At 31.2% G+C, this 57,671-nt stretch carries 65 protein-coding genes and 9 tRNA genes (1 of these 74 running past the window's edge); 15 read left to right on the forward strand and 59 right to left on the reverse strand.

The window, feature by feature from the left end; genetic code table 11:
* From KPL44_RS19220 to KPL44_RS19275, 12 genes are all read right to left on the reverse strand, one after another.
* Positions 1-483, reverse strand: a 483-nt coding sequence (locus KPL44_RS19220) for a carboxyl transferase domain-containing protein (protein ID WP_301182982.1), incomplete at its 3' end; no start/stop codon positions are given.
* 113 nt (positions 484-596) lie between these two features.
* A complete protein-coding gene (locus KPL44_RS19225; RefSeq protein ID WP_216253367.1) occupies positions 597-1,943 on the reverse strand; it encodes an acetyl-CoA carboxylase biotin carboxylase subunit in 1,347 nt (448 codons plus the stop codon).
* Between the two features lie 51 nt (positions 1,944-1,994).
* Positions 1,995-2,450: a 3-hydroxyacyl-ACP dehydratase FabZ gene (gene fabZ, locus KPL44_RS19230; RefSeq protein ID WP_216108475.1), complete on the reverse strand. Its 456-nt coding sequence runs from the start codon at positions 2,448-2,450 to the stop codon at positions 1,995-1,997.
* 68 nt (positions 2,451-2,518) lie between these two features.
* The gene (gene accB / locus KPL44_RS19235; protein ID WP_216253369.1) at positions 2,519-3,028 is read right to left on the reverse strand and encodes an acetyl-CoA carboxylase biotin carboxyl carrier protein; all 510 of its coding nucleotides are present in this window, start codon (positions 3,026-3,028) and stop codon (positions 2,519-2,521) included.
* 2 nt (positions 3,029-3,030) lie between these two features.
* Complete coding sequence (gene fabF, locus KPL44_RS19240; protein WP_216253372.1) at positions 3,031-4,272, reverse strand: beta-ketoacyl-ACP synthase II; 1,242 nt, start codon at positions 4,270-4,272, stop codon at positions 3,031-3,033.
* Between the two features lie 52 nt (positions 4,273-4,324).
* The gene (gene fabG, locus KPL44_RS19245; RefSeq protein WP_253201854.1) at positions 4,325-5,065 is read right to left on the reverse strand and encodes a 3-oxoacyl-[acyl-carrier-protein] reductase; all 741 of its coding nucleotides are present in this window, start codon (positions 5,063-5,065) and stop codon (positions 4,325-4,327) included.
* A gap of 51 nt (positions 5,066-5,116) precedes the next feature.
* Entirely contained in the window at positions 5,117-6,052 is a 936-nt protein-coding gene (fabD, locus tag KPL44_RS19250; RefSeq protein WP_216253375.1) for an ACP S-malonyltransferase, read from the reverse strand.
* 88 nt (positions 6,053-6,140) lie between these two features.
* Positions 6,141-7,073 carry an enoyl-[acyl-carrier-protein] reductase FabK gene (gene fabK, locus KPL44_RS19255; protein ID WP_216253378.1) on the reverse strand — a complete coding sequence of 311 codons (933 nt, stop codon included), beginning with the start codon at positions 7,071-7,073 and terminating at the stop codon, positions 6,141-6,143.
* Positions 7,074-7,246: 173 nt separating this feature from the next.
* Positions 7,247-7,477, reverse strand: coding sequence for an acyl carrier protein (gene acpP, locus KPL44_RS19260; RefSeq protein WP_216124444.1), 231 nt, complete (start codon positions 7,475-7,477; stop codon positions 7,247-7,249).
* 20 nt (positions 7,478-7,497) lie between these two features.
* Positions 7,498-8,481 carry a beta-ketoacyl-ACP synthase III gene (locus KPL44_RS19265; RefSeq protein WP_216253380.1) on the reverse strand — a complete coding sequence of 328 codons (984 nt, stop codon included), beginning with the start codon at positions 8,479-8,481 and terminating at the stop codon, positions 7,498-7,500.
* An 18-nt stretch (positions 8,482-8,499) separates the two neighbouring features.
* Positions 8,500-8,952, reverse strand: a complete 453-nt coding sequence (locus tag KPL44_RS19270; protein ID WP_216253383.1) for a MarR family winged helix-turn-helix transcriptional regulator — start codon at positions 8,950-8,952, stop codon at positions 8,500-8,502.
* A 146-nt stretch (positions 8,953-9,098) separates the two neighbouring features.
* A complete protein-coding gene (locus KPL44_RS19275) occupies positions 9,099-10,172 on the reverse strand; it encodes an NAD(P)H-dependent flavin oxidoreductase (protein ID WP_216253385.1) in 1,074 nt (357 codons plus the stop codon).
* A 311-nt stretch (positions 10,173-10,483) separates the two neighbouring features.
* On the opposite strand from KPL44_RS19275, the gene KPL44_RS19280 reads away from it, so the two are divergent.
* Positions 10,484-10,978 carry a TspO/MBR family protein gene (locus KPL44_RS19280; RefSeq protein ID WP_216253387.1) on the forward strand — a complete coding sequence of 165 codons (495 nt, stop codon included), beginning with the start codon at positions 10,484-10,486 and terminating at the stop codon, positions 10,976-10,978.
* A 16-nt stretch (positions 10,979-10,994) separates the two neighbouring features.
* Complete coding sequence (locus KPL44_RS19285) at positions 10,995-11,642, forward strand: tRNA-uridine aminocarboxypropyltransferase (protein ID WP_216253389.1); 648 nt, start codon at positions 10,995-10,997, stop codon at positions 11,640-11,642.
* Positions 11,643-11,727: 85 nt separating this feature from the next.
* On the opposite strand, the gene KPL44_RS19290 is transcribed toward KPL44_RS19285, so the two are convergent.
* Complete coding sequence (locus tag KPL44_RS19290; RefSeq protein WP_216253391.1) at positions 11,728-12,042, reverse strand: demethoxyubiquinone hydroxylase family protein; 315 nt, start codon at positions 12,040-12,042, stop codon at positions 11,728-11,730.
* A gap of 249 nt (positions 12,043-12,291) precedes the next feature.
* On the opposite strand from KPL44_RS19290, the gene KPL44_RS19295 reads away from it, so the two are divergent.
* Positions 12,292-12,936 (forward strand): undecaprenyl diphosphate synthase family protein, encoded by a 645-nt coding sequence (locus KPL44_RS19295; protein WP_216253392.1) that lies wholly within the window; start codon positions 12,292-12,294, stop codon positions 12,934-12,936.
* A 141-nt stretch (positions 12,937-13,077) separates the two neighbouring features.
* Entirely contained in the window at positions 13,078-13,254 is a 177-nt protein-coding gene (locus KPL44_RS19300) for a uracil-DNA glycosylase (protein ID WP_216207704.1), read from the forward strand.
* Between the two features lie 104 nt (positions 13,255-13,358).
* On the opposite strand, the gene KPL44_RS19305 is transcribed toward KPL44_RS19300, so the two are convergent.
* The 4 genes from KPL44_RS19305 to KPL44_RS25885 form a co-directional block, all read right to left on the reverse strand.
* The gene (locus KPL44_RS19305; RefSeq protein ID WP_216253394.1) at positions 13,359-13,574 is read right to left on the reverse strand and encodes a hypothetical protein; all 216 of its coding nucleotides are present in this window, start codon (positions 13,572-13,574) and stop codon (positions 13,359-13,361) included.
* A gap of 195 nt (positions 13,575-13,769) precedes the next feature.
* Positions 13,770-14,429, reverse strand: a complete 660-nt coding sequence (locus KPL44_RS19310; RefSeq protein ID WP_216253396.1) for an NAD(P)/FAD-dependent oxidoreductase — start codon at positions 14,427-14,429, stop codon at positions 13,770-13,772.
* Positions 14,430-14,484: 55 nt separating this feature from the next.
* A complete protein-coding gene (locus tag KPL44_RS19315) occupies positions 14,485-15,147 on the reverse strand; it encodes a hypothetical protein (protein ID WP_216253399.1) in 663 nt (220 codons plus the stop codon).
* Positions 15,148-15,410: 263 nt separating this feature from the next.
* Complete coding sequence (locus KPL44_RS25885) at positions 15,411-15,536, reverse strand: hypothetical protein (RefSeq protein WP_301182983.1); 126 nt, start codon at positions 15,534-15,536, stop codon at positions 15,411-15,413.
* Between the two features lie 513 nt (positions 15,537-16,049).
* Here KPL44_RS25885 and KPL44_RS19320 point away from each other — a divergent pair.
* Both KPL44_RS19320 and KPL44_RS19325 read left to right on the forward strand, forming a co-directional pair.
* Complete coding sequence (locus KPL44_RS19320; RefSeq protein ID WP_216253401.1) at positions 16,050-17,036, forward strand: DnaD domain protein; 987 nt, start codon at positions 16,050-16,052, stop codon at positions 17,034-17,036.
* On the forward strand, positions 17,029-18,009 hold the full coding sequence (locus KPL44_RS19325; RefSeq protein ID WP_216253403.1) for an ATP-binding protein: 981 nt from the start codon (positions 17,029-17,031) through the stop codon (positions 18,007-18,009). The genes KPL44_RS19320 and KPL44_RS19325 overlap by 8 nt, the downstream gene beginning before the upstream one ends.
* Before the next feature lie 158 nt (positions 18,010-18,167).
* Here KPL44_RS19325 and KPL44_RS19330 read toward each other — a convergent pair.
* The 8 genes from KPL44_RS19330 to KPL44_RS19365 all read right to left on the reverse strand — a co-directional run bounded on the left by KPL44_RS19330 (position 18,168) and on the right by KPL44_RS19365 (position 18,840).
* A tRNA-Thr gene (locus tag KPL44_RS19330) sits at positions 18,168-18,242 on the reverse strand.
* 7 nt (positions 18,243-18,249) lie between these two features.
* Positions 18,250-18,326, reverse strand: a tRNA-Asp gene (locus tag KPL44_RS19335).
* Between the two features lie 5 nt (positions 18,327-18,331).
* A tRNA-Val gene (locus tag KPL44_RS19340) sits at positions 18,332-18,407 on the reverse strand.
* A gap of 13 nt (positions 18,408-18,420) precedes the next feature.
* A tRNA-Glu gene (locus tag KPL44_RS19345) sits at positions 18,421-18,495 on the reverse strand.
* A gap of 15 nt (positions 18,496-18,510) precedes the next feature.
* Positions 18,511-18,585, reverse strand: a tRNA-Thr gene (locus KPL44_RS19350).
* A 9-nt stretch (positions 18,586-18,594) separates the two neighbouring features.
* Positions 18,595-18,671: transfer RNA gene (locus KPL44_RS19355), tRNA-Asp, on the reverse strand.
* A gap of 5 nt (positions 18,672-18,676) precedes the next feature.
* Positions 18,677-18,752 (reverse strand) — tRNA-Val (locus tag KPL44_RS19360).
* Between the two features lie 13 nt (positions 18,753-18,765).
* Positions 18,766-18,840: transfer RNA gene (locus KPL44_RS19365), tRNA-Glu, on the reverse strand.
* Positions 18,841-19,176: 336 nt separating this feature from the next.
* On the opposite strand from KPL44_RS19365, the gene KPL44_RS19370 reads away from it, so the two are divergent.
* Positions 19,177-20,406, forward strand: a complete 1,230-nt coding sequence (locus KPL44_RS19370; protein WP_216253405.1) for an NAD(P)/FAD-dependent oxidoreductase — start codon at positions 19,177-19,179, stop codon at positions 20,404-20,406.
* Between the two features lie 511 nt (positions 20,407-20,917).
* Here the strand turns inward: KPL44_RS19370 and KPL44_RS19375 are convergent.
* Complete coding sequence (locus KPL44_RS19375) at positions 20,918-21,667, reverse strand: acyl-[acyl-carrier-protein] thioesterase (protein ID WP_216253407.1); 750 nt, start codon at positions 21,665-21,667, stop codon at positions 20,918-20,920.
* Positions 21,668-21,941: 274 nt separating this feature from the next.
* Between KPL44_RS19375 and KPL44_RS19380 the strand changes: the two genes are divergently transcribed.
* A complete protein-coding gene (locus tag KPL44_RS19380) occupies positions 21,942-22,535 on the forward strand; it encodes an ECF transporter S component (RefSeq protein ID WP_216253408.1) in 594 nt (197 codons plus the stop codon).
* 40 nt (positions 22,536-22,575) lie between these two features.
* On the opposite strand, the gene KPL44_RS19385 is transcribed toward KPL44_RS19380, so the two are convergent.
* The 4 genes from KPL44_RS19385 to KPL44_RS19400 form a co-directional block, all read right to left on the reverse strand.
* On the reverse strand, positions 22,576-22,761 hold the full coding sequence (locus KPL44_RS19385; protein ID WP_071614767.1) for a DUF1858 domain-containing protein: 186 nt from the start codon (positions 22,759-22,761) through the stop codon (positions 22,576-22,578).
* Between the two features lie 250 nt (positions 22,762-23,011).
* Complete coding sequence (locus KPL44_RS19390) at positions 23,012-24,298, reverse strand: adenylosuccinate synthase (RefSeq protein ID WP_216253409.1); 1,287 nt, start codon at positions 24,296-24,298, stop codon at positions 23,012-23,014.
* 158 nt (positions 24,299-24,456) lie between these two features.
* Positions 24,457-25,869 (reverse strand): NAD(P)/FAD-dependent oxidoreductase, encoded by a 1,413-nt coding sequence (locus KPL44_RS19395; RefSeq protein ID WP_216253411.1) that lies wholly within the window; start codon positions 25,867-25,869, stop codon positions 24,457-24,459.
* 286 nt (positions 25,870-26,155) lie between these two features.
* Complete coding sequence (locus KPL44_RS19400; RefSeq protein WP_216253414.1) at positions 26,156-27,118, reverse strand: 3'-5' exoribonuclease YhaM family protein; 963 nt, start codon at positions 27,116-27,118, stop codon at positions 26,156-26,158.
* 307 nt (positions 27,119-27,425) lie between these two features.
* Here KPL44_RS19400 and KPL44_RS19405 point away from each other — a divergent pair, with 307 nt between their 5' ends.
* Entirely contained in the window at positions 27,426-27,680 is a 255-nt protein-coding gene (locus KPL44_RS19405) for a hypothetical protein (protein WP_216253416.1), read from the forward strand.
* Between the two features lie 55 nt (positions 27,681-27,735).
* Here KPL44_RS19405 and KPL44_RS19410 read toward each other — a convergent pair whose 3' ends face one another.
* Positions 27,736-28,647 carry a C40 family peptidase gene (locus KPL44_RS19410; RefSeq protein WP_216253418.1) on the reverse strand — a complete coding sequence of 304 codons (912 nt, stop codon included), beginning with the start codon at positions 28,645-28,647 and terminating at the stop codon, positions 27,736-27,738.
* A gap of 618 nt (positions 28,648-29,265) precedes the next feature.
* On the opposite strand from KPL44_RS19410, the gene KPL44_RS19415 reads away from it, so the two are divergent.
* Positions 29,266-29,943 (forward strand): VTT domain-containing protein, encoded by a 678-nt coding sequence (locus KPL44_RS19415; RefSeq protein WP_216253419.1) that lies wholly within the window; start codon positions 29,266-29,268, stop codon positions 29,941-29,943.
* A gap of 91 nt (positions 29,944-30,034) precedes the next feature.
* Here the strand turns inward: KPL44_RS19415 and KPL44_RS19420 are convergent.
* From KPL44_RS19420 to KPL44_RS19490, 15 genes are all read right to left on the reverse strand, one after another.
* Positions 30,035-30,110, reverse strand: a tRNA-Thr gene (locus KPL44_RS19420).
* A 32-nt stretch (positions 30,111-30,142) separates the two neighbouring features.
* Positions 30,143-30,469, reverse strand: a complete 327-nt coding sequence (locus tag KPL44_RS19425) for a zinc-ribbon domain and TM2 domain-containing protein (RefSeq protein ID WP_216253421.1) — start codon at positions 30,467-30,469, stop codon at positions 30,143-30,145.
* Positions 30,470-30,616: 147 nt separating this feature from the next.
* A complete protein-coding gene (locus KPL44_RS19430) occupies positions 30,617-31,006 on the reverse strand; it encodes a hypothetical protein (RefSeq protein WP_216253423.1) in 390 nt (129 codons plus the stop codon).
* Between the two features lie 2 nt (positions 31,007-31,008).
* A complete protein-coding gene (locus tag KPL44_RS19435) occupies positions 31,009-32,064 on the reverse strand; it encodes a ParM/StbA family protein (RefSeq protein WP_216253425.1) in 1,056 nt (351 codons plus the stop codon).
* A 309-nt stretch (positions 32,065-32,373) separates the two neighbouring features.
* Positions 32,374-33,705, reverse strand: coding sequence for a replicative DNA helicase (locus KPL44_RS19440; protein WP_216126401.1), 1,332 nt, complete (start codon positions 33,703-33,705; stop codon positions 32,374-32,376).
* A gap of 163 nt (positions 33,706-33,868) precedes the next feature.
* On the reverse strand, positions 33,869-35,773 hold the full coding sequence (lonC, locus tag KPL44_RS19445) for a Lon family ATP-dependent protease (RefSeq protein WP_216253427.1): 1,905 nt from the start codon (positions 35,771-35,773) through the stop codon (positions 33,869-33,871).
* Between the two features lie 70 nt (positions 35,774-35,843).
* Positions 35,844-36,287 carry a 50S ribosomal protein L9 gene (gene rplI / locus KPL44_RS19450; RefSeq protein ID WP_216253429.1) on the reverse strand — a complete coding sequence of 148 codons (444 nt, stop codon included), beginning with the start codon at positions 36,285-36,287 and terminating at the stop codon, positions 35,844-35,846.
* Positions 36,287-38,278, reverse strand: a complete 1,992-nt coding sequence (locus KPL44_RS19455) for a DHH family phosphoesterase (protein ID WP_216253431.1) — start codon at positions 38,276-38,278, stop codon at positions 36,287-36,289. The genes rplI and KPL44_RS19455 overlap by 1 nt, the downstream gene beginning before the upstream one ends.
* 14 nt (positions 38,279-38,292) lie before the next feature.
* Positions 38,293-39,300 carry a DUF2232 domain-containing protein gene (locus tag KPL44_RS19460; RefSeq protein ID WP_216253433.1) on the reverse strand — a complete coding sequence of 336 codons (1,008 nt, stop codon included), beginning with the start codon at positions 39,298-39,300 and terminating at the stop codon, positions 38,293-38,295.
* A 15-nt stretch (positions 39,301-39,315) separates the two neighbouring features.
* Positions 39,316-39,630 (reverse strand): MazG-like family protein, encoded by a 315-nt coding sequence (locus KPL44_RS19465; RefSeq protein WP_216253435.1) that lies wholly within the window; start codon positions 39,628-39,630, stop codon positions 39,316-39,318.
* A 294-nt stretch (positions 39,631-39,924) separates the two neighbouring features.
* Positions 39,925-40,188, reverse strand: a complete 264-nt coding sequence (gene rpsR, locus KPL44_RS19470) for a 30S ribosomal protein S18 (RefSeq protein ID WP_071614782.1) — start codon at positions 40,186-40,188, stop codon at positions 39,925-39,927.
* Positions 40,189-40,213: 25 nt separating this feature from the next.
* Positions 40,214-40,654 (reverse strand): single-stranded DNA-binding protein, encoded by a 441-nt coding sequence (locus KPL44_RS19475; RefSeq protein ID WP_071614783.1) that lies wholly within the window; start codon positions 40,652-40,654, stop codon positions 40,214-40,216.
* A gap of 11 nt (positions 40,655-40,665) precedes the next feature.
* On the reverse strand, positions 40,666-40,953 hold the full coding sequence (gene rpsF / locus KPL44_RS19480; RefSeq protein WP_216126405.1) for a 30S ribosomal protein S6: 288 nt from the start codon (positions 40,951-40,953) through the stop codon (positions 40,666-40,668).
* 96 nt (positions 40,954-41,049) lie between these two features.
* Positions 41,050-41,268 (reverse strand): DUF951 domain-containing protein, encoded by a 219-nt coding sequence (locus KPL44_RS19485; RefSeq protein WP_375373009.1) that lies wholly within the window; start codon positions 41,266-41,268, stop codon positions 41,050-41,052.
* Between the two features lie 83 nt (positions 41,269-41,351).
* A complete protein-coding gene (locus KPL44_RS19490) occupies positions 41,352-41,603 on the reverse strand; it encodes a DUF3343 domain-containing protein (protein WP_216253436.1) in 252 nt (83 codons plus the stop codon).
* A gap of 340 nt (positions 41,604-41,943) precedes the next feature.
* Here KPL44_RS19490 and KPL44_RS19495 point away from each other — a divergent pair, with 340 nt between their 5' ends.
* From KPL44_RS19495 to yyaC, 3 genes are read left to right on the forward strand one after another with little or no spacing between them, the layout of a single operon-like run.
* Positions 41,944-43,098, forward strand: a complete 1,155-nt coding sequence (locus KPL44_RS19495) for an aminotransferase class V-fold PLP-dependent enzyme (protein ID WP_216253437.1) — start codon at positions 41,944-41,946, stop codon at positions 43,096-43,098.
* Between the two features lie 10 nt (positions 43,099-43,108).
* Positions 43,109-44,161: a sporulation integral membrane protein YtvI gene (gene ytvI, locus KPL44_RS19500; RefSeq protein ID WP_216253438.1), complete on the forward strand. Its 1,053-nt coding sequence runs from the start codon at positions 43,109-43,111 to the stop codon at positions 44,159-44,161.
* Positions 44,162-44,208: 47 nt separating this feature from the next.
* The gene (gene yyaC, locus KPL44_RS19505; RefSeq protein WP_216253505.1) at positions 44,209-44,811 is read left to right on the forward strand and encodes a spore protease YyaC; all 603 of its coding nucleotides are present in this window, start codon (positions 44,209-44,211) and stop codon (positions 44,809-44,811) included.
* A 50-nt stretch (positions 44,812-44,861) separates the two neighbouring features.
* Here yyaC and KPL44_RS19510 read toward each other — a convergent pair whose 3' ends face one another.
* From KPL44_RS19510 to rpmH, 13 genes are all read right to left on the reverse strand, one after another.
* The gene (locus tag KPL44_RS19510) at positions 44,862-45,119 is read right to left on the reverse strand and encodes a YkuS family protein (protein WP_216253439.1); all 258 of its coding nucleotides are present in this window, start codon (positions 45,117-45,119) and stop codon (positions 44,862-44,864) included.
* 80 nt (positions 45,120-45,199) lie between these two features.
* On the reverse strand, positions 45,200-45,703 hold the full coding sequence (locus KPL44_RS19515; protein WP_216253440.1) for a DUF4446 family protein: 504 nt from the start codon (positions 45,701-45,703) through the stop codon (positions 45,200-45,202).
* Between the two features lie 39 nt (positions 45,704-45,742).
* Complete coding sequence (locus KPL44_RS19520) at positions 45,743-46,591, reverse strand: ParB/RepB/Spo0J family partition protein (RefSeq protein ID WP_216253461.1); 849 nt, start codon at positions 46,589-46,591, stop codon at positions 45,743-45,745.
* Positions 46,592-46,596: 5 nt separating this feature from the next.
* The gene (locus KPL44_RS19525; protein WP_216253463.1) at positions 46,597-47,364 is read right to left on the reverse strand and encodes a ParA family protein; all 768 of its coding nucleotides are present in this window, start codon (positions 47,362-47,364) and stop codon (positions 46,597-46,599) included.
* 189 nt (positions 47,365-47,553) lie between these two features.
* Positions 47,554-48,333 (reverse strand): nucleoid occlusion protein, encoded by a 780-nt coding sequence (noc, locus tag KPL44_RS19530; protein ID WP_216253473.1) that lies wholly within the window; start codon positions 48,331-48,333, stop codon positions 47,554-47,556.
* A 176-nt stretch (positions 48,334-48,509) separates the two neighbouring features.
* Positions 48,510-49,229 carry a 16S rRNA (guanine(527)-N(7))-methyltransferase RsmG gene (rsmG, locus tag KPL44_RS19535; RefSeq protein ID WP_216253476.1) on the reverse strand — a complete coding sequence of 240 codons (720 nt, stop codon included), beginning with the start codon at positions 49,227-49,229 and terminating at the stop codon, positions 48,510-48,512.
* Between the two features lie 19 nt (positions 49,230-49,248).
* Complete coding sequence (gene mnmG, locus KPL44_RS19540) at positions 49,249-51,150, reverse strand: tRNA uridine-5-carboxymethylaminomethyl(34) synthesis enzyme MnmG (protein ID WP_216253479.1); 1,902 nt, start codon at positions 51,148-51,150, stop codon at positions 49,249-49,251.
* 8 nt (positions 51,151-51,158) lie between these two features.
* Positions 51,159-52,535, reverse strand: a complete 1,377-nt coding sequence (gene mnmE / locus KPL44_RS19545) for a tRNA uridine-5-carboxymethylaminomethyl(34) synthesis GTPase MnmE (protein WP_216253481.1) — start codon at positions 52,533-52,535, stop codon at positions 51,159-51,161.
* Positions 52,536-52,605: 70 nt separating this feature from the next.
* Positions 52,606-53,232: an RNA-binding cell elongation regulator Jag/EloR gene (gene jag, locus KPL44_RS19550; RefSeq protein ID WP_216253483.1), complete on the reverse strand. Its 627-nt coding sequence runs from the start codon at positions 53,230-53,232 to the stop codon at positions 52,606-52,608.
* 52 nt (positions 53,233-53,284) lie between these two features.
* The gene (gene yidC, locus KPL44_RS19555; RefSeq protein WP_253201856.1) at positions 53,285-53,983 is read right to left on the reverse strand and encodes a membrane protein insertase YidC; all 699 of its coding nucleotides are present in this window, start codon (positions 53,981-53,983) and stop codon (positions 53,285-53,287) included.
* A 20-nt stretch (positions 53,984-54,003) separates the two neighbouring features.
* Complete coding sequence (yidD, locus tag KPL44_RS19560) at positions 54,004-54,213, reverse strand: membrane protein insertion efficiency factor YidD (protein WP_071614798.1); 210 nt, start codon at positions 54,211-54,213, stop codon at positions 54,004-54,006.
* A complete protein-coding gene (gene rnpA, locus KPL44_RS19565) occupies positions 54,185-54,556 on the reverse strand; it encodes a ribonuclease P protein component (protein ID WP_216108519.1) in 372 nt (123 codons plus the stop codon). Before rnpA ends, yidD begins: the two co-directional genes overlap by 29 nt.
* Positions 54,557-54,608: 52 nt before the next feature.
* Positions 54,609-54,743 carry a 50S ribosomal protein L34 gene (gene rpmH / locus KPL44_RS19570; protein ID WP_071614800.1) on the reverse strand — a complete coding sequence of 45 codons (135 nt, stop codon included), beginning with the start codon at positions 54,741-54,743 and terminating at the stop codon, positions 54,609-54,611.
* A 540-nt stretch (positions 54,744-55,283) separates the two neighbouring features.
* Here rpmH and dnaA point away from each other — a divergent pair.
* Positions 55,284-56,636 carry a chromosomal replication initiator protein DnaA gene (gene dnaA / locus KPL44_RS19575; RefSeq protein ID WP_216253490.1) on the forward strand — a complete coding sequence of 451 codons (1,353 nt, stop codon included), beginning with the start codon at positions 55,284-55,286 and terminating at the stop codon, positions 56,634-56,636.
* A 270-nt stretch (positions 56,637-56,906) separates the two neighbouring features.
* Positions 56,907-57,671, forward strand: partial view of a DNA polymerase III subunit beta gene (gene dnaN, locus KPL44_RS19580; RefSeq protein WP_216253493.1) — the 5' portion only. 345 nt of this gene lie beyond the right edge of the window; only the first 765 of its 1,110 coding nucleotides appear in the window; the start codon lies at positions 56,907-56,909; its stop codon lies beyond the right edge, outside the window.

Below are 57,671 nucleotides of genomic sequence, written 5' to 3' on the forward strand. Positions count from 1 at the left end.
TTTACTCTCTGTTGCTTTTTCAATGACCCTCGTAATTTTCTCTCCAACTACAGATCCCATACTTCCCATCATAAAATTACTATCCATCACTGCAATTAGCGTATCTTGCCCATTTATCTTTCCTTCTCCGGTTATTACTGCTTCGTTTAATAAAGTTTTGTCACGTATAGTTTGAAGTTTCTCCGTATACCCCTTAAAATCTATAGGGTTATCTGATATCATAAATTCATCGTGTTCTTTAAACGTACCTTTATCTATAGTATAATCTATTCTTTCGCGACACCCGATTCTGAAATGGGTTTTACAATTATCACAGGTCATTATGCTACTCTCCAAATCCTTTTTATAAAGAATTTTACCACAGGTTTCGCATTTAACCCACATTCCTGAAGGGATATTAGGTTTTTTATCGCCATCTTCATTTTCTAAATTTTTGACCTCAATATATTTACTCTTTTTAAATATACGTTTAAACTCAAACATATAACTACCCCTTTCTAAAAATATACCCACTTCAATTTATAGCATATATAATAAATACTACTCTCATAGTATAAAACTTTTAAGTAATAAATTCCAGTATACATTCAGCTACTTTAAATATTTTTAAATTCTTTACCAATAAAACCAGTATCAAATTTACCTTTTATAAAATCTTTATTATTTACTATCTTAAATTGGAAGTCTATATTAGTATCGACTCCTTCTATTATAAATTCACCAAGTGCTCTTCTCATTTTACAGATTGCTTCATCTCTATCTTTTCCATGAACAATGAGCTTTCCTATCATAGAGTCATAAGTAGGTGGAATTTTATATCCCTGGTACGCTGCGCTATCGACCCTTATTCCATTTCCACCAGGAATATGAAGTGATTTAATGACCCCTGGACAAGGCATAAAGTTTTTATTAGGATTTTCTGCATTTATTCTACATTCAATAGCATGACCAATGATTTTTATATCATCTTGTTTGTATGGAAGCACTTGACCTGCTGCAATTCTTATTTGTGCTTTAACCAAATCTATCCCAGTAATCATTTCTGTTATTGGGTGCTCCACTTGTATACGCGTATTCATCTCCATGAAATAGTATTTACCATATTTATCAAGCAAGAATTCTATAGTTCCCGCATTTTTATAATTAATAGATTTAGCTGCTTTAATTGCAACCTCACCCATCTGTTTCCTAAGTTCCTGCGTCATTCCGACTCCGGGGGCCTCTTCTATTACTTTTTGATTACGTCTTTGAATAGAACAATCTCTCTCATTAAGATGAACCACATTTCCATGCTCATCTGCGAGTATTTGAAACTCTATATGCCTTGGTTCTTCTATAAATTTTTCCATATACATTGTTCCATCGCCAAAATTAGTTTCCGCCTCGGTTTTCGCAGTATTAAATGCGGATGCGAGATCTTCTACTTTGCTAACAACTCTTATACCTCTTCCCCCGCCTCCTGCTGAAGCCTTTATCATTACAGGGTATCCTATTTTCTCAGCTGATTCTAAAGCATCTATTTCAGAGACAATTTCCCCATCTGATCCAGGAACAACAGGTACTCCGGCTTTTATCATAATTTCCCTTGCCTTTAATTTGTTGCCCATGTTATCAATATTTTGTGAATTAGGGCCTATATATTTTATATTGCATTCCTCACACATTTGTGCAAACTTACTATTTTCAGATAAAAATCCATAACCGGGATGGATCGCCTCTGCACCTGTAAGAACTGTAGCACTTAGTATATTTTGCATATTTAGATAACTATCCTTAGATTTAGCAGGTCCAATACATATAGCCTCATCTGCCATTTGGGTATGAAGAGCTTCCTTATCAACCTCGGAATATACTGCCACAGTTTGGATACCCATTTCATTACATGCCCGAATTATTCTTACCGCTATCTCGCCTCTATTAGCAATTAATATCTTCTTAAACATATTGTTTACCTTCCCCATACTTAAATTTATTTACTAAAGTGTTTAAATTTTTTAAATGCCTACTGCAAATGTAATTTCAGCTTGTGCTGCCTTTACTCCATTTACTGTCGCTATTCCAAGACCTATTCCAACAGGTCCCTTCATCTTAATTATCTCTACCTCAAGCTTAAGTACATCTCCTGGAACAACTTTTCTCTTGAATTTTGCTTTGTTAATACCACCAAAATAAGCGATTTTACCTTTATACTCTTCCATACTTAAAAGAGCAACCGCACCAACTTGTGCAAGAGCCTCAATAATAATTACTCCGGGAAGTATAGGCTCCTCCGGGAAATGGCCTTGAAAAAAGTACTCATTCATAGTAATATTCTTATACCCAACTGCTCTTTTCCCTGGTTCTAATTCCTCTACTTTATCCACAAATAAAAATGGGTATCTATGAGGAATAATTTTTTGAATTTGTTTTACATCTAAAGTAATACCTTTTATAGGTTCTATATTTTCCATGTTAATCCTCCACATCCTGCATTATTAAGTCAATAAATCAATGTCGATTTTAAGTTACCTTTTATACACTATTTCTTTATTATTTTAAATAATGGTTGACCGTACTCTACCATATCTTCATTAGAAACTAATACTTCTAAAACTTCTCCGTCTACTTCGCTTTCAATTTCATTCATAAGCTTCATAGCTTCTAATATACAAAGCGTATCTCCCACTTTAACACTAGATCCAACTTTCACAAAGTTCTTTGATTCAGCGCTTGGAGAAGTATACATAGTTCCAACAATAGGTGATTTAACTATAAATATGTTTTCATCGGGTATTGTATTCACTGTATTTTTAGAAATATCCTCTTCTGTTTTTTCTGCATGCACTTCCTGCATTTTTATATTTTTCCCAGTCAATGGTTCATGAGTAGCTGCATCTATATGTGTAACATTTGCAGGAATTCCTTCTACTACCACCTGCGCTTCTTTTTTCTCCATCTTTATCCTAATACCCTCCGTCTCAATTTCAAAACAAGTAATTTGTGAATCACTAACAGTTTTTATTAAATCTTGAATATTTTTATAATCCATAGTTATCTACCATCCCATCTTTTTAATAATATAGTAGCATCATGACCACCAAATCCAAAAGAATTAGACATTGCATATTTAAGCTGCTGTTTTCGGCCTACATTTGGAACAATATCCAAATCACAATCTTCATCCGGTACTTTATACCCTATAGTTGCTGGCACAAAACCTTCTTCTAAAGCTTTTACACATACTATAGCCTCTATTGCTCCTGATGCTCCAAGAAGGTGTCCTGTCATAGACTTTGTTGAACTCATAGGTATTTTATAAGCATATTCTCCAAAAGCAGATTTTACAGCTGTTGTTTCAAATTTGTCATTATATGGAGTGCTTGTTCCATGCGCATTAATGTAAGACACTTCTTCTGGCTTAATGTTACCATCTTTAAGCGCCATTACCATTGATCTTGCAGCCCCTTCTCCATCTGGTGCTGGTGAAGTTATGTGATATGCATCACAAGTCGATCCATAACCACTAACCTCTGCGTATATTTTAGCGTTTCTCATCGTAGCATGCTCTAAAGATTCAAGTATAACTATACCTGCACCATCTCCCATAATAAAACCATTTCTCTCTTTATCAAAAGGAATCGATGCTCTTAAAGGATCTTCGCTTTTGCTTAAGGCTGTTAATGATGTAAAACCCGCTAAAGCAAGTGGACTTATAGATGCTTCTGAACCTCCAGCTATTATTATATCCGCTCTACCATCTTGAATTAAATGAAAAGCATCTCCGATTGCATTTGTTCCCGTAGCACAAGCAGTAACTACACTATAACACATACCTTTAGCACCATATTTTATTGCAATGTTGCCAGCTGCCATATTACCTATGATCATAGGTATTAAGTAAGGTGTCACTCTACCTGGTCCTTTTTCTAAAAGCTTTGCATGCTCTCTCTCAATAGTACCTATTCCACCAATACCTGAACCAACTATTACTCCTATTCTTTCGCTATCTTCAACTTCTAAAACTAGTCCAGAGTTTTCAACCGCTTCTTTCGCTGCAACCATTGCATACTGACAATACATATCCATTTTTCTAGCTTCTCTAATGCCAAGCGCTACCGTTACATCAAAATCTTTAACCTCTGCAGCCAGTTTGCATTTAAAATCCGTAACATCAAAAGCTTTAATTACATCTATGCCGCAAGTTCCTTTTTTTATATTATCCCAAAAACTATTTACATCATTTCCTATAGGAGTAACTGCTCCCATACCTGTTATAACGACTCTATTTTTCATAAAGTAAATCCTCCTTTATCATCACCTTAAGGTGATGAATCATCTTTAGACGCTACATTACCATTCCGCCATCTACATTTATAACTTGACCTGTTATATACGCCGCTTCGTCTGTTGCTAAAAATGCTACTACATTTGCAACATCTTCTGGTCTTCCAAGTCTCTTTAATGGAATAGTGCCCATTATGGTATCTTTTACTTTAGCTGGCAAATCTTCAGTCATGTCAGTTTGAATATATCCTGGCGCTACTGCATTGCAAGTAACCCCCCTGCTTCCAAATTCTTTAGCTACAGACTTTGTCATTCCTATTATGCCTGCCTTTGCAGCTGAATAATTTACCTGTCCTGCATTTCCTGTAAGCCCAGAAACTGAAGATATATTTATTATTCTTCCACTTCTTTGCTTAAGCATTATAGCCGCTACATGCCTTGTGCAATTAAAAGCACCTTTTAGATTAATATCTATAACGCTATCAAAATCCGCTTCTTTCATTCTCATTAAAAGACCATCTTTTGTTATGCCCGCATTATTAACCAGAACATCTATGCTTCCAAACTCTTCAACAGATTTTTTTATCATGTTTTCTACATCAGTATAACTACTTATATCAGCTTGGATTGCGAGCACCTTGACTCCTAAAGCTTCTATTTCTTTAACTACTTCTTGCACTGCGTCAACGCTATTTCTATAATTAACAACTACATTTGCTCCATGTTTTGCAAGCTTTAATGCTATAGCTCTTCCAATACCACGACTAGCTCCAGTAACCACTGCTGTTTTCCCTTTTAACATCAATTCGTGCTCCTTTACATCTTTCATAATGACCCTAGATTTTAATTTATCTTATCTTTTAAGCAATTCTACTGCTTTATTTAATGAATCCATATCTTCAATATTAACAATTGTAAGTTTTCTATCTATTTTCTTAACAAAACCACTTAACACTTTGCCAGGTCCTATCTCTACGAAAGTATCAACACCATCTTTTATCATTCTTTTTATAATTGTCTCCCATAAAACAGAACTCATAACCTGAAGTTTTAAATTATCTTTGATATCATCTTTATTTTTTACATAATCACCATTTACGTTCGTCATTAATGGAATAGTCATATCATCAAAACTTATATTTTTAAGTTCAATTTCTAACTTCTCCGCTGCCGGCTTTAGCATAGACGAGTGGAATGGTGCACTTAAAGATAAAACTATAGCTCGTTTAGCACCTTTTTCCTTAGCTTTTTCACATGCAAGTTCTACCGCCGCTATTTCCCCGGCAATTACTATTTGTCCCGGGCAATTCAAATTTGCAATTTCAACTATTCCAGAAGCTTTTGACTCGTTACATGCTTCTTCAACTAAAGAAGCCTCAAGTCCAATAATAGCAGCCATAGTACCTATTCCTACAGGTACCGCCTCTTGCATAAATCTACCTCGCTTTTTAACAAGCTTTACAGCATCTTTAAAATCCATAGCTCCACTGCAAACAAGTGCTGAGTACTCTCCAAGACTAAGTCCTGCAGTCACATCGCACTTTATACCATGTTTTTGTAATGCCATAAGTGCCGCTATGCTAACAGTTAAAATAGCGGGCTGAGTATTTTCTGTAATATTTAACTCCTCAATTTCACCTTCAAAACAAAGTTTACTTAATTCAAAATTAAGTTCTTTATCCGCTATATTAAATATATTTTTGCATTCCTCTATATTTTCAAATAATTCCTTGCCCATACCAATATATTGGGCTCCCTGTCCCGGAAAAATAAAAGCAATTTTGCTCATAATTTATCTCCTTAATCATCACTTTCAGAGTTAGTCATTGCTACGTCTCCGAATATTATGGCTTTAATCTATATGAAATAATAATATTTTATCTAAATTTTATAATAGCTTCTTCTGCTTGTGTAAACATTTCTTCGATAATTTCCTTGCAACTTTGTTCTTTTTTTACAAGACCCGCAATTTGTCCCGCAAGAATAGATCCCATCTCTATGTCGCCTTCTTGTACTGCCCTTTGTAAACAGCCTCTTCCAAGTTCCTCTAAATCCTCTATTGAAGCATTTTCTTTCTCAAGTTTCTGGAATTTTCTCGATAATTTGTTTTTTAAAACCCTAACAGGGTGTCCTGTAGGTCTTCCTGTAACCACTGAATCTATATCCTTCGCGCCTAGTATCTTCTTTTTATAATTTTCATGTATTGTACATTCATTTGCCACTAGGAACCTTGTTCCTACTTGAACTCCTTGTACACCGAGCATAAATGCTGCTGCAACTCCTCGTCCATCACCTACTCCACCTGCTGCAATTACAGGAATACTAACAGCATCAACAACTTGAGGAACGAGCGACATGGTTGTAAGTTCACCAATATGTCCTCCAGATTCACACCCTTCTGCAATAACAGCATCTGCTCCCGCTCTCTCCATACGCTTCGCTAATGCAACAGAAGCCACTACTGGTATTACTTTAATCCCATGTGACTTCCAAAGTTCCATATATTTGCCTGGGTTTCCTGCCCCTGTAGTAACTACTTTAACACCTTCTTCACATACAAGATGTGCAATGTCTTCTGCATTATCACTTAAAAGCATTACGTTAACGCCAAAAGGCTTATCTGTTAATTCCTTTGCTTTTCTAATTTCATTTCTTACATAATCGGTTGGTGCATTGGCTGCCGCTATAATACCGAGACCTCCTGCGTTAGAAACTGCAGATGCTAAACTACTATCCGCAACCCAAGCCATACCACCTTGTATTATTGGATACTCTACACCTAACTCTTTAAAAAATACGGAATTAAACATTTTACCCCTCCTTGATTCCTTAAACCATATAGTTAAAGTCAGATAATTATAGAAAAAAAGTATATATTACTACAACTACATTTCACGTAATATATACTTTTTAATATACTGAATAAAACTAAATTTTTATACTTAGTAGTTCAGCTCTCCAATCATCTAACTCTTAATTTATATTATTTAAGTTTTTCTTCTATATATTTAACAATTCCCTGTACATCTTTAATATTTTCTATATCCTCGTTTGGTATTTCGATTTCAAATGCTTCTTCGAGCGACATAACAATTTCAAAAATTTCAAGAGAATCTACACCTAAATCATCTGCAAATTTGGCCTCCATTTTAACCTCTGCTTCGTCTATTCCTAATTGTTCAACTATTACACTTTTAACTTTTTCAAATACCATTATTAATTCCTCCTAAGATTTTATTTGTTCATTGTCCATTCTATTAATGAAGCTCCGTAGGTTAATCCACCACCAAAGCCTACAAGTATAATTTTATCTCCAGCTGTAAGTAAATTTTCCTTATTCATTTCGTCCATTGCTATGGCTATACTTGCTGCTGAAGTATTTCCGTACTTATCTAAATTGACGAAAAATTTATCTTTATCAGCCTTCAATTTTCTAACAACAAATTCTATTATTCTAAAATTTGCTTGATGACAAACTACATACTTAATATCATCAAGTGTGTAATTATTTTCATTTAAGATTCTACTTATGCTACTTGCAATAGTTTTTACTGCAAATTTAAAAATTTCTTTGCCATCCATACTTATTGTTGCTTTAAAATTTTCATTTCCTTTTGTATATGTATTTTTCACATCTACAGTTGGACATGTCAAAAATTTTCCCTTTTGACCTTCTGAAGCTGAATTTACAGAAATTATTCCTCTAACGCTTCCTGCTTCAAGCACTGCTGCCCCTGCTCCATCTCCAAATAAAATACAAGTGTTTCTGTCTGTCCAATCAACTATTTTTGATAATACATCAGCCCCTATTATTAGTGCTCTTTTTCGCTGACCCGTTTTAAGAAATTGCATTGCTATATTAAGGGCAAATATAAACCCTGTACACGCTGCTGATATATCAAAAGCCATAGCATTAACTGCTCCAATATTTCCTTGAACTATACATGCAGTTGCTGGTACAAATTGATCTGGAGAAGTACTTGCAACAATAATCAAATCTATATCTTCAGCTTTAATATTTGCATCCACTAATGCTTCAGTGGCTGCTTTTGTAGCTAAATCCGAAGTGTTTTCTCCTGTAGATATATGCCTCTGCTTAATACCTGTCATAGAAACTATCCATTCATCAGAAGTATCTACAATTTTTGATAACTCATGATTAGTCATTATGTTTAGAGGCGCATAACTTCCCGTACCAATTATTTGTACTTCATTCATTGCTTAACTCCCACTTCCTTAATATTTTAATCTATATTTATTTTTGAAGAAATTATTTAGTTTTTCAAGAGATTTTATTAATACCTCTTCCTCTTCTTCGTTTAGACCATCGATAGTTGCATGTACCATATTAGAATGAAACCTGTCATGTATTCTGTAGGCAAGTTTTCCTTTTCTGGTAAGTGTGATCATTACTGATCTTCTATCTTCTTCTCCCCTTTTTCTATCAACATACCCTTTTTTGAGAAGTTTGTTAATAGCGGTTGTAAGTGTCCCTACTGTTATTCTAAGATCCTGAGCGACCTCGGACATGGTTCTGTGTTCATACATTCCAATTGCATCAATAGTATGTACTTCTGTTACAGATATGTCCTTAAGAACCCCTTCTTTAAGTGCCTTCTGTTCTATCTGAGATATGTCACTAAAAGTCTCTACTAAAAGTTCATTTACAACTCCAACAGATCTGCTCATATTTATCACCATTTCCCATACGTTGATTTCCCTATACTTATATTTTCATGTACTTTGATACTCAAAGTATATCTATGGAGTTGTAATTTGTCAATATTTTTACCATTAATATGAAAATTTTTACATTCTATTTTTTCTATAAGAAACTAAAAATTAAGTTCTGCTTCTTCCACAAGTTCAGTCATAAGTTCCTTAACGGTCACAATTTTATTTACTTTATAAGCATTACTTCCAACAAAAATAAGTCCGTTATCTAAATTTCCTCTTACTGCTTGTATAAGCGCTTCTGTAATACAATAAGGTGTAGTTTTAGGATCACATTTCTTAATACACAAATAACATTTACTTACTTTGCAACCCTTTTCCTCTACAACTTTCATGAAATTATTGTTAATGGCACGTCCAGGCATACCTACCGGACTTTTTACTATCTTTATGTCTTCTTCTTTTGAATTAATATATGCCATTTTAAAAGCTAAACTAGCATCACATTCATTCGTCGCCACAAATCTAGTAGCCATTTGTACTCCAGCTGCACCTATTTTCATTAATTCTGAAATATCGGTACCAGTATAGACTCCACCAGCAGCTACTACAGGAATTTTTTTATTATATTTCTCTTCGAAGGGTTTAATTGCCTCTATAACTTCTTTAACTATTTGCTTTAAATCTTGGGCTTTCTTCTCAAGTAGCGATTCCAAAGAGAAACCAAGATGACCACCAGCCTCTGGGCCTTCAACAACAATTAAATCTGCGGCACACTTATTTTTTCTATCCCACATTTTTGATATAACTATAGCTGCCTTTGCTGATGATACTATAGGTGCAAGTTTTGTTTTAAATCCTTTGGCTATTTTTGGTAAATCAAGTGCAAGTCCTGCACCAGATATTATCAAATCTATACCTTCTTCTAAAGCTACCGTTGTTAGTTCTTCATAATTATTCATAGCTACCATAATGTTTATCCCAATTATACCCTTAGGACTTAATTCTCTAGCTCTCCTAATTTCACTTCTTAATGCTCTTTTGTTTGCTTCCTTTGCATTAGTTGCAAAGTCTTCTTCATTAAATCCAATTTGGGCAGTAGATATTATCCCAATTCCACCCTCATTTGCGACAGCTGATGCGAGCTTTGATAAAGATACTCCCACTCCCATACCACCTTGAATTATAGGAATACGTGCTATTAATTCTCCAATTTTTAAAGGAGGTAACTTCATAATTATCCTCTCCCTTTGCTTAGATTTTCAACTAGTTTGATAGTCAAAGTATATATATTTTTATATTCCATGTCAAGATAAAAGTATCTTACAACTAATTCAAATGTTTTTTAATAACAAAGTTTTTCATTTCCATTCTTTTCAGTTTTTATAGTAGTTCTTGATATGAATTTACTTTGCCTAATATCACCAGCAATTATACAAAACTCTTATAGGTATAAAATAACTCTTAAACAAGTATATTATAAAATATATGATTATCTATTTGCCCAAACCTCTGTCAACAATAATTATAGAAAGGAAGATAAAATATGTTTAATATCTTTAAGGTAAATGGTGAAAAAAATATTATTGCTCTTATGATAAGCATTTTGATTGCAGAAGGGGTAGGTTTGTTAAGTGGTTTTTTAAGTATGAGCGGGCCAAGCGCTTATGAAAATTTTAATAAACCTTTTTTTTCGCCTCCCGGATGGATTTTCCCTATTGTATGGACAATATTATTCTTTTTAATGGCTGTAGCTGCTTATAGAATTTGGATGACCAGTAAATCCGGGGTTGATGTAAAAAAAGCATTGATTTTATATAGTTTTCAATTATTTTTAAATTTTTTTTGGTCCATTATATTTTTCAGATTTAGACTATATGCTATTGCTTTTTTAGAATTACTTCTATTATTAGTATTTATTCTTTTAACTACTTTTGAATTTTATAAGATTGATAAAACCGCAGCTTATCTTATGATTCCATATATTGCTTGGGTATCATTTGCTGGAGTTTTAAATTATACTATATGGATGCTTAATTAAATACTTAGGAGGAAATATGAACTCAGATTATAAAATAAAACAAATAACCAGTTTGTATGACAGTTGTAATCAATGTGGGTTGCCTATTATAAATTGCCTCTGTCCTACAGCACCTAAGATAAAAACGTCCTCAAAATTTTGGATTTTATCTACGGAAAAAGAATTTTATAGACCTTCTAATACTGCGAGACTATTGAAACTCATAAATCCACATTCGACAGAGCTTTTTCTTTGGGAAAGAACGAAAATTCCAGAGAAATTAATAACAAACTTAAATAATGATATATATGAGCCATTTTTACTTTTTCCCATAGAAAATAATCAAACCAAGTGCCCGAAACTTGAACACAAAAAGGCAGGTAAAATTCCTGCCTTTATTATCATAGACGGTACATGGAAGGAAGCACGAAAAATACTTAGGAAAAGTTTCTATTTAGAAAATCTGCCAATTATTTCATTAGAACCAAACTTTAAGTCTATATATGATTTAAGAAGAGGTGCAAAGGATGGCAATTTATGTACAATAGAAACCGCAATAGAGGTACTAGCTATAAGTTGTGACGATAAGTATTCACAGGTAATAAGTGATTTTTATAATTTATTTTTAAAAAGCTATAAGGCAGGCTTAAGTGGTCACAAACTTATAACTTCTAAGAAAAATTGAAGATGCCATCCAAAAGGATGACATTTTCAATTTTTCTTAATATCTAAAATAACCATATTAAAAACGAATAATCTAACAATCAGAATTACTGAATCGGTTGCTGAAAATTTTGAGATTGCTGGTCTTTAATTTTCTGTTTACCTTCCTCCATGAATTGTGCATCCTTTGGAGATAACATATACAGAATTTCTTGAAGCTCACCAACGTGCCTTCTTTCTTCATCTGCAATGTGATTCAAAATTTTTTTAACTCTTTCATCAGCTGTAGACATAGAATGAGCTTCATAACCTATAATAGCCTCAAGTTCACCTGAAATATCAACACGAATTGCTTGCGCAAGCTCATCATTTGACATTTGTCTTGGTACATTTGCAATGAATGGATCTCCTAGTAAAGCCATAGTTTATTCCTCCTTTTTAATCTAAATATATTTTTAGCATCATGGTGATATTTTATTCATTTATAAGTTTGGTCCTATTTAATATGAAAATGCATATTCTTGTATCTTTTGTAGTGCAAAATCATGTTATCCTCCAAACTTTATGATCTCAAATTATTAGTTGTTCTATAAATATTATGGATTAATGTAGCAATGTTGGATATAATATGATTCATAGGTTATAAAAATTCGTAATTAAAGGGTGGTAATATGAGAATACCGAATCATATCGGAATAATTCCCGATGGAAATAGAAGATGGTCCGTAGATAATGGTTTAGCTAAGGACAAAGGATATACTTATGGATTAGATCCTGGTCTATCTTTGTATAAACTTTGCAAAAATGCTGGTGTAAAAGAAATAACTTATTTCGGTTTTACTACCGATAATACAAAAAGGCCAGCAATACAAAGAGAGGCCTTTGCTAAAGCTTGTGTCGATGCTGTAAAGCTTTTAAGTACACAAGATGCCGATTTATTAGTAGTAGGAAATAGCGACTCTCCTATGTTCCCAAAAGAACTACTTCCTTTCACCTCACGTAAAACCTTTGGCAAGGGTGGTATAAGGATAAATTTTCTAGTAAACTATGGCTGGGAATGGGATCTGAGTAATCTTGATCAAAACAAAAGTAGTAAAAGAAGCAATATATTGAATTGTATCAAAACCAAAGATATTTCTAGAGTAGATTTAATCATTCGTTGGGGTGGTAGAATGCGTCTTAGCGGTTTCTTACCAATACAGTCCATATATTCTGACTTTTATGCTATAGATGACTTTTGGCCTGATTTTAAACCTGAACATTTAACTAATGCCTTAAATTGGTATGATCAGCAAGATGTAACCCTTGGTGGTTAATTTTATTTTATATATAGATATAGATATAGATATAAGTTTAAAACAAACTGTATCTATTTTTTTATGCACCAAAATATGCTATTATTAATGAAATTATATTTACATAATATTAATTAATTTTATTTCCTCAAAGGAGCTCTTATGGTTATCGAAAAAACAAATTGTTGTAAATGCATATATTACTATATTACTTGGGATCCAGCTTTCCCAAAAGGCTGTAAACTTTATGGTTTCAAATCTCCAAATTTGCCTTCCATACTAGTAAAACAATCATCTGGAATAGCTTGTGGTAAATTTACACCAAAAGAAAGAAAGTAATTGTTTATGGTAACCTCTAATAAATTTAAATTATAAACTAAGGCACATAACTAAATATATATAAATCATATTTTTAGTTATATTCTCTGTGCCCTAATTAAATATTAATCTATAACCTTATTATTTTTATCAACTACCTCATATGCGTAGGACTGAATTTCTTCTTCCCTTATTGTTCCATCATCATTAATTCCCGTAACTATTGTTGGAATGTTTACTAACTTACTTTCTATGCCTTCGATTCTTACATATCTATCTAACCCAGCTTTAAGTTTTTCGCATTTTTCCTCGCCTAATTCCCGTCCCTTCATGCCTCTCAAAATTCATCACTCCTCTCGAATATTAGACCCTCCACTTATGGTTCACATATACTTTGTAATTTTTAAAAACAATTTTTAGATGAGATGATAGTATAGTATTTATAAAAAATATAATATTTATTCTCAAAAAAAACAAAAACGCCTATTAAGCGTTTTTAATATGATTTTTAAAGCTATGATTACTCAAGTCGATTATTACAGAACAGCTAGTGTATCCTCTTTAAATTTTTCTAGTCCTATTCTTGTTATGAAATCGCCTAATTTTTCTCCCATGTTTCCTTTATCCTTATAATACGTTATCAAAGTATCAACCAAAATTAACACTTGTTCCTCAGTTAATTTTTCTGCAATGATATCCGCAATTCTAGGCGTAAATCCCCCGCTACCACCGGCTACTATTATATATCCCTCTTTATCACCAATTACACCTAAATCCCTAGAATAAACACTAGTGCAAGCATTTTTGCAACCAGCTACTCCAATTTTTGTTCTACAAGGCATCTCCATACCATGGTACCGCTTATCTAAAAGCATTCCAATTTTAAGGGAATTCTGTTTTGCTCTTTTACAAAAAGCCGCTGGACACATATGAACATTTTTTACAGAGTTTAGAGATTTAACAGCTGGACTCATACCTAGTTCTTCCCATACCTTCGAAACATCTTCGCAATCAAGCCCTAGTATTGCAATTCTCTGACCCGAGGTCATCTTTAATACACCTTTGTATTTTTGCGCAACACTAGCTATCTTCGAAAGCTGCTTTGGGGTTATAAACCCTCCTGGAATATGAGGTGTTACACCATAAGTTCTTTTCCCATCTCTTACCTTTTGAAGTACAGCATGTTTAGGTTCCATTAAATTGCCTCCTATTCCATGGAGAGCTTAACAATTATTATATCCCTCTCCACATTTACTTTCTTGTAATTTTATTTACTCCAATTATACCATTATGCTCTATCGCTTTAATGAAATTATAAGTATATTCATCATTTGAATTTTCAACAAACGCTTTAGTCCATTCATGTCTAAGGTTATAAAATATATTTACGTCTCCATTTACCGTTTCCCAATAAATTTTATGAATACAACTTGTAGTTTCCCATTCAAATATATTCTCTTCCGATTTTATAGGCCTTGTTACTCTATCACAAGGCATGCCTTCTAATAGATAATTATTAAGTGCATTAAATACTTCTTCTGGGCTTCCCGGCATTTCTTTTGCTCTTGACATCTCACCGACTGTTTTACCTTGCTTTATAAAACATTCATGTGCAATAACTTCTGCTTCTTTTTCATTCCCCTTAATCATTTCTGTTACTATAAATGCTATTCTCGTTTCAACCTTTTCAATTTTATCTGAAAGCCACCCATGTATATTAGATACATCAATTATATCCTCTATACTTTTACTTGTGTCTATTGGACTACCGTAAGCTAGTGACCTTTCAATAACATCCTTTGCATTATCACCATATTTATCTATATATACTTTTTTTAATTTTAACTCTAAGTCCTCTGCTAATAAAATTTTACTAAATACCCATGTGTGAATAGGTGCTAAAAAAGCGCTCATTATTATTCCTCCAATGCTAATTTTTTTAATCTACAAATCTATAGCTCAATAATACTGTATATAAGCTAAACTTACTGTAACCTACGTTACCATTTTAGATAATACTTAATTTAATTGTTATCTGTTGCAGAGACCTAGGAGATGCTTAAATCTAAAAAAAATAAAGAGAGCATTTAATGCTCTCCTACCACTCATTTTTTAAAAAGCTGTTAATTATCATTTATTACGCTTTAATACCCTTTAGAATTCTGGAAGAAATTTAATTATTTATCGACTCTTATTGCTGATTTACGTTTCGCCTTCTTCATATCAGACGCCTCAATAGTTTCTGGCTTTTGGGGTTTATTATCCTTTTCTTTAGCCGGTGTACTCATTTCTTTATATGGCATAAAATCACTCCTTTATAAAGTATTTTTTACTTTTAATGAAATTTTATTCATATATATTTTTTCACCTTATATATTTTTGAGTCCTCCATTTACTATTACCTCAAAACACAAATGTGGTCCTATACTGTCTTCAACACTTCCTAGCTATCCTATTTTCACGCCTTTCTTTATATATCACCCTTTTTCACGAGAATGTCACCACAGTGTGCATATGTACTTTCTATGGTGTTACCATGTTATAAGTAGCACATATATAACGATTTTTTGTCTTAAAATATTCGATATTATACCTCCTATGACACTTGCTTAATATGCCCTTTTGTACCATAACTTAAACATTATTCAAATATTCTTTTATTTATATTTTTAAGTATATGGTATACTATAGGTTCAATAATAAAATTTTTATAGATCAAAATATACTATATAATTATTATCTACATTATATAGATAAACTTAATTTTAGATGTTAAAATACTAATTCTAAAATATAAAAAGGAAGGTAGTGACTTTATGAGCACTTTCATGTTTAAAAATGAAAATTATAAATATACTCCTGTGAGTAATATTTTTATAGATAAGTTTATGCCTAGAGCTAGAGGGGAATTTGTTAAAGTTTATCTTCTCGGACTAAAGTATTGTGCATCTGGAGAAATAGGTGCTACATCTTCGGTAATAGCAAATACTCTTGGACTTTTAGAAACGGATGTCGTTAATGCTTGGAACTACTGGAATGATGAAACCATAATTAAAATGACTCCAATTGATAATATGGGTAATTTTAACATTGAATTTTTAGACCTTTTAGATGTCCCAAATGAGAATATACAAAATATAAATTTACTCGAGGAATTAACCAACTCTTCAATAAAGGGCATGCTACAGGATATTGAAAAACTATTAGCCAAACCATTATCACCAAAAGAAATGACAATGTACCTAAGCTGGCAAAAAGATTATAATTTTCCCCCAGAATTAATACTTCTATTAATTCAATACTGCGTATCAAAAGGTAAGGTTGATTATAGGTACATTGAAACCATTGCCATTGCATGGCATGATGCAGATATTAAAAATATTGAAGATGCGCAATCTTATATAAAGAAACATGAGGATAAATGGATAAACATTAGAAAAATATTAAATTATCTAGGGATTAAAGCTCCCGAAATAATGAAACCTCAGGAACAAATACTGGATAAATGGATAAATGTTTATAAATTTTCTCTCGAAATTATATTTAAAGCTTGCGATATTTGTTTTGATAGACTTAACAGAGCTGATTTTAAATATATTGATGGGATTCTAAATAGTTGGTTTAAAGACGGCATAAACTCGCTTCAGGACATAGAAAAGAAAGATAAAAAACATGCACTTACTACCAAACGCAATACTGCGGGTGGTAAACCTACTAAAGGCAGCTTTAATGATTATGAACAAAGAGCCTACGACTTTGATGAACTAGAAAAAAAATTACTAGGATGGGATAAAAATGATTAAAGGTTATCAAACCAAGATATTAAGTATATATGATCAAATAAGACAAGAAGAAGAATCTGACTTTAGGAAAAGGAAAATTCATATAGAAGAAACTCATCCTGAAATTATTGGATTAGATAAAAAAATAGGTAAATTGTGTATTGAATTATCTATTAGTGCCTTGAAGAATACTGATAATAGAGAAAGCCATTTACATGACTTAAAAGAAAAAATAATGGATCTAAGGGTAAAAAAATCTGAGCTATTAGTATCTAATGGCTTTGACATGGAGTACCTTAATTTACATTATAGATGTAATAAATGCCGCGATACCGGATTTATTGGGAACACTAAATGCTCTTGCTTTAAACAAAAAGTAGTAGATGTTTATTATACTGGATCTGAATTAAAAAGCATGCTCAAAACTCATAATTTTGATAATTTTAAATTGGATTATTATCCTTCTAGGAAAAGTGAACTTGAATCAATATCTCCAAAAAAGAACATGGAAAAGATTTTATCTATATCTATGAGCTTTTTGAAAAACTTCGACACTACTGATGAAAATTTATTGTTTTACGGGAGTTCTGGAACAGGGAAAACATTTCTGTCTCATTGTATTACAAAAGAATTAATTGATAAAGGTTCCTTTGTAGTATATAGGACGGCTGAGGAATTAATAAGGGCTTTAAAAGATATTAGATTTAATAACAATAGTGCTTTAGAAGAATTACTAATAGATTGTGACTTACTTATTATAGATGATTTAGGTACCGAGCAGCTTTCAGATTTTAATAAAGCTGAACTGTTTAACTTGCTTAATACTAAGTTATTAAAACAAAAGAAGATGGTAGTATCTACCAATTTATCTCTTGAAAGTTTACTTAAAACTTATGCAGAAAGAATAACTTCTAGATTATTTGGCAATTTTACTGCGTGCAAGTTCTTTGGAGATGATATAAGAATAAAGGAAAACTTGAGTAAATTAAAATAGTATTAAAATATAATTAATAATAGAAAGTACATATTACTGCAAATACATTTGTAATAATATGTACTTTCTATTATTATACACTTTTCTAAAATGACAATAAAATCTAATAATTTTTCAGTGAATTAAAAAAAGTTCTAAACTAATGTTTAGAACTTTTTTGGAGCTAGCAATAGGAATTGAACCTACAACCTGCTGATTACAAGTCAGCTGCTCTACCGTTGAGCCATGCTAGCAAAAATATGGCGACTCAGAAGGGACTCGGACCCTCGACCTCTGCCGTGACAGGGCAGCACTCTAACCAACTGAGCTACTGAGCCATATATGGTGGGAACAACAGGGTTCGAACCTGTGACCCTCTGCTTGTAAGGCAGATGCTCTCCCAGCTGAGCTATGCTCCCATATATGTTTTGGTGGTGACTCCTAGGGGAATTGAACCCCTGTTACCACCGTGAAAGGGTGGTGTCTTAACCGCTTGACCAAGGAGCCTTATTAAATTTTAAATGGAGCTAGCAATAGGAATTGAACCTACAACCTGCTGATTACAAGTCAGCTGCTCTACCGTTGAGCCATGCTAGCTAATAAAAATGGCGACTCAGAAGGGACTCGGACCCTCGACCTCTGCCGTGACAGGGCAGCACTCTAACCAACTGAGCTACTGAGCCATATATGGTGGGAACAACAGGGTTCGAACCTGTGACCCTCTGCTTGTAAGGCAGATGCTCTCCCAGCTGAGCTATGCTCCCATATATGTTTTGGTGGTGACTCCTAGGGGAATTGAACCCCTGTTACCACCGTGAAAGGGTGGTGTCTTAACCGCTTGACCAAGGAGCCATAGTCGTTGTCACTTTATTGATTATGTAGTTGGGTCTCGCAACCCGACATAAACTATAATACCTAATTTTTCTTAATGTGTCAACATATTTTCTTGTTTTTTTCATTCTTTTTTTTTAATATAGTATATAACCCTAGTAAATTCAACGGTTTAAGCTTTAAATAAATTTTATGTTTTTTTTGATATATTACTATTCGCTGCTAAATTTTAGACAGACTTTATGATTTTATATGAAATTATATAAAATCCATGTTCATCCTACTCATTTTAGGGTAAAATTATAATCAAACAATTTATATTACAAACATAATTTTTTCTCGAAGGGAGAGATTTTCTTGAAACATACTCTTATAATAGTTGGCGGAGGCGCTTCCGGTCTAACAGCTGCTCTTATAGCTAAGGATTTTGGTATAGATGTAGCGATAATCGAAGGAAGCGATAGAATTGGCAAAAAAATATTAACTACTGGTAACGGTAGATGTAATATTAGTAATGATAATATAAATAGCGATAGATACCACAGTGATAATCCTGGTTTCTTTGCAGATACTCTAAATTCTTTTTCTGCAGCAGATACTATAGATTTTTTCGCTTCTTTGGGCATACCTTTGGTAACCGTAGATGGAGGTAAAATGTTCCCTATGTCTATGCAGGCCTCCTCAGTTCTTGATATATTAAGATTTTCTCTAGACGAAAAAAACATTCCTGTCTATACAAATAGCAAAGCTAAGGAAATAACTAAAACTAAGAAGGGCTTTAAAATTTATAGCTCAGATAATAGTATATATGAATGTGACAGGTTGATTCTTGCTGCTGGTGGCAAATGTGCCCCTAAAACAGGTTCTGACGGCTCTGGATATACATTGGCAAGGCAATTAGGTCACGATGTGCTTCCTCAAGTACCCGCCCTTGTACAGCTTAAATTAAACTATAGTAGATTAAAAGCTTTATCTGGAGTAAAATTTGATGGCTATGGAGAAATATTTATAAATGGCTTACGTGTTCAAAAGGAATTTGGAGAAATACTCTTTACGGACTACGGCATTTCTGGCCCTCCAATACTTCAACTTAGCAGGACTGCAGCTTATGGCTTATCTAAAAGTAATAAAGTTTCTTTAAAAATTGATATGTTACCAAATATTAGCCGTGAAGATCTACCAAAGTTTTTGAACAAACATTGGTCATTATTTGAAAGTCGCGACCTTTGTGATTCATTTATTGGCATAATTCACAAAAAACTTATTCCAATAATTTTAAAAGAAGCCAAAATAGAAGATATGCATAAAGCTTGCTGCGATTTAGCGTTAATAGAAAAAGAAGCCATTTATGATTTGCTTAAACATTGGCAATTTGAAGTATCAGGCACTAATTCTTTTTCAAATGCCCAAGTTACTGCGGGGGGGATTAATACAAAAGAAATTAACCCTCAAACTCTAGAATCTAATATTATAAAGGGCCTGTTTTTTGCAGGTGAAATATTAGATGTTGATGGAGATTGTGGTGGTTTTAACCTTCAATGGGCATGGAGTTCTGGTGCTGTTGCAGGAAGAAATGCTTCCAAATAGATTTTCTTAGTGTTTTCTTATATTATGCTATAACAAAAAGTAAATAGTGCTCGGATTGCTTTCACTTCACCAAGTAATTCTAAAATTTATATTATTTTCATCTGCTAAAAATCACAAACTCGCTATCGCTCAAACATGTGATTTCCTTTACGCATCTGCAAATAATATAAATTAAGAATTACTATGGTTCGCTCAAATGCATCCTATGCACTATTTACTTTTGTTAGCATAATATAAGAGAATACAATTTTAAACAATCACTCAACATTACCAAACCCAAACAACACCCGTATGGCTGTTTCATCTAATATAAACAACAAAAATATAATTGATATTAGTATCTAAAATCACAATTAATATACTCAGTAATTATTCGGTTTTATGGTTGTGACGATTAATATAAAATTCACAAAAATCACAACTTCAACTGTACTCATTTATTCGTTAAAACCATATCAAGCAATATATACTTTTCGTTATAGCATATTCTAAAAAAAGTAATTCTAATCTACTATATCCAGATACTTTCCAAAAATGTAATCTCAACACCCTCTTCATTTATGATTCTATGTCTACATATTGTTTTATCAACTTCTTTTATAACCTGTGTGCTTACTTTTATGATTTCACCGTATTTTGTTTCCTTTATGTAAGTCACCTTAATATTTTTAAGTTCTTTATTTAATATTATGTCCTCAGGTATTGTCTCTATTGCCCATGCTGCATATTTCACATTGTTTACATGCATATTTGTATCAATATCGCTGTATCTCACCTGGAAACTCTTCTCATTATCTACTTCATTTATTGATAATATATTATCAATATTTTTCAATGTATTTGGACTATCCTCTATGCCATAAACTTCATATAATTCTTTTGTAACTCTTATTGGTCTTCTTGTATCTGTGTTTATTAAAATCCAAATTGAATCAGCATGTCCTATTTTATTTCCTTTACCATCAAAGATATCATATTTCCTATCTGCATAAAACTTTTTAAAAGAATGTGCAAATGTCTCAACCTTTATGGTCTCGTTAAGAAGCGGGTAAGACTTAATTTCTATATCCCATTTATATAAGACCCAGGCCATTTTATTCTCTTTAAGGTAGTCTATTCCAACTCCTAAAGTTTCGCTTTGATACATCGCCATATCTCCTAGATAATTCATTATACTTGTAATCAGAACTCTTTTTTGTATGTCTACTTCATAATAATGAATGTTATACTCTCTGCTTGTAACCACTGGATTTTTACTCATCATATCACCCCTATATTTTTTATAAGTACATAATATCTAATAATTTTGTTATTAATAATTTTTTTATACTTAGATTATATCAAAATAAACTGCTTAAATATTCGATAATAAGTTAATATAAATATAAACTTTGATAAATTTTTATTTATCTATGTAATTGTTATGAAATAAGTGATAAAATATTGTTGTCAGTATTCATTACGAAACTGAACTATAAATAAGGATTATGAATAGGTCGACTTATATCCTTATGGAATAAGAGCGGAGGGAACACATGATTAATAACAACTCTATTAAAATTAGAAAAATAAAAACAAGTGAACTTACAACCATTGGTATGCTATCAGCTGTTTGTGTAGTACTTGGATTAACTGGATATGGTTTTATTCCACTTCCTGGTGCCAAAGCTACTATAATGCATATTCCGGTTATTATAGGTTCAATTATAGGTGGCCCTATAGTTGGAATGACGATTGGTTTAATATTTGGTGTTTTTAGTATTATACAAAACATAACCGCCCCCAATATACTATCTTTTGCTTTTATAAATCCTTTAGTATCTGTATTACCAAGGGTTCTTATTGGTCTTACTTCGTACTATGTTTATAAACTAAGCTTTGGTAAAAATGAAAACCTAAGAATTGGACTTGCTACCGTAATTGGTTCTTTAACTAACACATTTGGGGTTTTAACTATGGTATACATTTTATACGCAGCTAAATTCGCCGTTTCTAAGGGCATAGATCCTTCTATTGCTGCAAAAACTATTTATGGCATTGCTATAATAAATGGTGTTCCAGAAGCCATCATAGCTACTATAATTACCATTCCTGTTATATTGGCCATTAAAAAAATAAGAAAAACTTAAAAAACAAGACACTTAGCATTTGCTAAGTGTCTTAATTTTTTTATGCGTTTATTGCAGTCATTAATTCTTCTAAATTAAGACCATGAACCATTGATGCTTCTTCTAATGTTTCAGCTTGTGCTGAAGGGCATCCAACACAACCCATTCCAAAATTCATTAATACTTGAACTGATTCTGGTTTTTGTCTTACAACTTCGCCTATTGTCATATCCTTAGTTATTTTCATATTATATACCTCACTTTATTTTAGTTTGAAATAATTATATCAGAATTTGACTAGTTAATAAATAAAAATATTCACTAACTTTAATTCTCATTCTCATTGTATTCTATATACTTAAACTTTACTAGTACGCACTTTTTTAATCTTTAGTACCAATTTGTATACCTTATGCATATTTTCTATATTATTTATATTTTCCTATAATATAAAAAACATACATGAGTATAAAACAATTTAATATAATATTTATATACTATATTTCGGTTAATACCATTGTTTGATCTCTTTTAGGACCTACTGAAACTATTGAAACTTTGACACTCGTAAACTCTTCAATTCTCTTTAAGTATATTTTAGCATTTTCAGGAAGCTCTTCATAACTTCTTGCATCTGCTATACTTGTGTCCCAACCATCAAATTCTTCATATATAGGCACGCACATAGCTAAATCTTCAAGACTTGCTGGGAAATAATCTATAATACTACCCTCAAATTTATATCCTACGCATATTTTGATTTTTTTAAGTCCTGCTAAAGTATCTATTTTTGTTACAGCAAAACTAGTGATTCCAGAAACTCTTGCTGCAGATTTTAATATAACAAGATCAAGCCATCCACATCTTCTTGCTCTACCTGTTGTTACACCAAATTCAAATCCTTTTTCGCGAATCCATTCTCCCGTTTCATCCTCAAGTTCTGTTGGAAATGGTCCTTTTCCTACTCTTGTAGTGTAAGCCTTAGCTACTCCTACGACACTTGTAATCATAGTAGGTCCTATTCCTGCTCCAACACAAACTCCACCTGCAATAGTGTTTGATGAAGTTACAAAAGGATATGAACCATAATCTATATCAAGTAAAGTGCCTTGTGCTCCTTCAAATAAAACATTTTTTTCAGCTTTTATTGAATCATAAACTTTAACTGATATATCTTTTACAAAAGGTCTCATCCTATCTGCATATTCTAAATACTGTGTATATATTGTATCAAAATCTAAAGCTTTTCCACCCAAAACTTTTGTTATTATATCATTCTTAATTGTTAAATTAGCTTTAAGTTTTTCTTTTAGAACATCTTTTTTCATTAAGTCACAAACTCTAATTCCACTTCTTTCAAATTTATCAGTGTAACAAGGGCCTATACCTTTTTTAGTAGTTCCAATATCATTTTTACCTCTAGCTATCTCATATAAATTGTCTAACTCTTTATGGTAAGGCATTATAACCTGAGATCTATCACTAATCATTAATCTTTCAGGTGTTATATTCTCACCTAAATCTTGTAGATAGTCCATTTCTTTAAATAGAGCCTCCGGATCTACAACAACACCATTACCTATTACATTCAATTTATTCTTGTATAGTATTCCTGATGGTATTAAGTGAAGTTTGTATTCCTTATCTCCTACAACAACAGTATGACCTGCATTGTTTCCGCCTTGGAATCTGACTACAACGTCTGCTCCCTCAGCAAGATAATCTGTCATCTTACCTTTACCTTCATCACCCCACTGGGCCCCTAAAACAATAAATGCTGACATATAAATTCCTCGCTTTCTTTCAATTCGCAATAAATTTCTTAGATCCCTTGGCGCTCAAACTTTATTGCCTATTATGTTTACTTTATATCTAAATTATACACTTTAAACATTCATATAACCAATTATTTAAATTAATCATCATCGAAGGTGCTGTAATCTTAATCTTCCTTTGTAGTTATATCTCTTGCTACTATGACTCCAGTTGCAGATGCTTGCATTAGCCCTCTAGTTATTCCTGCACCATCCCCTATAGTATACAAATTGTTAATTGCTGTTTCAAACTTATCATTTGTACTAAATTTACTAGAATAAAACTTAACTTCTACGCCATATAATAATGTATTTTTACTATATAACCCTGGAGCTATCTTGTCAAAAGCCTTTAATGCTTCTACAATAGACGTTAAATGTCTTTGTGGTAATACAAAACTTAAATCACCTGGTACTGCCGATTTTAGGGTAGGCACTGTAGTTGACTTACTTAATCTATTAACATCTGTTCTTCTTCCCTTTAGTAAATCCCCGAGTCTTTGAACCATTATTCCGCCACCAGTTAACATATTACCTAACTGAGCTATATATTTTCCATAACCAATAGGCTGATTAAATGGCTCTGTAAAACTAGTAGATACAAGCATTGCAAAGTTTGTATTATTCGTTCTAAGCTTTTGATCTGAGTAACTATGACCATTTACAACTGCAATAGTATTATCATCATAATACTCTGCTGACACTACTCCACCTGGATTCATACAAAAGGTTCTAACCTTGTTACCAAAGGTATCAGAATAATAAACTAATTTTGCCTCATATAAGTCCTTTGTTAGATGATCCATAACAGAATTAGGTACCTCTACTCTTACCCCAATATCTACCGCATTATTAGTAACCTTTATGCCATGTTTTTTAGCCTCATTTGCAATCCACTCAGCCCCACCTCTACCAGGAGCAGCTACAACGTATTTCGCATTAACCTTAAATACACCGTCTTTATTCTTTAATAATACTCCAGTAGCTTTATTGTCCTCAATTATTATCTCTTCCACTTCACTAAGTTCAACAAAGTCTGTATTTGTATTGTCTATTAAATGATGATACATAGATTTTAAGACTTCATACGCAAGTTCTGTTCCTAAATGCCTTACCGGGCACTCAACAAGACGAATATTGTGTTTACTTGCCTCATATTTAACGTCCTCTACTTTATCACTGTTAAGTCCATAGACCTTTTCATTTGCTCCAAACTCTATGTATATATCATCACAGTATTTTATCAATTTTTTTGATTCATCTTCAGACAAATATTCTAGAAGTCTTCCACCAACTTCTGGGCTTAGCGAAAGCTTACCATCTGAAAAAGCTCCAGCTCCAGCCCATCCATATGTTATTCCACAGGGATTACATTTGACACATTTACCATTGATCCTCGCTGGACATTTTCTTTTCTCTATATTTCTTCCTTTATCAACTATAAGTACACTGAGTTCAGGTTTTTTATTAGCAATTTCCAGTGCGGTAAATATTCCCGCTGGACCGGCTCCTACAACAATTACATCGTAAAAATTTTTCATTTCATATGCCTCCTTATATTACTCCGTATAGAATAAAAATTATCAATGGTAACCATACTCCTTAATATTAGCAGAGCAATATTAAGGAGTCAATACAAAATACGAATATTAGTAATTTGTTTTTAATAATAGTTCGTGTATATTATTATTAAAGTACCCTATATACAAATTTAAAACAAAAATGCACTTATTCATATATATTGAATAAGTGTATTTTTCCATTATTTAATTGCAAACCTCTCCATTATACTTGCTATTTTTATCACGTTTATTAATATATTTTTGTCTATTTTTTAAGAAAACTATTATAAATACTTATATTATCTAAGGATCTTATTCTTTCTGAAAATTTACCTTCTTTTGTATCCCCCAAGGCTTTATTCATATCATACATTCTTGCATCCATTATGTCTAAATGATGTAACATTTCTGCTTCTGGTATCATTGGTTTTTTAGGACTTCCATATTCTGCTTCATAATGATGAGCAAGTACCATATGTTCTAACAACATTGTTACCTCTTTATCCGCTTTAACCTCAATACTTGCTGTTTCTATCATTTTAACTCCTTGAATTATATGTCCTAGAAGTTGTCCTTCCACTGAATACTCACTTACAATTCCAAGCTCACTAGCATTCATCTCATATATTTTTCCAATATCATGAAGTATTATACCTGCATATAACAAATCTGTATTTAGAAAAGTATAAATCTCGCTTAATTTTTCTCCTGCCTTAAGCATAGTGGTTGTATGATATAAAAGCCCTGATCTTATAGCATGGTGATTAGACTTAGCTGCCGGGTAATGCATTAGTTTCTCTTCATTATAGGTTAAAATATTAGTAACTATATTCTGAATATCTATATTTTCAATTTTAGATAAGTAGTTTAAAACATCATCATACATCTTTTCTGGTGAGTAAGGTGCTACTGCCACATAATCACAAATTTTTACGTTGTCTTTTTCCTCTGTTAATCTTATTGCTTCAATTTTTAATTGAAGTTTTCCTCTCCATTCATTTACAGTTCCCTTAATTTTAACTAATATGCTTTGTCTAAACTTACTTTCTAATTCATCATTGCATTCCCAAAGTTTTGCATTTATATCACCTGAGGCATCACCTAAATTAAAATCCAAATATTTATTTGTATTGCTATTATTAGAAACTTTTGTGTCTACAGACTTTACAACAAAAAAGCCTTCAATCCTATCCCCTTTTTTTATTTCACTTATCTTCTTCATTTCCATATTTATCTCCTTATATTGTAATAAATGTATTATATAAAATACGTTATGATGATACAGTCAACTAATGTTTCTACACTTATAAAGTGAATCACATAACTTTAATATCTCTATCAATTATACATCATTATTCTTTATAAATTAAACTAATTGTTTTATAGCTTAACTATTAATTTTCATTTAACAAATACTTTGATCTAACAGATTAAAATATTAAATAAAATATAAGTTTACTAATGTTTCCCAGAATATTTACCGTTGCTAAACTATATTGTTTAAGTTATAATTTTTTAATAACGGAGGTGTACACATGAACGTTAATTTTTCTAATATTAATCTTAATACCATTATTATGTTTGCATTAGCATTGTTACTTGCTTATCTTGGTATTGCCGTATTTAAAATGGTTGGAAGGATATTAAGTATTGCACTTGGTATATTTCTTTTAATATATGTCCTTCAACAAGTAGGTATTACCGTTCCTGTATTAACTGATATTCTTGCCATTTTATTAAATGTGATAACCCCAGTTATAGATGCTGTTAAACATCTAATTGGTTTGTAAACATCAATAATATTTATTTTTAATGAAAGGATTAATAGGACAAGCGTAAATTAGCTTATTTTATTAATCTTTTTCCTATTACAAAATTATTATTATAGTATCCAGTTAATAAAGATATTTTAATACAATCACCTGTCTTTGGTGATTGTATAAACTTATTGTTCCCAACATATATACCAACATGGGATACTTGATTAGGTATTGCTAAGTTTGTTCTAAAAAACACCAAATCTCCCTTTTGAAGACTATTTATATTAATTGATGAACCTACATTTACTTGATCCATAGTTGTTCTAGGTAAATTTATACCTATGCTTTTATAAACATACTGCACAAGACCTGAACAATCAAATCCACCACTTACATACTTACCCACAACATTAAATTTAGCCGGTGTTGAACCTCCCCATAAATATGGCATGCCCAAAAATGTATTTACGTATGCCATTAACCTATCAATATCCTTATCCCTAGATGATTGGGAATTAACTAGGCTTATGTAAGTTTTAGATGTATACCCTACTTTACCATTATATATAATTTTATAAAAACTATTTTGCGTTCCATATATATTTACTTTAAGACCTTTTTTTATAATTTCTATAATGTTGTCACCCATAGCAGCTTCTTTTCTCACATTTAAACTATATGCTGTAACAATACCTGTTCCCATAGATTTTAACAGTGATATATTCACACTGCTTGTACTATTTATTGTCGTTATTTTAACATATGAACTGTATATATATCCAGTCTTCCCTTTATAATTTATTTTATAGAAGTTTCCCTCTTTTCCAAGTGTATTCACCATAGTATTTCTCAAAAGTGAAGTTATAATAGGAGATGACAGTGAAGATTTTTGCCTTACGCATAATGAACTTGCATTTATTATTCCACTATCAGCAAATACAGTATGTGAACTTGCCATAATAAATAAAACTGCTATAAAAGTTATTATTTTTTTCATATACCCATCTCCAACAATTACATATTATTACTTTTGTTGGTATTATTGTAACATGGATCGGCTATTTTTTATATACTTATAATTAAATATAATAATATGTACTATTACTTTTATACTTTATAACACAAAAGTTACGAGGTTATAATTATACCCATATATAGAAAAAAGCAGTTAAGATTAAACCTTAACTACTTTTCTAACTCGCTATTGTTTTAATTTATTACCCTTCTATATCCTATGCTTAAAAATTCTTGCCACAAGCAACTAATCTTTTATCACTTTTTATTAATTTGCTTTTGTCTACTCCAACCTTAACTTTTATTTTTTTCATATACATTCAACCTCACCTTATACGTAATTACACTTTAAGTGCTCAAACAGTAACCTTTTAACTTCTTATTTTTCACATCTACTAGTATTATTACCAATAATATTTCATCTTAATCAACTTCCATTATTATATATATGGTGAATATATATAAATAATGCTTTTTTATAAATAACATAATATTTACATACCCATTTGATATTTATACAACAATTTGTGATTATAATTAAATTAACAATAAGATAAGTTAGTTAATCAAATGGAAATAAAATGATTACAAAGGAGAAAATATGGATATTTTAATTAATTTTATAAATGAAATAATGCATATTGATACGTATTTAACTTTGATAGTGCAGCAGTATGGGGTATTAAGCTATGTTATTCTTTTCTTAATTATATTTTGCGAAACAGGTCTAGTTATCACACCATTCTTACCAGGAGACTCCATGTTATTTGCCGCAGGAGCTCTCGCAGGGATTGGATCAATGAATATATTTACTCTTCTAATAGTGGTATATATTGCAGCAGTACTCGGCGATACTGCTAATTACCATCTTGGCAAAACTATAGGGAAAAAGATATTAGAAAATGATACCATAAAGTTTATTGACAAAGATTACTTAAAAAAAGCTCAAATATTCTATGAAAAACATGGCTCAATGACAATCGTAATAGGCCGTTTTATTCCAATAATTAGAACCTTTGTCCCCTTCGTAGCTGGTATTTCTAAAATGAATTACTCAAAATTTATACCTTATAATATTCTTGGCGGTGGATTATGGGTAAGTTTGTTCCTAGGTGGAGGATACTTCTTTGGCAATTTATCTTTTGTTAAAACTCATTTTTCTTATATGTTAATAGCTATAATGATCATTTCATTACTCCCAGGAATTATAGTATTCATGCAAGAAAAAAGTAAGAAAAATGGAGATATGCAAAATGATATTCCAAGTACTGAGATATAATTATTAGCTATTTATATATAAGCAATAAAAAATGAGTGTATCAAGATGATTAAAAATCGTCTTGATACACTCATTTTGTTTGATTTACAATTGGAGCTGAAAAAGGGGATCGAACCCTCGACCTACGCGTTACGAGTGCGTTACTCTACCAACTGAGCTATTTCAGCATATATTAAAAAGTTCTAACTATTACATTTGTTTAATAACGATACAAATTTTTGTTAAGTTTTAATCCATTTGCATCAGTAAATACATTGGTAACAATCAAAATTAAATCAACTAACACCCATATTCCAAAACCACCAAAAGTTAAAATCATTAAAATCCCTGTACCTATTTTCCCTACATAAAACCTATGGATACCTACTGCACCAAAGAAAATACACAGCAACAAAGTGAGTAGCCAGTTTTTCGAACTAATATTTCGATCCTGCGTCATATTAGTTTGAATCAATAAATTAATGCCACAAATTTTACAAAAATTAGATCCATCATCATTTTGAGAATTACAATTATGACAGAACATTGAATCACCCTTTTTTATATTATTTGGAATACCTTATTTATATTTTATCATATGTGTCAATACTTTACTATATATATAAATGGAGTATTTATTAAAAAGTTATAAACTTAAACATATAGATAGGAGTGACTTTTACGTCACTCCTATCTATAGAGACATATCTTTTACGCAGCTAAGCCTTTTCATATAATCACTTTCAACAGAATCTATATCTTTTTTTTGTTTCTCCTCTTTTATTTTGTTACCATCAACTAAATCGCTAGTCTTTAAATCAGAATCTGGCATAGCACTTTTAAAAAGATCCCCAACTATATTACCTATATACTCTTTAACCTGCGGATTATCTAAAATATTTGCAATATCTACAGTATCTAATTTCTTAACTTTATCACCATAGTCCCTATAAAACCTTAACGCTTGCTTAATAAGTTTGGAATTATTTATACCCTTCTTCTCCATATTACCCACATAATTTATTAAATCTTTGTCTGTTTCATCTCCTAAATTTGATGATACAGTTTTACGGAGTGCCCCCATGATTATTGCCTCTCAACATTGGTTGCAGCAACTTCTTTATTTCCATCCAAGTATTCTAATACTAAAAGCTCTTTATATCTTTCAGCAAATAGTATAGCATTTGCACATTGAGGATTCTTATTTTCAATTAGTTTTGGCTCAGTTTTTGTGAACTCAGTTTGTAAATATTCTAGTAATAGAATAGCAGGCCCACCTATTATTCTTATATCTTTACAAGTATTCGGTTTAAAAGAGCTATTAATTGAACTGATTGCTTTCTCTACATAAGGTCTTAACACTAAATCTTTAATGTCTTGCAACACATTATCGTCCCCAAAAGGTAGTTCATTGTCCTCTAAAAATTCAATAGCATCCGATATATCATAATTACCATCAGACCCTTCAGCTGAGTTAAACTTAGTAAGAAGTGCTTCTATTGTTGGTTCAAATCCATGTTGTGCAAAACTACTGGCCTTAGTCATTCCAAGTACTTTATTACCAAATTCATCTTTTTCATATTTCCAATGAGACACATCTAAAGTACCACCACCGAAATCAAGTAATAGCATTGGGTAACTAAATGTTTCCATTGTTTCAGCACTTAACGTTCCCCCTTGTTTGAATACTTGTACATCTAAAATTTCTATATCATATGTTACATTATTTATAGTTATAGTTTGCTTCTCCATCTTCTTAATTTCATTTTTTAGTGGAACACTATGATCTATATAATATTCTGCTGGGAGTCCCACAGCAAGCCTTACCCTTATCTTAGTTTCACCCTTAAAGCTTAATGCAATAGCATTAAGTAGGTTTAACTTATAATGGTCTGACATATATTTATTAGCTTCCATATTTAGTTTACCTTCCTTGTTTCCTACTGTAAATAACTTACCATTCCAAATAATGTTACTTATTCCTGTAGCCCTCGAGCCATGTTTACTTACAGCAGATACACGACTCGCAAAAGTTACATTAGTACTTGTTTTTGTAAATGTATTTCCTATATCTACAGTTAATACTGACGCCAACACTTTATTTAATGCAGGATATTTTTTTGATATTTCTGTTAAGTTCATTTCATATTCCTCCTAAATTTTTCTATTTGTTCTTTCTTGTTATATATTCTATATTTTAGGTTAATATCCTTCTTTTAATTGCTTTAATTGTAAATATTTATAAATATATCTGTAATTGTTTATTTACATACCTGTAAATATATATATGTATATTTACAAATGTAAACATACATATATATATTTAAGAAAAAATCCTTAATAACACTCCTGTGATAACAACCTCTTCATTATTCTTCATATGCAAATAAAAATAGGACAAAAAAATAGGACAACAAAATTTTATAAATTTTGTTATCCTATTATAATTTATTAGTCTCTGTGAATTACATCAAGCCTTGCAAATTTACTGAATTGACCTATCCATGCAAGTTTTACTGTTCCTATAGGACCATTTCTTTGTTTTGCTATTATAAGTTCTGCTACGTTTTTATCTTCCGTCTCCTCATTATAGTATTCATCTCTATATAAGAACATAACAAGATCAGCATCCTGCTCAATGGATCCTGACTCTCTAAGGTCAGATAGCATAGGACGATGGTCCGTTCTTTGCTCTGGAGCACGTGATAGCTGTGATAATGCTATAACTGGACACTGCATCTCTTTTGCGAGTGCTTTAATAGATCTAGATATTTCTGATACTTCCTGTTGTCTACTTTCTGTATTGCTTCCAGTCATAAGCTGAAGGTAATCTATGACTATCATATCTATTCCATGTTCCATTTTTAATTTTCTACATTTTGAACGCATATCCATAACAGAAGTTCCTGCTGTATCATCAATGAATATTTTAGCAGCCGCAAGTGGTCCGGATGCTTTTGCTATATTTTCCCAGTCTCTATCTTCTAAATCACCATGTCTAAGCTTTGACATATCAACATTTGCTTCTGAACATAATAGTTTATAGGAAAGTTGTTCTTTAGACATTTCCAGAGAAAATACAGCAACGCTCTTACCCTGTCTAAGAGCCGCATACTCGGCAAGATTTAGTGCAAATGTAGTTTTACCCATAGACGGTCTAGCTGCAATAAGGATCATATCACCCTTTTGAAATCCAGCTGTTTTATCATCAAGTTCTGGGAACCCACTAGATATACCAGTTGTTTCGCCTTTATTGTTAAAGATTCTTTCTATTTCTAGAAATCCTCGCTCAAGCACTGTGTTCATAGGCTCAAAGTCTCCTGCATTTTTTTTCTGTGATATGTTAAATACCTTTTGCTCTGCAAGATCCATTACTGCTTCTACGTCATCTTGTTTATTATAACAATTTTCTATAATCTCAGTAGAAGATTTAATAAGTTTTCTTAAAGTAGATTTATCCTCTACAATTTTTATGTAAGAACTTAAATTAGCTGTGGAGGGTATTGAATTACTTATCTCTGAAATATAAGTAATCCCCCCTGAAGCTTCTAGTTTTTCAGCCGAACGTAAATGCTCAAGTAATGTAATCATGTCAATAGGTGTATCCTTTTGATATAATTCATATATTGCGCTAAATATAACTTTATGAGAATCCCTGTAAAAATCATCGCCCTTTAAAACCTCCACCACTCTTGATATTGCGGTTTTATCTATAAGCATTGATCCAATTACTGATTGTTCTGCTTCTAAGTTATACGGTAAACTTCTGAGGGGTGTATCCATTATCTATCTCTCCTAAATTAATCTTTTATGCCCTTCTAAAAATGCAGCACCGAAGGTGCTGCATTTTTAGGGCCATTAATTGTAGTTTATTTTTAATAATTACATTATGTTAATGAACAGACATTATGTTAATGAACAGACCTTAAGTTGATACAAAGTAACTTTACGTTAATGAAAATACTAATTTCATTAATTCTTCGATGTTTGAAGCAGTTTTAGTATCAATATCCTTAAGACCAGTAGGTACTTCTTTTTCATTATCACTAGGAAGTATAACTAGCTTAATGCCTTTTCTTCTTGCACCATAAATCTTTTCAAATATACCGCCTACTGGTTTTATAATTCCTCTTAGAGATATCTCCCCTGTTACTGCAATGTCCTGCCTTAAAGGTTTATCTAAAAGTGAACTAATTATACATACAGTTATAGCGGCACCTGCAGATGGTCCATCAATTTTACCTCCACCTACTATATTTACATGTATATCATAATCATTAATATCTTTATTAGTGGTTTTTCTTATTACTGACGCAGCATTAAATACTGAGTCCTTAGCCATACTTCCAGCAGTATCATTAAACCTTACATGACCTTTACCTTTTTCCTTGGCTTCAAATACTGATGTTTCTATTTCTATAGTCGACCCTATATATCCTGATACTCCAAGTCCATATATATGTCCAACTTCAGCTTTAACATCTTTATCTAATTCCTCATATGGAAACAATCTACTTATAGATATAACTTCTAGCAGATCTTTCATATCAATTCTAACTTTAGACTCATCTGATAGTTCACTATTATGCAATACATATCCATAGGCATCCGCTAAAATATTTATAGCCTTTCTTCCTTCTATAGTATATCTACCAATTGTTTGTGCAACCCCCTCTTCTATTTCAACTTCTAATTTAGACGCAGCATTTACTACGATATTCTCTATATCCGTCGCAGCTAAAGGCTCAAAATAAACTTCAGTACATCTTGATCTTAGTGCTGGATTTATTTCAGATGGTTCTTTGGTCGTCGCTCCTATTAAAACAAAATCTGCTGGTGCACCTTTATCAAATAAATATTTTATATATTTAGGTGTATTTTCATCTTCAGGATCATAATAAGATGATGAAAATTCAACTCGCTTATCCTCAAGAACCTTAAGTAACTTATTTTGAAGAATACTGTCAAGTTCACCTATTTCATCAATAAATAAAACTCCTCCATGAGCTTCTGTTACAAGCCCTGGTTTTGGTTCTGGTATTCCACCCTCAGCTAGGTCTCTTTTACTTCCCTGATATATCGGGTCATGAACTGAACCTAGTAGCGGATTTGTTATTTCTCTTGGATCCCACCTAAGTGTTGTTCCATCTACTTCTACAAACTTAGCCTCTTTATCATAAATAGTATAACTTAGTTTTTTTGCTTCCTCAAGAGCAAGTCTTGCAGCCGTCGTCTTACCAACTCCTGGTGGTCCATAAAGAATAATATGTTGAGGATATGGCGATGCCATCTTAGATAACAAAGATTTTATAGCTCTTTCTTGCCCAACTATTTCGCTAAAACTCTCGGGTCTTAACATTGCTTGTATATTTTTAGTAAGTTTTCTGCTATCAAGTGCTTTTAGGTCATCATATTTCTTAATTGTTTTAGCATTTTCTGGACCCTTTTGTTTCTTAATTATCCCTAGTCTAACTTCATCAATATATTTGTCTTGTTTCTCCATTAGATTTTTTTCAACTTCTGCTTCAATCTTGTTTTGTACATATCTTTTGGCTATTTCATCGGTTAACCATACATTGGTACTATCTAACACCTCTTGTATGTTTTTTTCATTAGGCATCATATCTATTCCCTTACCATTGCTGATAATTTTATTTAAAGCATATAATCTTCTATATACGTCTTCACTTTTTATATGTTTTTGAAGTTTAAATTTTATAGTTTTAGCCTTAATACTACCTTCATCTATTACATTCCTCATTATTTCATACAAAACGTCTATTTGTGTATCTAATGGCAATTCATCTTTTATTAATTGTTCTGCATTTTTATCTTCGTATAATGTCTTCAAACTTAATACGCCTTAATAAATTGTATTATCATTTATTTACTAAAGCGTTACCTCCCTTCGTTTTATATGATTATTCCTCACAAACAAGAACTTTAATTTTAGTAGATATTTCTGGATATATTTTAATCTCTACATCATAAGTTCCTAATAATTTTATTGTATCTGTTACTATTTTCTTTTTATCGATATCTAAATTACATTGCTTATTTAATGCTGAAGCTATATCTTTACTTGTAATTGCTCCAAAAAGTTTTCCATTTTCCCCTGCTTTACCAATTATTTTAACTACTTTATCTTTAAGTGAATTTGCTGTGTTTTGTGCATCCTCAATTTCGGATGTTTTCTTTTTTCTTTCTATATCGTTCTTCTTGTTTAGTATATGCATATTAGGATCAGTAGCTTCCTCTGCTAATTTCCTTGGAAATAAATAATTCCTCGCATATCCATCTGCAGCGTTTAATACATCACCCTTTTTACCCATACTTTTAATATCTTTTAATAATATAATTTTCATTATTTTTCATCCTCCTTTAAATATTTTTCTATAGCTTCCTTTACTTTATCTACTACTTCGGAAAGTTTCATGGAAGTAAATTTTGTACCGGCCATAGTCATGTGCCCGCCCCCACCTAATGTCTCTAGTATTAACTGTACATTTATTTTTCCAAGGGACCTTCCACTAATAAATATTTCATCTTCTACTTTAACAATAACAAATGATGCTTCAATACCCGTAATATTTAGAAGTTCATCAGCAGCCTGAGCCGCAACTACTGTATCTTGTATTTCTTCTGGGCAAACTGCTATCGCAATTTCATTTTTAATCTCTGCAGATCTTATAATATCAGCTCTCTTTAAGAAAACATTTAGGTCATCAGAAAACATTTTTTTAACATCCATAGTATCTGCACCATGACGCCTTAAAAAGGCCGCCGCTTCAAAGGTCCTGACTCCTGTTTTAAAACAAAAATTCTTTGTATCTACACATATTCCAGCTAAAAGGCTTACCGCTTCTATATGCCTAAGCGATGGTTTATCTACCATATATTGAATCATCTCAGTAACTAATTCGGCGGTAGATGATGCGTATGTTTCCATATAACTAAGAACTGCACCTTGTATAAAATCTTGTGCCTTTCTATGATGATCGATTATAACTACTTTCTCAACTTCTTTAACTATTTCTAAATTCTGTACGTGACTTGCATTATGAACATCTACTAATATAAGTAGACTATTTGAATTTTTAACATTTTTAAATTTTTCACCAGTTATAAAAGTATTTTTGTACTGCTCATCATCAAGTATTATATCCATCATGCTTTTTATTCCACTATTTATTCCTTCAAGAATAATATAACACTCTTTGTCTAAACTCTTAATAACGCTATATAACCCAATAGCCGCACCTAAACAATCAGGATCAGCGTTTTTGTGACCCATGATAAAAATTATATTGCTCTCATTTACTAACTCCATTAATGCATGAGCTATAACTCTTGCACGGACTTTGGTCCTCTTCTCAACTTCTTTTGTTTTCCCACCAAAGAAAGATAATTTATCACCTTTTTTTACAACTACTTGATCACCACCACGACCTAATGCAAGTTCCTTCGCAGAAGTCGCAAATTCATAATTCTTCAGTGGTGTATCTTGGCCCCTACCAACGCCTATGCTTAAAGTAACTGCAAGTTTATTACCGTTACTTATCTCACGAACACTATCTAATATGTCAAATTTCTTTTCTATTTCTTTTTCAATGTACTTGTCTTGAACTATAATAACATACTTATTAGATGTATACTTCTTTACCATAGCATTAACACTCTGACTATAGCTATTTATTGTCCTCTCAATTTCTGCTACAAGCATTGGTGCCTTATCTTCTTCTGTAGTTTTTATAACATCATCAAGGTTATCAACTTCCACAAGCATTATACTTTCTCGATCACCATTAATGCCATTAATAAGATTAGTTTTTTCAGTTATATCATAAAAATATAAGAGCATAATCTTATCTTTAACATTTTTATTCTCATTTGTATCCACAATATTTGTGTAGATTTCATAACATTTATTTTTTATTTTAATATTTGGGAATATATTCTTTTTACCCTCTAAAACTTGTTTTAAATTAAGTTCCTTTATTATGTCTCTAATGTTTTTGTTTAAAAGATCTTCCCCTTCGAGCATTGTTGTTACACTTTGATTGTACCATAAAACGTTTCCCGTATACCCAATTATTATTAACGGAAAGGGAAGTTTTACTAAAGTGCTTGTAGTTGCTATATCCAGTTTAGATGAAAAATTTTCGATAAATATTTTCCATTCATTTTTTTTAATTTTAGAATTGTATATATTATATACTACAAGCATTGCGTATAAACCAAGCGCTACAAGTCCCACTTGAAAATGCCCATAATAAAATATTATATATATGAGTATGGCCATGGTCACCATATATATTTTATTATTAACATTAAAATAATTATATTTGTTATCCATAATTAGCACCCCAATTATTTTCTTCTGATTCTATATGGATCAAGCTTTCTAAAATCAAAAGCCATTTCCATGAGTCCTATTGAAAAGTAAATACTGCTTAGAGGAGAAATCATTGTTAAACCTAAAATCAATATTACTATTGGTTTAGATAATTTTTTTTTCACTCTTAAATAATATGTACTTGCTGCAAGTCCATTTACAATAAATACAATCTGCACCAGAAACTGAGAAGAACTTCGTATATACTTCCCACCGGTTATATTCTTTGATGCAAGAATTATGCCTATACATACCACCCCTATTAAAACAGCACCTACTATGTTAGAAACGCAAATTTTGCTAAAAGGTAATACTGGCTCCATCTTATAGTTTAGCTTGTTTAGTATCGCTCTAGACACTATATAATTCAAATAAGCTGATATTAATGCGTTGATAAAAATAGCTGTTGGTATTATTGCCAAAAATAAAGCAACATCAATTTTATTTATCATTTCATAACTTCTATCTAAAACCTTTAATTGATCGGGAGTAATACCATTTTGCATATAAGTATTTTTTGCTCCATCAATTGATATTTTCATCGCTTTCTTTATAACCCCAATGAATCTAGAACTAAAATCCATAAAATTGACTTTTGCTATGAATGACAAAGAAAAAGCTATTGTTAGTACATTTGATATTGAACATGCTATAGTTAAAAATAATAAGGTTATAGATGACCCTTTGCTTTTCTTAACACAATAACCAAGCACTATGCCAATAACGATACAAGGGATAGCTGCATATATTGCCCTTATTGGATTAAATAATATAGATGTTAAAATTATGCTGAGGAATATAGCAGTAACTGTTACCTTTTTATTATACCTTATATAAAGTATTGCTACAGGAATTGGTAATATTAATGTTCCTATAAATGACACCATTGGCAAGTAGCTCGTTAAAATCATTATTACCGAAATTATAACAGATATAAGAGCGGCCTCTACAATAGCCTTCGTACTATAATTTTTATTTCCCATCTTATCCTCCATTACTTATCGACCCTTTAGGTGCGTATAGAGTTTACTTAAGTCTTTTCCTTCCTTTTCTATATTATCTCCCTCAACTATTCCCACCTTTAGCTTCTTTTTCATGCTCTCATCCACTGCAATATTTGAATATCCTAACCTTTCACCTAATATATATAAAAGTATTATTGCCCCTGAAATACAATCTAGTATTGCATCTTGGGCAACATTACTTCCTTTACTTAGCAACTTGAAGAAATCACCTATTATACATAATAGCTCAGCCTTCAAACTTTCAATTAACTTAACATTAGACATTATATTAAAATCATCCCTTTTCATAGTATATCATCTCCCCTTGTAGGCTTATGCTTATAACTCTATTTTAGTTAGTTTTCTATATTTATGCAACTAAAGTTTGTTTCTATTCTAAACAAAATCAACTAACATCCAATATTTACATGTTTACATTTTATGGGTTGCAATTATAAGTATACTACAAATTACACTTGATGATATATAATTTTACATTTATATTTTCATTATTAATTAAAATATTTAATTTGCCTTTAAAAAAATAAAAGCAGCCACCTTAAGGCGCTGCTTTTAGTCATTTATTATGTATAGAAAAGTTTTCTATTCAGTAGTAAATGGTAGTAATGCTATATTTCTTGCTCTTTTTATAGATACAGTAAGCATTCTTTGATGTTTTGCACAGTTTCCAGAAATTCTTCTAGGAAGAATCTTTCCTCTTTCTGTAACATATTTTCTTAATTTATTTATGTCTTTATAGTCGATTGCAGTTGCCTTATCCATACAGAAAGCACAAACTTTTCTTTTCATTCTCTTTCTGTTACCACCGGCACCGCCGCCGCTTCTTTTATGATCATTCATAGCCATTGTTTTTTTCCCTCCTTACCTAATATTAGAATGGTATATCTCCATCATCAATTGGTGTTATATCGCTAGCACTTCCAAAATCATTAGATTTAGTATTTGCTTCGCTACTATTTCCACCTTGATTAGTATTCGTGTCTGACGATTTATTTCCTCCCCATTCAAGGAAGTCAACTTCATCAGCAATTACTTCAGTAACATATCTCCTAGTTCCATCTTTAGCCTCATAATTTCTAGTTTGAATGTTTCCAGAGACGCTTAAAAGCTTACCTTTACTCATGTAATTAGCAGTAGCTTCGGCTTGCTTTCCAAATACCACTATTGGTATAAAGTCTGCATCTGGTTGACCTTCTCTTTTAAATCTTCTATTAACGGCTACAGTGAAAGTGGCTACAGCTGTTCCTGTTCCTTGAGCGAATTTAAGCTCAGGATCTTTTGTTAATCTACCAACTAAAACAACTTTATTCATAAAAGCACCACCTATTTTTCTGGATTTATTATGATATGTCTTATAACACTGTCAGTAATTCTGAATACTCTATCTAATTCTTTAGGTAATTCTGGATTTGCATTGAAATTGATTAATGTATAGTGACCTTCACCAACTTTTTGTATTTCATAAGCTAGTTTTCTTTTGCCCCACGCATCAACATTTTCAATTTCTCCACCATTATTTTCTATTACACCTTTAAACTTTTCAACGTTAGCTTTAACAGCTTCTTCGTCTAATGAAGGATGTAATATGAATATAGTTTCATATTTTCTCATTAATTTCACCTCCTCCCCTCGGACTAACGGCCATGCATTGCACGGCAGGGATTACAATAATAGATTATATCATTTAATTTTTAAAAAATCAAGTAATTATTCCTTAGTAATTCCTTTTTCTTTATTTAATGCATTTTCTTTTATTATTTTCTTTACTCCTGAGTCAAACTTAACTCTTGGAAGCATAACTATTCTCGCACACCCTAAACATTTTATTTTAATATCTGCACCCAATCTAATTATTTCCCAGTCTTTACTACCACAAGGGTGAACTTTTTTCATTTCAACAATATCTCCTAAATTAAATACTTTCATCAAACATCCCACCTTCCCTTAATTGTTAATCCATCTTTTTTAAAGCTGTTCATAATTTTTTTCAAACTGTATTATAATTTAAACTATATGATAATATTTTTTACACTTTCCCCATTATTCATAAAAATTTCCTTCACTTTAATGTTTTCTGCTTTTATGAGGTTAATAATACCTTGAATGTCTTCTTCACATACCTTTAAACTAATTCCACAACTTTTAGTTATATATGTTGGCGTCGGAATAACTACTACTTTAATTTGTTTTTTTACAGTTTCCCTTTCAGCCTTCATAGCCTCATGTGTATTTTGAAACGTTACTATATAATGCTTACTCATTATTTTTCACCCTATTTCTTTACCTTATAGTTTTTATGTTTTCTAAAGCTGTTCGGTTCATATACATTTACCTAACTTTCGATTATAATATTGTATTATATGGAAATTTAAAAATATGTATTTTTATTGAAATGACCATGGTTTTTATCTTATATAAAATTAAACATCTATCACATATAATAAACTTTACCAACAATATATTTTTTATAGATAATTTTATTATAATCTATTTATAGTTATAATTATAGGAAAACAGCATCTAAACCTTATTATTTGTAATATTTTATTTCCTATAGCTATAATCAAAATATTAATCTATTGTTTAAAATTGGAGGAACTTATGAAAATATATTTAGATAATGCTGCAACTACATTCCCTAAGCCACCAAAAGTATATACATCAATGATGAATTATATGATGAATATTGGATCAAATCCAGGTAGGGGAGCGTCTAGCACTTCTCTCGCTGGAAACAGAGTTATTTTAAATTGCAGATACGCATTAATGGATTTCTTTCATTTTGATAAAGTTGAAAATGTAATTTTCACTCCAAATGTTACTACTTCATTAAACACTCTTATAAAATCTTGTGTGCAAAAAGGCTGGCACATAATAACCTCATCAATGGATCATAATGCTACTCTAAGGCCCTTAAGTTCTCTTGCTAAGCAAGGCATAATAGAACTAGATATAATTCCTTGTTCAAAAAATGGTTTAATCAGTGTTGATGACTTTATAAATACACTTAAACCTAATACAAAATTAGTTGTTTTATCTCAAGCATCAAATATTATTGGAAGCATTCAGCCACTCGAGACTATCGGCAAAATATGCAAAGACAAAGATATATATTTTATTATAGACGTCGCCCAAACTGCCGGTGTATTACCCATTGATTTCTATAAATTAAATTGCAATGCCCTAGCTTTTACAGGACATAAAAGTTTACTTGGGCCTCAAGGCACAGGTGGTTTTTTAATTGATGATAAATTAAATGAAATATGCTCATCGTTTATAGAAGGGGGCACAGGCAGTCTGTCATCCAGCATTATTCAACCAGATTTTTTACCTGATAAATTTGAGAGCGGTACATTAAATGCCCCAGGTATAGCAGGACTTTTAGAAGGTATTAATTATATTAATGACAAAGGAATAGATTCCATTCGCGAAAATGAAGAATATTTATGTAAAAAACTTATAGATGGCCTTTTAAATACTACTTCCATTAATGTTTATGGTGATCCCTGTGTTTCTACAAGAACTTCTACAATATCTATTAATTCAACTAAAATTGACAATTCCCAGCTTGGCTTTATTCTAGATAATGAATATGGAATTACAACAAGAACTGGCCTGCACTGTGCACCCCTTGCTCATAAAAGTATTGGAACTTACCCAGCTGGTACTTTAAGATTTGGCATCGGTCCATTTAATGATAGCAAAGACATTGACTATACACTTAGCTCTCTTAATTCTATTATTAGAAAGGTGTGATTTTATTTACATGGAAAACATTCTAAAAAAAATAGATAAATTAACTATCTTCTTCGTCTTATACACATTTGTTTTTATAATTTTTTTTGGAACTATAGCCTATACGCTTCCTTTTGTATTCGCTTTTATTTTAGCCTCATTCCTTAAAAAACCAACAAGATATTTAATGATAAATTTCAAGATAAAAAATGCTACAGCTTCATTACTTACAACAAGCATATTCTTCACTTTTATTATTATATTATTTTCTTTAATTATCACCACTTTAACCTCAGAATCAATACAACTTGGAAAGAACATTCAATTATATATCACCTTAAACAAGGAAATTCTATTGAATTTTTTTAATAATTTACAAAATTATTATAAAAATTTAGATCCAAGTATAATTAGTAATATTGAATCCAATATTACTAATTATATAACTAAAACCATAAATATTAGTATGAACGCTTCCACAAAAATATTTTCACAAACTTTAGGTTTTGTATCTACCATCCCTTACGTTTTAATGGTTTTATTATTTACGCTACTTACTACATATTTTTTCACAAGGGATTTATCGTCTTTAAATAGAAAAACCTTTAATATAATTCCCCCTAAAAGTGAAGATAGAATCCATTATATATTTGATGAGTCAAAAAAAATGCTTAAAAACTATTTACTTTCTTACTTACTTATAATCACTATAACATTTTTAGAAACATTAGTTGTTTTCTTAGTTTTTAGGGTAAAATACGCTGTAACCTTAAGTATATTATGTGGCATATTTGATTTACTCCCTATTTTTGGTATAGGAGCTGTATATCTTCCAATAATAATAATATTTTTTATTTCTAAAAATGTTATTGCAGCTTTGGGCCTTCTAATATCTTATATAATTATAACTATAATAAGGCAGGTTATTGAACCTAAGATTGTGTCTCAATCACTAGGTCTTCACCCAGTCGCAGTGCTTGCTGCTATCTTTATAGGGCTTAAAGCAAATGGTATTGTCGGAATATTATTTTGTATGTTTTTATTAATTTCTTACAATATATTGAAAAAGGTTGATGTATTATAGAATATAAAACCTCCTATGTGGTTAAAATCCAAATAGGAGGTTTTATTATTATGGATAAAATTGTTTTAGATTCTATGTCAAGAGATTGTACTTTTAAATTAAGAGATATTATAAGTCAATATATTTTCCCTATAGTTAAGTCATCGCGTCCCATTGTTGTTTTATGTATTGGGACAGACAGATCTACAGGAGATAGTTTAGGACCACTTGTTGGAAATAAACTAAATTTTCTAATTAGGAACAAAATTCATATTTATGGTAATCTTGAATGCCCAGTTCATGCAAAAAATTTATGCGAAACAATTGATGAAATTAACTATACATATACCGACCCTTATATTATTGCGATTGATGCTTGCCTTGGAAGTTTACAAAATGTAGGTAAAATAGTAGTTGAAGAAAAACCCTTAAGCCCCGGTGCTGCTATGAACAAAGACCTACCTAAAGTTGGTAATCTAAGCATAACTGGAATTGTAAATATATCCGGCGCCTTTGAATTTATGGTTCTTCAAAACACAAGGCTATACACAGTAATGATACTTGCTGACGCCATTTCTAAAGGTCTGTATCATTCAGTGCTAAAAACTATTGGTGGGATAAAATTAAATTCAATCTATGATGATTCTAATATAAATAATGTTGAAGGATAATTCTTTATTAAATTAAAGACATCCACTTATAAAAAGCGGATGTCTTTAATTTAAAATATTGGACTATATACTCTAGTCGTTAATATATACTCGATTTCATCTATTGATTTACTTCCACTATCGACAATTAAAGTTCCATCTCTATTTGTACTGCTTTGCATCATTAAGTTTTTAAGACCGCCCTCTTTAAGTTTACATATTATTGCATCACAGTGGGTATTATTATCTGTGTTGTTTATCACTGTGTAACCCCTTTGCGTTAATTCATCTTGTAAATATTCAAGATCATGTGAAACACATATTACCATAAAAAACCTCTTTTGTTTTTAGTATGCCACAAAAGAGAATTTTTATTACTAATATTTTAATATATTTTTAAATACTTCTGCTATTTTCTTGCTTTTACAGCTTGCTCTAATGCTTCACTTTCTTCATCTGATAATTCATACCTAGATATTCCCTTGTCTACTGGTTTAGCATAAGTAGTACTTTCATCTCGTCCATAAATGCTTGTTAATATAAACCCATTACTATTTCCATCAAGCAATGCTATAGAAAAACTTAAATCACTACCCATATCATCAAATGCCTTATATCTTATGATTGAAGTTTTTTGTATACAAGTTTTTAACTCTCCATCTATTCGCTCATACAATTGTTTTACATTTCTATTTTGATCTTTAACTTCATCTACTTTATCTAAATATGATATAACCATTTCTTCTAAATTTTTATTATCTACACCTCTCATTAACTTCCTGTATTTACTTTCTAATTTATTTAAAGCTCTATATGTTATTGCAACTAATATAATTAGTATAAGTACAAAAATAATAAGACCTATTACTATATATAATTCAGAATTTTTTATAAAATTAATTATGTTCTCCATTATAAGCTACTTCCTCTCAAATATGTTTCACGTGAAACATTATATATTAAAAACTTCTAATATTCTTTCAAAATCTTCCTCTGAATAATACTCTATTTCTATTTTACCCTTGTTTTTATTTTTGGCATTAATAATAACTTTTGTACCAAAACGACCCTCTAATTTACTCATTATATCTTTATAATATATACTATTATCAATATTAACCACTTTTTCACTCTTTTTATTTTCAAAATTTTTTACTAATTTTTCGGTTTCGCGTACATTAAGAGTATCATCTATAACCATCTGAGAAATTTGATATTGAAGTTCTTTATCATTTATTCCAAGTATTGCCCTCCCATGCCCCTCTGAGATTACTCCATCCATTATATAATCTTGAACTCTTTCATCTAAGTTTAATAACCTCATAGTATTTGATATAGCTGTTCTTGACTTAGATACCTTCTTACTAATTTCTTCTTGAGTAAGGTTAAAATCTAACAATAATTTCTTATACGCAATAGCTTCTTCTATAGGATTTAAATCCTCTCTTTGAATATTCTCTATTAATGATATCTCTAACACTTCTTTATCAGTTATATTCATAATAATTGCTGGTATTTCCACGAGACCAATACTTTTAGCCGCTCTAAATCTTCTCTCACCTGCTACAACAATATATATATTGTCTTCCTTATTTAATATAATAGGTTGAATCACACCATGTTCTTTTATTGATTGAGCCAATTCAAATATTTTTTCAGAATCAAAGTTTTTTCTTGGTTGATCCTTATTAGCCTTAATTAAATTCATTGGTATTTTAAAAATAGTAGAACTATCTTCAATAATTTCTTCTTCTGGTATTAAAGCCCCTAGTCCTTTGCCTAGACCAAATTTCTTATTCAATATTGTCATCTCCCTTGTCTATCTAAAAACTCACTCGCTAAGTCTTCGTAAGCGCGTGCTCCTTTGCACTTATCATCATAAAGCATGATTGGTAATCCAAAACTCGGGGATTCAGCCAATCTTATATTTCTCGGTATTGTTGTTTTATAAACTTTATCATTAAAATATTTATTCACTTCTGCCACTACCTCATTACATAATTTCGTTCTATTATCATACATACTTAAAATTATACCCTCAATTTCCAACTTTTTATTTAAAGATTTTTTAACTAGTTGAATGGTATTTACTAATTGTCCAACACCTTCTAAAGCATAAAATTCACATTGGATAGGTGTAAGAACACTAGTCGCTGCTGTAAGAGCATTTATCGTTAAAATTCCGAGTGATGGAGGACAATCTATAAAAATGTAATCAAACTTACCTTGGATTTCTTTAAGCTTTTCTTTTAATATATTTTCACGATTATTTATATTTATAAGTTCTACTTCTGCACCCACAAGTTCCATTGTTGAGGGCACTATGTATAAATTATTTACTAGCTCACATTCTTTTATAGTATCATTAATAGAAATATCTGAAGTTAACAAGTCATAAGTTGATAAACTAATTTTTTTCTTATCAATTCCGAGTCCACTTGTAGTATTCCCCTGGGGATCAATATCTATTGTTAAAATCTTTTTCCCTTGCATCGCTAAGTAAGAACATAAATTTATATTTGTAGTAGTTTTACCTACCCCTCCCTTTTGGTTGAAAATGCATATTGTTTTCATGACTACACCTACCCTTCATAATATTATTTATACGTGTATAAGCTTATATTGGTAAATATATAGACTTATATATTCTACTATATAGTTCATTATATATTTATGTTAAATATTTTAATAGTACTTTTTTAAATTTTCCAAAAAAATATAAAAAAGCAGAATGTTTCACGTGAAACATTCTGCTTTTTAAAATCATTTTTTAGGTATTCTAATTGTTACTTCTATACTATCCTCTAATTCCTTAGACTTATATTCCGCATTTATGCCATATTTATCAAAGACTTGTTTAATAGTATTTATGTAAACTCTAGGCGCGAAAATTCCTTTTATCTTTTTATTTCCGCCAGCCGCCACTTCACTTCTACATAATTTCAATAATTCTTTTTCAATAAGTTCTTCTGTATTTTTGACATTTAGTGATTTGCTAACTACTAATTTCAGTACTTTCTTTTGAAGATTTATATTAGGCAATCGAAGCAATGCTCTAGCATGTCTCTCCGTAAGCTTATTCTCCACTAAAATGTTAGTTATTTCCTTATCCAATTTAAGTAGTCTTAATTTATTTGCAATTGTTGATTGTTTCTTACCTATCATTTGTGCTAACCGCTCTTGTGTATATGAATGATCTTGTATAAGATTATAATAAGCCATAGCCTCTTCTAAAAAATTTAAATCCTCTCTTTGTAAATTTTCTAGTAGTGCAATTGCTGCAGATTCTTTATCCGTTATATCTACAATAATTACTGGAACTTGTTCAAGTCCTATTTTTTTTGCTGCTCTTAGTCTTCTTTCCCCAGCAACTAATTCATACCTGTTTTCCCCGCTTTTTCTAACTGTTAATGGTTGAATTATTCCATAAGATTTTATTGACTGAGATAGTTCCTCAATAGTTTCTTCATTAAAGTGCTTTCTAGGTTGATAAGTATTTGGAGAAATTAATTCTATAGATACGTGATTTACACTATTTTGCATAATATACCATCCCTCAATTTTTCCTTTTTCGTTTTTTTACCTTATATTAACAATTCTCTTTTATTGTGTTATTTCCTTCTTTTTTTTTATTCTTTCGTACGACAAATTATAACATTAATCATCACTTTCAGTGCTGCAATCATCACTTTCAGTGCTGCAATCATACCAAGCCATAGCTAAAACAAAGGGACCTTAGCCACTATACCTGCTTTTCTAGGATACTTTTTATGTGTTTGTGAAATCTTTTTTATTATTACTAAATTGTGATTTAAATCACTGCCCTCTATTTGTACCTTTTCTATATGTTCTATTTGTCCACCGAGCAACCTTATTGCATTCTTTGACAACTTAATTTCCTCTTCAACTGCAGGACCTTTCATTGCAACAAAATACCCTCCGACCTTTACATACGGTATACAATATTCACTTAAAACAGTTAAATTAGCAACAGCTCTTGATACTGCCACATCAAATTTTTCTCTATATTGTTTTTCCTTTGCAAAATCTTCTGCCCTACCATGAATAGCTTTAATATTTTTTAAATTGAGTCTATTAATTACTTCATTCAAGAAAATAATTCTCTTGTTAAGTGAATCAAGTAACACTATATTAACCTCAGGTTTTATTATTTTCATAGGAATGCCTGGAAAACCTCCACCAGTGCCTATATCTATAACATTTTTTGCATTCTTTAGCTGATCAAACTTAAAAACCTTCATAGAATCAATAAAATGTTTTTGAACTATAGCTTCATCTTCTTTTATAGCAGTCAAATTTATTTTCTCATTCCATTCCTTTATAAGATCTTTATATAACATAAATTGATCATATTTCTTTTGATCAAATTTAAGTCCTACATTATTGCTAGCCTCATTTAATATATCAAAGTACTCCACACTTCACCCCCATATAATTTTATAATTTATTTTCACTTTCCGAATTTCTAAGTCTTTTTTGTTGCTCAAGATATATCATTAGGACAGACATATCCGCAGGTGATACTCCTGATATTCTAGAAGCTTGACCTATACTTTCAGGTTTGATTTTTCCTAATTTTTGCATAGCCTCTATCCTCAAACCTTTTATTTTGTCATAATTTATGTCTCTAGATATACTTTTACTTTCAAATTTTTTAAATTGTTTGATTTGATCTAATTGTTTCTGGATATACCCTTCATATTTTGAAACAATATTAACTTGCTCGCATATGTATTTATTTAATATAGGTCTATCCATATCTAGTTTTTCAACCATAAAATAATCAAGTTCTGGCCTTTTTATAAGTTCATATAAACTAATAGGTTTTTTTAGTGGCGTAGAATTACAAGAAATTAAAAATTCCTCGATCTCCTTTTTATTTGTAACTTGCAAACTTTTTATTCTTTCAATTTCTTTTTCTATTTGCATTTTCTTTTTTGTAAAAATTTCATATCTATGTTCATCAACTAATCCTATACTATGCCCTATCTCCGTTAACCTTAAGTCAGCATTATCTTGTCTTAAAAGTAATCTATACTCAGCTCTTGAGGTCATCATTCTATATGGTTCATTCGTACCCTTCGTAACTAAATCATCAATTAGAACGCCTATATATCCATCAGATCTTTTTAATACTAATGGCTCCTTATTTTGAGTAAGAAGCGATGCGTTAATACCAGCAATTATACCTTGTGATGCAGCTTCTTCATATCCTGAGCTACCATTTATTTGACCAGCTGAGAATAACCCACTAATATCCTTAAATTCTAATGAAAGCTTTAAATTCGTTGAATCTATACAATCATATTCTATGGCATACGCTGTTCTCATAATTTCTACATTTTCAAGTCCTGGTACTGTTTTTAACATTTCCACCTGTATTTCCTCTGGGAGTGAACTAGACATACCTTGAACATACATCTCCTGAGTATTCTCCCCTTCAGGCTCAATAAATATTTGATGTCTTGTCTTATCTTTAAATCTCATTACTTTATCTTCAATAGATGGGCAATATCTAGGCCCTGTACTCTTAATTGAACCATTATATAATGGCGATCTCATTATGTTTTCTCTAATTACATTATGAGTATTTTCGTTTGTATAAGTTAAATAACATGATAGCTGATTTCGACTTATATCATCACTAATAAACGAAAATGGAACTACCTCATTATCGCCAAGTTGCTCCTCCATCCTAGAAAAGTCAACTGAACGTCTATTTACTCTAGCTGGTGTTCCTGTTTTAAATCTTCGAAGTGTTATTCCCATTTCACATAATGAATTGGAAAGCTCATTCGCAGGTTGTAATCCACTAGGCCCCTCCCTATAGCTAAGATCTCCAATTATGACCTTTGATTTTAAATATGTTCCAGATGCTATTACAATAGCCTTAGTCGTGAAATATGCATCATTTTTCGTAAGAATGCCTTTGATTTTTCCATTCTCCACATCTATTGATACTACTTCTAATTGCCTTAATTGCAGATTTTCCTGATTTTCTAATACTTTTTTCATTCTCATGCCGTATGCCTTTTTATCTGCTTGAGCTCTTAATGAGAAAACAGCTGGTCCTTTAGAAGTGTTTAGCATTCTTGATTGTATGTAAGTATTATCAATGTTTACTCCCATCTCACCACCAAGTGCATCTATTTCCCTTACTAAATGTCCCTTAGCAGTCCCCCCAATATTAGGGTTACAAGGCATTAGAGCCACACTATCTAAATTTATAGCACAAATTAAAGTTGTACATCCCATTCTTGCTGCTGCAAGGCCTGCCTCACAACCTGCATGACCGGCCCCAATAACTATAACATCAAAATTTCCTGCATCATACTTCATATTTACCCCTACTTTCCTAAACAAAATTCTGAAAATATCTTATGAATTATATCCTCATCTAGTGCCTCACCTGTAATCTCACCTAGATTCATCCATGCATTCCGTATATCAATTGAAGCTAAATCTATAGCTGCAGTATACTCTAAAGCATTTAGTGATGCTTCTAAATTTTCCTTTGCCCGGATTAAAGATTGCTTATGTCTATTATTTGTAACGAATACACCTTCCGTTTTAATTTCACCATTAAAAAATAAATCCTTTATGTTATTTTTAAGGTCCTCTAATCCAAAACCAGTTTTTATTGAAATATCAGTAATATACTTAGATTTTAGATTTCGTAATTCACTTATATCTATTTTACCACCTAAATCGCTTTTATTTAATAGCACAATATATTTTTTTTCTTTAATGTAATCAATTATTTCCATATCCTCATGACTAAGGTCCATACTTGAATCCAACATTAATATAACTAAATCTGCCTCATCTATTTTTTGTTTTGATGTTTCTACGCCTATTTTTTCAACTATATCATCAGTTTCACGAATTCCAGCAGTATCTACTATTTTAACTGGTATGCCCTCGATACTTATATACTCTTCTATGGCATCTCTTGTTGTACCTGGTACCTCTGTAACAATAGCTCTTTTTTCTTTAACAAGAGCATTGAGCAGTGATGATTTCCCTACATTTGGTTTTCCAACTATAACGGTACTTAGACCTTCTCTTAAAATTTTTCCCTCATCTGCCGTGCTAAGTAGCATATCTATCTCATTTATTATCAATGTAACTTCATTGCGTACTTCATTTGCAGTTACATCTTCAATATCCTCTTCTGGGTAATCAACTGTAACCTCTATATGCGCTATTACACTAAGCAATTTGTTTCTTACGTTTTTTATTTCCCTGGAAATTGACCCTTCTGATTGCATAAGTGCTGACTTCATGCTAAGTTCTGTTTTTGCCCTTATTATATCCATAACTGCTTCTGCTTGACTTAAGTCAATTCTACCATTTAAAAATGCTCTTTTTGTAAATTCTCCTGGTTCTGCTATTCTTGCACCAGAACGAATAATCTCTTGCAGTATTCTATTAGTCCCCACTACCCCACCATGACAATTTACTTCAATAGTATCCTCTGCTGTGAAACTTTTAGGGCCTTTCATATACGAAATAATAACTTCATCAAGTCTAACTCCATTTTTATCTATTATATGTCCATATCTCATAGTATAAGATTTGAAATCACTAAGCTTTCTATTATTATTACCTACAAATATACTATCCACTATATTTATGGCTTTATCACCGGATATTCTAATTATGGATATACCACCTTCTCCTATGCTAGTTGATATTGCAGCTATAGTATCAAATTCTTTCATTAAATATATCCTCCCAATTTTATAAGTATTTATTATATTGTTTAGTTTTACAAATTTAAAAAGAAAGCCCTTAGGCTTTCTTTAAATCAACTACAACTCTTCTATAAGGTTCTTCACCTTCACTAAATGTATAAATATATGTATCATTTTGAAGTGAAGAGTGTATTATTCTTCTCTCATAAGGGTTCATAGGTTCAAGTTTTAATACTCTGCCACTTACCCTAACCTTATAAGCAATTTTTGATGCAAGCCTTTTTAAAGTTTCTTCTCTTTTTGCTCTATAATTTTCAGTATCTAATAATACTCTTTTATACTCTTGATCATGATTTTTATTTACAACTAAACTCACAAGGTATTGAAGGGCATCTAAAGTTTCACCTCTATATCCAATTAATAGTCCCATATTAGGTCCAATTAAATCAATATGAATTTCATTGTTTTCATCTTTAAGATTAACTTCTGCTTTCATATTCATAGACTGTAGTACTTCCATTAAAAAAGTTTCAGCTTCTTTTAAACTATCCCTTTTAACGGTAACCCTAATTTTAGCTGGTTTTACACCTATGATATTTAAAAATCCTTTACTTCCTTCATCTAACGTTTCAACTTCAACTTTATCTCTTGTGACTTTTAATTCGTCTAGTGCTTTACTAGTAGCATCCTCAACGTTTTTTCCAATCATTTCAATAATCTTCATATCGTATTACACCCGCCTTTCTTAATGTAAAAATTAGGCACTTGTGTTAAACTTATTTTCTATTTTTATTATCTGCTATTAATACTTCATCCGCTTTTTTATTTAATTCAATTTTATTTATAACTACAGTTTGAATTATTTGTATTACATTATTTATAACCCAATATAATACCAATGTACCTGGAAACTTAAGACTCATGAATCCCATGAAAATAGCCATCACAGTGTTCATTGTTGAAGTTTGTTTGGATTGAGCACCATCTGTTGACGGCGGCTGCATAAGTTTTGATGAAAAATATGTTGTAACAGTAGATAATATTGGTAATATATATAATGGATCTGATTTTGTTAAATCCTGCATCCATAAAAAACCGGCTCCATGCATATTTAAGTGTTGAAAAACAGCATATAAAGAAAATAGAATAGGCATCTGAACAATCATTGGCAAACAACCACCCATTGGGTTTACTCCGTTTTCCTTATAAAGTTTCATTACTTCTTGCTGAGCCTTTTGTGGGTCGCTTTTATATTTTGCTTGAACTTTTTTCATTTCTGGTTGAATTGCACCCATTTTAGCGGTTGATCTAAGTTGTTTAACACTTAAAGGCAACAATATTAATCTTACAATAATTGTGAAAACAATTATTGCGAGTCCATATGATAAATCATTATTTGGTATAATTGTATGAATTGCACCATTTACCATGTAAAAAAACTTAGTAAGTGGCTCAGTTAAAAACTTTATATTCAAATTTAAAAACCTCCTGGCGCTTATTTAACTGGATCAAAGCCGCCCTTATTATAAGGATGACATCTTAGTATTCTCTTTATTCCCATTATCAAGCCTTTTATTGCTCCATACTTTTCAATAGCTTCTAAAGTATACTGAGAACATGTAGGATAAAATATACAACAAGGCCTCTTAAGAGGTGATATATATTTTCTATAACATTTAATACCCAGTATAAGTATTTTTTTCATTATTAATTAAACCAGCTTTCTTAAGTAGTTTAGTCAAAGCACTCTCTATTTCTTTATAATTTTTAGAATTAGAAGGGTTCCTTGCAATAAACACTAAATCATATCCTGTCTTTAATATCTCATTATTAAGCCTATAGCTCTCACTTATTAATCTTTTTACTCTACCGCGAATTACGCTGTTTCCTACCTTTTTACTTACAGATATTCCACATCTATTAAGTTCTTTACCATTTTTATAAATATATAATACCAATAATAGGTTAGAAAAGGATTTCCCTCTTCTATATACTGTTCTAAATTCAGTATTCTTTCTAATTCTGTACTTCTTAACATTAATCTTCATATTAGCCGCCCTCTTTTCCGCAAATTGCAGAAAAAGGCCACATTAGCGGCCCTTATGCTGTCAATCTTTTTCTACCTTTTTGTCTTCTTTTTTGAAGAATATTTCTGCCAGAAGCGGTTTTCATTCTCTTTCTGAATCCGTGCTCTTTTTTTCTTTGTCTTTTTTTCGGTTGGTAAGTCATGAACATATCTGCTACACCCCCTTATTTAACCATACAGCATAGCAATCATCTTTCAATCGCATATTTATGGTTTTACTATTAGATTATATAGTCACATACGCGTCTTGTCAAGATAAGCATTTTTATTAATATTGTTAACATTTTTTATATTTATATGTTTTTTTGTGGATAACTTCTTGAACACCTTGTTATTTTTTGATATTATATAAGAATGAACTGTGCATAACCTGTTTTTTATTAAAGTTATTCACAACTTGTGGACAAAACTGTGAATAACTACTACAATATTGTCTTAAACTTCTTTTTTCTAATATACTTTTTACTATATTAGCGTATTTATTCTTTATTTTATCTGTTAATAACTTTTTTTATATATTGTTAACAATTTATGATTAGCTAAACATATGAACATAGTTATTAACATGTGTATATTTTTAACGCTATTTATCAACAGCTTTCAGTATATTAAATTATTGTTTATAACTCTGTTTATATATTGTTTGTTTTTACATAAAAATTTTTTTTATTTGAACTGGAGGGTAGAAAATGAGCACCCAAATTAAAGATATCTGGGAAAAAACCTTAAGTATAATAAAAGGTGAGCTTACAGAAGTTAGTTTTAATACTTGGATTAAAAGTATAGAACCTATGGCCTTAGATAATAATACATTTAAATTAGGTGTTCCTAATAATTTTACTAAAGATATTCTTGAAAATAGATATAAGGATTTAATAATGAATGCTGTTAAATTACTTACTTCTAAAACATATAAAATAGAATTCTTTATATTATCTGAAGAAGTCGCCGAAATTGAAACACCAAAATCAAAACGAGAATCTCAGAGACATAATCTCATCGTAAGTGATGAAATGTCTGCAACACTAAACCCCAAATATACCTTTGATTCTTTTGTCATTGGTAATAGTAATCGGTTCGCTCATGCTGCATCTCTTGCTGTAGCTGAATCACCCGCTAAAGCCTATAACCCATTATTTATTTATGGTGGTGTTGGACTTGGAAAAACGCATTTAATGCATGCTATTGGTCATTATATATTAGCAAATAATCCAAAATCTAAGGTTGTTTATGTTTCTTCTGAAAAATTTACGAACGAACTTATAAATTCTATTAAAGATGACAAAAATGTAGAATTTCGAAACAAATATAGGAATGTAGACGTACTTTTGATTGATGATATTCAATTTATCGCAGGTAAAGAACGTACACAAGAAGAGTTCTTTCATACATTCAACGATCTCCATGAAGCAAATAAACAAATTATTTTATCTAGTGATAGACCTCCAAAAGAGATTCCTACTCTAGAAGATAGATTAAGATCAAGATTTGAATGGGGACTTATAGCAGATATACAACCGCCAGATTTTGAAACTAGAATTGCAATACTTAAGAAAAAAGCAGATGTAGAAAACTTAGACATACCAAATGAGGTACTGGTTTATATTGCAACCAAAATAAAGTCCAATATACGAGAATTAGAAGGTGCACTTATTCGAATAGTAGCATTCTCATCACTAACTAATAAAGAGATTGGAATAGATTTGGCGTCAGAAGCTCTTAAGGATATTATTTCTAGCAGAAATTCAAAACAAGTAACTATTGAACTGATACAAGATATCGTCTCTAGTTATTTTAATCTAAAAATTGAGGATTTTAAATCTTCAAGACGAACTAGAAACATAACATTTCCAAGGCAAATTGCAATGTATCTATGTAGAAAACTTACAGATATGTCCTTACCTAAAATAGGCGAAGAATTTGGAGGTCGTGATCATACAACGGTAATCCATGCATGTGAGAAAATATCAAATGGTCTTAAGGTTGATGAGAATCTACAAGATAATATAGCAGAATTAACTAAAAAGATAAGTCAAAAATAATATAATGACGTTACTAACAACTGTTAATACTATTTATATATAATCCTGTGCATAAAATAATACATAAAACCTGGCTGTTGATATTGTGGATAACTGTGATTTTTTTTTGCATACTTATCCACAATTAGTTTTAGCAAGTTTTGTTGCGTAGTAAAGCCTGCAATAGGTTTTTAACATATCAACAGCCCCTACTACTATTACTACTATAAATAATTATTATCTTACCTATCTTTAATCAATTTCCCATGTGGATAAGGAGGTCCTTTTTTTATGAAGTTTATATGTGAAAAATCAATGTTACAAGAAGCAATTTCCAACGTTCAAAAAGCAATTACTGGAAAATCAACAATGCCTGTATTACAAGGAATATTATTAGATGCTAGAAACGGTGAACTAACACTCATAGGCTCTGATATTGATTTGAGTATTGAGGCTAAAATTACTGCAGATGTTATGGAGGATGGTAGTGTTGTTTTAGATTCTAAACTTTTTGGTGAAATTATAAGAAAGTTACCTAATAGTGCAGTGGAAATAAGTTCTGATGAAAACAATTCTATTAAAATAGTTTGTCAAAAATCTTATGCAACTATAATACATATGGATAGTGAAGATTATCCTAGTTTGCCTGATATAATCGAAAACATGGTTTTTTCTATATCTCAAAAATTGTTGAAAAATATGATGAAGGGAACTATCTTTGCAGTTGCTCAAGATGAAACTAGACCCATTCTTACAGGCGTTTTGTTTGAAATAAAAAATAAAAAGCTGAATTTAGTAGCATTGGATGGCTATAGAGTTGCCTTTAGAAGTGAGCCAGTGGATAATGATTCTAGTATAAATGCTGTAATTCCAGGTAAAACATTAAGTGAAGTATCAAAAATATTAGAAGAAACAGATGAAGTAGTAAATATAACATTCACACCAAATCATATTTTGTTTAATCTTGGTAAAACTAAGGTTATATCTAGGTTACTAGAAGGTGAATTTATAAAGTATAGCTCAATAATACCAGAAGAATATAATCTAAAAATCACA

The organism is Clostridium sp. DSM 17811 (genome assembly GCF_018861905.1).
GTDB lineage: Bacteria > Bacillota > Clostridia > Clostridiales > Clostridiaceae > Clostridium_AD > Clostridium_AD frigoriphilum.

Excerpts from the sequence above, each read along its gene's own strand:
- KPL44_RS19410 (WP_216253418.1), bottom strand. The coding sequence starts at position 28,647 with ATGAAAAAAATAATAACTTTTATAGCAGTTTTATTTATTATGGCAAGT.
- rnpA (WP_216108519.1), bottom strand. The coding sequence starts at position 54,556 with ATGAAGATTAATGTTAAGAAGTACAGAATTAGAAAGAATACTGAATTT.
- rpsR (WP_071614782.1), bottom strand. The coding sequence starts at position 40,188 with ATGGCTATGAATGATCATAAAAGAAGCGGCGGCGGTGCCGGTGGTAAC.
- KPL44_RS19510 (WP_216253439.1), bottom strand. The coding sequence starts at position 45,119 with ATGGTAATATGTGTTTCACATGATCTTGAATATTTACAAGATGAATTA.
- KPL44_RS19515 (WP_216253440.1), bottom strand. The coding sequence starts at position 45,703 with ATGGAGAACATAATTAATTTTATAAAAAATTCTGAATTATATATAGTA.
- accB (WP_216253369.1), bottom strand. The coding sequence starts at position 3,028 with ATGGATTATAAAAATATTCAAGATTTAATAAAAACTGTTAGTGATTCA.
- KPL44_RS19300 (WP_216207704.1), top strand. The coding sequence starts at position 13,078 with ATGGTTATCGAAAAAACAAATTGTTGTAAATGCATATATTACTATATT.
- KPL44_RS19290 (WP_216253391.1), bottom strand. The coding sequence starts at position 12,042 with ATGGCTTTACTAGGAGATCCATTCATTGCAAATGTACCAAGACAAATG.
- KPL44_RS19395 (WP_216253411.1), bottom strand. The coding sequence starts at position 25,869 with ATGAAAAATTTTTACGATGTAATTGTTGTAGGAGCCGGTCCAGCGGGA.
- rpmH (WP_071614800.1), bottom strand. The coding sequence starts at position 54,743 with ATGTTCATGACTTACCAACCGAAAAAAAGACAAAGAAAAAAAGAGCAC.
- fabG (WP_253201854.1), bottom strand. The coding sequence starts at position 5,065 with ATGTTAAAAGGGAAAACAGCAGTGGTTACTGGAGCTAGTCGTGGTATT.
- KPL44_RS19400 (WP_216253414.1), bottom strand. The coding sequence starts at position 27,118 with ATGGAAATGAAGAAGATAAGTGAAATAAAAAAAGGGGATAGGATTGAA.
- ytvI (WP_216253438.1), top strand. The coding sequence starts at position 43,109 with ATGGAAAACATTCTAAAAAAAATAGATAAATTAACTATCTTCTTCGTC.
- KPL44_RS19275 (WP_216253385.1), bottom strand. The coding sequence starts at position 10,172 with ATGAAGTTACCTCCTTTAAAAATTGGAGAATTAATAGCACGTATTCCT.
- jag (WP_216253483.1), bottom strand. The coding sequence starts at position 53,232 with ATGAAGATTATTGAAATGATTGGAAAAAACGTTGAGGATGCTACTAGT.
- fabK (WP_216253378.1), bottom strand. The coding sequence starts at position 7,073 with ATGTTTAATTCCGTATTTTTTAAAGAGTTAGGTGTAGAGTATCCAATA.
- KPL44_RS19440 (WP_216126401.1), bottom strand. The coding sequence starts at position 33,705 with ATGGATACACCCCTCAGAAGTTTACCGTATAACTTAGAAGCAGAACAA.
- mnmG (WP_216253479.1), bottom strand. The coding sequence starts at position 51,150 with ATGAAGTATGATGCAGGAAATTTTGATGTTATAGTTATTGGGGCCGGT.
- KPL44_RS19325 (WP_216253403.1), top strand. The coding sequence starts at position 17,029 with ATGATTAAAGGTTATCAAACCAAGATATTAAGTATATATGATCAAATA.
- KPL44_RS19320 (WP_216253401.1), top strand. The coding sequence starts at position 16,050 with ATGAGCACTTTCATGTTTAAAAATGAAAATTATAAATATACTCCTGTG.
- KPL44_RS19405 (WP_216253416.1), top strand. The coding sequence starts at position 27,426 with ATGAACGTTAATTTTTCTAATATTAATCTTAATACCATTATTATGTTT.
- KPL44_RS19280 (WP_216253387.1), top strand. The coding sequence starts at position 10,484 with ATGTTTAATATCTTTAAGGTAAATGGTGAAAAAAATATTATTGCTCTT.
- KPL44_RS19270 (WP_216253383.1), bottom strand. The coding sequence starts at position 8,952 with ATGAGCAGATCTGTTGGAGTTGTAAATGAACTTTTAGTAGAGACTTTT.
- KPL44_RS19495 (WP_216253437.1), top strand. The coding sequence starts at position 41,944 with ATGAAAATATATTTAGATAATGCTGCAACTACATTCCCTAAGCCACCA.
- KPL44_RS19485 (WP_375373009.1), bottom strand. The coding sequence starts at position 41,268 with ATGAAAGTATTTAATTTAGGAGATATTGTTGAAATGAAAAAAGTTCAC.
- KPL44_RS19490 (WP_216253436.1), bottom strand. The coding sequence starts at position 41,603 with ATGAGTAAGCATTATATAGTAACGTTTCAAAATACACATGAGGCTATG.
- rpsF (WP_216126405.1), bottom strand. The coding sequence starts at position 40,953 with ATGAGAAAATATGAAACTATATTCATATTACATCCTTCATTAGACGAA.
- KPL44_RS19475 (WP_071614783.1), bottom strand. The coding sequence starts at position 40,654 with ATGAATAAAGTTGTTTTAGTTGGTAGATTAACAAAAGATCCTGAGCTT.
- KPL44_RS19225 (WP_216253367.1), bottom strand. The coding sequence starts at position 1,943 with ATGTTTAAGAAGATATTAATTGCTAATAGAGGCGAGATAGCGGTAAGA.
- dnaA (WP_216253490.1), top strand. The coding sequence starts at position 55,284 with ATGAGCACCCAAATTAAAGATATCTGGGAAAAAACCTTAAGTATAATA.
- KPL44_RS19455 (WP_216253431.1), bottom strand. The coding sequence starts at position 38,278 with ATGGATAACAAATATAATTATTTTAATGTTAATAATAAAATATATATG.
- KPL44_RS19460 (WP_216253433.1), bottom strand. The coding sequence starts at position 39,300 with ATGGGAAATAAAAATTATAGTACGAAGGCTATTGTAGAGGCCGCTCTT.
- KPL44_RS19390 (WP_216253409.1), bottom strand. The coding sequence starts at position 24,298 with ATGTCAGCATTTATTGTTTTAGGGGCCCAGTGGGGTGATGAAGGTAAA.
- KPL44_RS19425 (WP_216253421.1), bottom strand. The coding sequence starts at position 30,469 with ATGTTCTGTCATAATTGTAATTCTCAAAATGATGATGGATCTAATTTT.
- KPL44_RS19465 (WP_216253435.1), bottom strand. The coding sequence starts at position 39,630 with ATGAAAAGGGATGATTTTAATATAATGTCTAATGTTAAGTTAATTGAA.
- KPL44_RS19525 (WP_216253463.1), bottom strand. The coding sequence starts at position 47,364 with ATGAAAACAATATGCATTTTCAACCAAAAGGGAGGGGTAGGTAAAACT.
- KPL44_RS19315 (WP_216253399.1), bottom strand. The coding sequence starts at position 15,147 with ATGAGCGCTTTTTTAGCACCTATTCACACATGGGTATTTAGTAAAATT.
- yidD (WP_071614798.1), bottom strand. The coding sequence starts at position 54,213 with ATGAAAAAAATACTTATACTGGGTATTAAATGTTATAGAAAATATATA.
- KPL44_RS19430 (WP_216253423.1), bottom strand. The coding sequence starts at position 31,006 with ATGGGGGCACTCCGTAAAACTGTATCATCAAATTTAGGAGATGAAACA.
- mnmE (WP_216253481.1), bottom strand. The coding sequence starts at position 52,535 with ATGAAAGAATTTGATACTATAGCTGCAATATCAACTAGCATAGGAGAA.
- KPL44_RS19385 (WP_071614767.1), bottom strand. The coding sequence starts at position 22,761 with ATGAAAATAACTAAGGATATGACAATAGGCGAAGTTGTAAGACAAAAA.
- fabD (WP_216253375.1), bottom strand. The coding sequence starts at position 6,052 with ATGAGCAAAATTGCTTTTATTTTTCCGGGACAGGGAGCCCAATATATT.
- rplI (WP_216253429.1), bottom strand. The coding sequence starts at position 36,287 with ATGAAAATTATATTATTAAAAGATATTAAAAGTATGGGTAAAAAGGGT.
- acpP (WP_216124444.1), bottom strand. The coding sequence starts at position 7,477 with ATGGTATTTGAAAAAGTTAAAAGTGTAATAGTTGAACAATTAGGAATA.
- KPL44_RS19265 (WP_216253380.1), bottom strand. The coding sequence starts at position 8,481 with ATGAATGAAGTACAAATAATTGGTACGGGAAGTTATGCGCCTCTAAAC.
- fabF (WP_216253372.1), bottom strand. The coding sequence starts at position 4,272 with ATGAAAAATAGAGTCGTTATAACAGGTATGGGAGCAGTTACTCCTATA.
- KPL44_RS25885 (WP_301182983.1), bottom strand. The coding sequence starts at position 15,536 with ATGCCATATAAAGAAATGAGTACACCGGCTAAAGAAAAGGATAATAAA.
- KPL44_RS19295 (WP_216253392.1), top strand. The coding sequence starts at position 12,292 with ATGAGAATACCGAATCATATCGGAATAATTCCCGATGGAAATAGAAGA.
- KPL44_RS19380 (WP_216253408.1), top strand. The coding sequence starts at position 21,942 with ATGATTAATAACAACTCTATTAAAATTAGAAAAATAAAAACAAGTGAA.
- KPL44_RS19415 (WP_216253419.1), top strand. The coding sequence starts at position 29,266 with ATGGATATTTTAATTAATTTTATAAATGAAATAATGCATATTGATACG.
- noc (WP_216253473.1), bottom strand. The coding sequence starts at position 48,333 with ATGCAAAATAGTGTAAATCACGTATCTATAGAATTAATTTCTCCAAAT.
- KPL44_RS19310 (WP_216253396.1), bottom strand. The coding sequence starts at position 14,429 with ATGGAACCTAAACATGCTGTACTTCAAAAGGTAAGAGATGGGAAAAGA.
- fabZ (WP_216108475.1), bottom strand. The coding sequence starts at position 2,450 with ATGGAAAATATAGAACCTATAAAAGGTATTACTTTAGATGTAAAACAA.
- KPL44_RS19435 (WP_216253425.1), bottom strand. The coding sequence starts at position 32,064 with ATGAACTTAACAGAAATATCAAAAAAATATCCTGCATTAAATAAAGTG.
- KPL44_RS19285 (WP_216253389.1), top strand. The coding sequence starts at position 10,995 with ATGAACTCAGATTATAAAATAAAACAAATAACCAGTTTGTATGACAGT.
- KPL44_RS19375 (WP_216253407.1), bottom strand. The coding sequence starts at position 21,667 with ATGAGTAAAAATCCAGTGGTTACAAGCAGAGAGTATAACATTCATTAT.